Here is a 57,160-nt window from a genome sequence, read left to right as displayed (position 1 = left end):
TCAGCGATGATGAGCAATGGACGCCCCGACTGCACCACAGCTTCGAGGATTGGCAACATGGCTTGCAAGTTACCGAGCTTCTTTTCGTGGATGAGGATATATGGGTTGTCCAACTCGACCGACATCTTCTCGGTGTTGGTGATGAAATATGGCGACAGGTAACCGCGGTCAAACTGCATACCTTCGACAACTTCGAGCTCGCTTTCACGACCCTTAGCTTCTTCGACGGTGATAACGCCTTCCTTGCCGACCTTCTCCATGGCGTCTGCAATCATCTTACCGATTTCAGCTTCACCATTTGCAGAGATCGTACCGACCTGTGCGATTTCCGAAGAACCCGCAACTGGCTTCGAACGCTTTACAAGGTCAGCAACAACTGCGTTTACCGCAGTGTCGATGCCGCGCTTCAGGTCCATTGGGTTCATGCCCGCTGCAACCGACTTCATGCCTTCACGAACGATTGCTTGAGCAAGGACGGTGGCAGTGGTCGTGCCGTCACCGGCAATGTCGTTAGTCTTCGAAGCAACTTCGCGGACCATTTGCGCACCCATATTTTCGAACTTGTCTTTCAGTTCGATTTCCTTGGCGACAGTAACGCCGTCCTTGGTGATGCGTGGTGCGCCGAAGCTTTTGTCGATGACAACATTGCGGCCCTTTGGACCAAGCGTTACTTTTACAGCGTCAGCAAGAATGTCTACACCGCGCAAGATGCGTTCACGCGCATCGCGGCCGAATTTCACGTCTTTAGCAGCCATGATATTTTTCCTTTAGTTTGAATTCTACTTTTCAAAGCCATCATGCTGAACTTGTTTCAGCATCTTAATTAAGACCCTGGAATGAAATGACCGGCGGTCAAACAAGTTCAGGGTGACGGAGTTTGCGGTGCGCTTAGGAAACGATTCCCAAGATATCCGATTCCTTCATGATCAACAGGTCTTCACCGTCGATCTTGACTTCAGTGCCCGACCATTTGCCGAACAGGATCTTGTCGCCAGCCTTGACGTCGAGTGCAGTTACAGTGCCGTCATCGGCGCGTGTACCCGAACCCACGGAGACGACTTCGCCTTCCTGCGGCTTTTCCTGAGCTGTATCAGGGATGATGATCCCGCCAGCGGTTTTTGCTTCGGCCTCGACCCGACGGACGAGAACGCGATCATGCAATGGACGAAATGCCATGTTGAACTATCCTTTTTCTGTGTCGCCATCCCGCCACTCCTGCGTGAAGCAGTGGACGGCAATGAATATACGTTAGCACTCATATTAGTCGAGTGCTAACGAATCCCAAATAGGGTGTTTTTATGACAGGTCAAGGACTCAGGGGGCGTATTTTTTTGATGCGCTTTTGCTGTTTTTTGATCGTTTTTGCTATTTTCGATATTTTCACCCCCGACTACATCGGGGATCCATGGTCTAACAGTCAGTCCATGGATCCCCGCTTTCGCGGGGATGACAAACGGGGGAATAGGCCAGACCACGCCACCGGCTAAACATCTTTCTTGTCTTCGTACCTTTGTGCGAACCAAAAAGCGCGGAGATTCGCACAAAGACACGAAGAGGAAGCGCGCTATTTGACGCTAGTGGTCATCCGCGCAGGCAACCCCGCCGCCCTTAACGCCGTATGCGCATCCGCGATGCTATATTGGCCGAAATGGAATATCGACGCCGCCAGAACCGCGCTCGCATGACCGTCGCGGACGCCAGCGACAAGATGGTCAAGGTTGCCGACACCGCCGCTGGCCACCACAGGGATGTTGACCGCATCGGCAATCATGCGGGTGAGCGCAAGGTCGTAGCCGTCGCGCGTGCCGTCTCGGTCCATGCTCGTCACCAACAATTCGCCTGCACCGAGTTCAGCGAGCTTCACCGCATGATCCAATGCGTCGATGCCTGTGGGATTACGGCCACCATGGGTGAAGATTTCCCATCCGCTGCCCGTCCGCCGCGCATCGACCGATGCCACCACGCACTGGCTGCCGAAACGGGCGGCGATGTCGGCCACAAGCTCAGGCCGCGCCACAGCTGCGCTGTTGACCGCGACCTTGTCCGCGCCTGCCAGCAACAACGCCCGCGCATCCTCTGCACTGCGCACGCCGCCGCCCACGGTCAGCGGCATGAAGCACACCTCCGCCGTGCGCCGGACCACATCAATGATCGTGCCACGCCCTTCATGGCTTGCGCCGATATCCAAGAAGCAAAGCTCATCCGCGCCCGCCGCATCATAGGCTTGCGCTTGTTCCACCGGGTCGCCCGCATCGCGCAGGTCAACGAAATTGACACCCTTGACCACGCGGCCATTGGATACGTCGAGGCATGGAATGACGCGGACACGGACGGTCACAATAATTTCTCCCCGTTACGGGGAGGCGGACCGCGACGCGCAGCGTCGGGGTGGAGGGGGGCGTTAGGTAGTGGCCAACGATATGAGGTTAGGGGAACTAGGAGAACCCCCTCCATCATCCTGCGGATGGTCCCCCTTCCCGTACCGGGGAGGAATTCGTCAGCCGTAAATATCACGCCCGTCCCGCCACGTTAATCGCGGTCGCCAGATCGAGCCGCCCGTCATAAATCGCACGGCCGGTTATCACACCCTCAATGCCATCCTTGGCATGCAGCGCGAGCATGTGAATATCATCGATACCCTTCACCCCACCGCTGGCGATGACCGGAATATTAACCCGCCGCGCCAGATCAACTGTCGCGTCGATATTGCATCCGGTCAACATCCCGTCGCGACCAACATCCGTGAACAGGATAGACGCAACGCCAGCATCTTCAAACCGGCGCGCCAGATCGATGACTGGCATGTCGGATGTCTCTGCCCAACCCTCAGTCGCGACAAAGCCGTCGCGCGCGTCGACGGCAACCACAATGCCGTCTGCAAATTCGCGCGCCATATCCTTCACAAATAGAGGGTCTTTGAGCGCTGCGGTGCCAATCACCAGCCGCGCAACGCCCATGTCGAACCAGCGTTCAACCGTCTGTGCATTGCGAATGCCGCCGCCCAATTGGATATAGCCGGGGAAATTTTCAATAATTCCCTCCACCGCTTCGGCATTTTCGGGGCGACCAGCAAAAGCGCCATCCAGATCGACCACATGCAGAAATTGTGCGCCTTGTTCGGCAAACAACATCGCCTGCGCCGCCGGATCGTCGGCATAGACCGTCGCCCGGTTCATATCGCCCTCGGCCAAGCGCACAACCTCGCCACCCTTCAAGTCAATCGCGGGGAAGACTATCATAACAAACTCTCTCGTCTCTGCGTCTCTGCGCCTCTGCGTGAACAAAAAAGAACCTCACGCAGAGGCGCAGAGGCACGGAGAGTTGACCAATGACTCATCACGGCGCCCACTCCAAAAAGCGTTTGAGGAGTTCAATGCCATAAGTCTGGCTTTTTTCCGGGTGGAACTGAACACCCATGATGTTGTCGCGGCCCACAGCAGCAACCAATGCGCCACCATGGTCAGTCGTGGCCAACACATCCGCCGCATTTGCGGCATCAAAGTGATAGCCATGCAAAAAATAAGCTTCGCCGAGCGCTATCAACGGCGCGCCGTCACGCGGCACCACATCATTCCAGCCCATATGCGGGATTTTCAAATCTACAGCAGGGGTAATCGCGCGCACGGTGCCGCCGATCCAGCCAAGACCGCACGTGCTTCCATGCTCAACGCCTTCATCGGCGAGCAACTGCATACCGACGCAAATGCCCAGAAACGGCGTTGCTTCAAGCCGAACGCATTGTTCCATCGCGGCCACCATGCCGTCAATCGCGGTTAAAGCATCCATGCAATGCGCGAAGGCTCCAACACCTGGCAGAACGATACGGTCGGCCTTGGCAACGACATCAGGATCAGCGGTCACATGCACATCGCCTGCGCCCGCCGCCTTCAACGCATTGTGCACCGAATGCAGATTGCCCGCGCCATAATCAATCAGCGCAAGCGACACGGCCTACAACGTCCCCTTAGTCGACGGAATGGCGTCTGCCTTGCGCGGGTCAATCTCAACCGCTTGGCGCAAGGCGCGGGCCAAGGCCTTGTAGCAGCTTTCGACAATATGATGGTTATTCGAACCATATAGATTTTCTATATGCAGCGTAATGCCCGCGCTCGTTGCAAAGCTGTGGAACCAATGTTCGATCAACTCGGTGTCCCACTCGCCCAGACGCGGCATGCCAAGCGATACTTTCCACACAAAATAAGGCCGCCCAGAAATGTCGAGCGCACAGCGGGTCAAGGTTTCGTCCATCGGCGCATAGGCGGTGCCATAACGCGTAATGCCGCGCTTATCGCCTAATGCCTGCAACACAGCCTCGCCAATGGCGATGCCCGTGTCTTCGGTGGTATGATGTTGGTCGATATGCAGATCGCCTATCGCTTTGACTTTCAAATCGATCAACGAATGGCGCGACAATTGCTCAAGCATATGGTCGAGAAAGCCAATGCCCGTTGACACTTCATACACACCACTGCCGTCGAGGTTGACCTCAACATCAATAGACGTTTCGTTTGTCTTTCGACTGATGGAGCCGTTACGCATGGCCGCCGATATAGCCGCACTAGCGCATTTGGCAAGTTGGCTTGCGGCAATAAGCGTCTTGATTTCGGGCTCCCGGCGGTCCACCTAGATGCGATGACTGAAGAGCATGTTGATAGCCTGATTCCTTATGATGACGTTGTGCAAGAGGCATTGCGCGCGGTGGTGGGCCGTGTGCTCGGCAATGTCGCCCGCGATGGCCTACCCGGCGACCATCATTTCTACATTACTTTCAAGACTCAAGCCCCCGGCGTTGCCATTCCGCAACATCTGCATGAACGCTTCCCTGACGAGATGACCATTGTGCTCCAGCACAAATATTGGGACCTGAAGGTGGAGGCAGAACATTTCGAAGTTGGCCTGTCGTTCAGCCAGATCCCGTCGCATCTGTTGATCCCCTATTCCGCGATCACCGCCTTTGTGGACCCCGCCGTAGACTTCGCGTTACAGTTCCACGTTGACGCAGGCGACGGCGCGCCCGAACAGCATGAAGAAGCCGGTAACGACGTCCCCTCTGCCGTCGTCGAAGACGGCTCAAACGTCGTCAGCGTGGACTTCGGACGGACAAAGTGACGGGGGCAACCCGCACGGAAACCGACAGTTTTGGGCCAATTGATGTCCCCGCAAACGCCTATTGGGGCGCGCAGACGCAGCGAAGCATCGCCAACTTCCCCTTCCCTGCGCATGAACGCATGCCGATGGGGATTATTTACGGCCTTGCACATGTAAAGCGGGCGGCGGCGTTGACGCATAAGGCGTCAGGGGCGCTAGAGGCCAACATTGCTGACGCCATCATAACGGCGGCGGACGCAATATTGACTGGCACATATGATACGCAGTTCCCGCTCGTCATCTGGCAGACAGGCAGCGGCACACAATCGAACATGAATGTGAACGAGGTGATTGCCGGCATCGCGAATGAAGCGCTGACGGGAACGCGCGGTGGCAAAACGCCTGTGCATCCCAATGACCATGTCAACATGGGCCAATCGTCGAACGACAGCTTTCCCACGGCGTTGCATGTCGCGACCGTATTGGCGGTGCATAATGATCTGCTGCCCGCTTTGGTTCGCCTGACCGATGCACTATCACAAAAAAGCGCCACCTGGGGCGACATCATCAAAATCGGCCGCACCCATTTGCAGGATGCGACGCCGCTAACGCTGGGGAAGGAATTTTCCGCCTTTGTCGCGCAGCTTGCGGGATGCCGTGCCAGCATAGACTTCGCCCTCGTCCATCATGTTCAGAAACTGGCGCAGGGCGGCACTGCGGTCGGTACGGGCCTGAATGCGCCCAAGGGTTTCAATAGGGCAATGGCGACCGAAATCTCCACCGCAACGAACATCGCGTTTGCGCCTGCCGCCAACATGTTCGAAGCTTTGGCATCAAATGACGCGCTGGTGCAAATGTCGGGCACGCTAAATACGCTTGGGGTTGCACTGACCAAGATCGCCAATGATATCCGCTTGCTAAGCTCCGGTCCCCGCGCCGGGCTTGGCGAGCTGATCCTCCCAGAAAATGAACCCGGCAGCTCGATCATGCCGGGCAAGGTCAACCCGACGCAATGCGAGATGCTGACAATGGTGGCCGCGCAAGTGATCGGCAACCATCAGGCGGTGACTGTTGGCGGAATGCAGGGGCATCTTGAGCTTAATGTGTTCAAGCCGATGATTGGTGCAAATGTCCTGCGTTCGATCGAATTGCTGAGCATCGGCATGGACAGCTTTGCCAAAAACTGCGTCGATGGCCTTGAACCCGACCGCGCGCGCATCGCTGACTTGGTTGATCGCTCACTAATGCTCATCACCGCGCTTGCACCAATCATCGGTTATGACAATGCCGCTGCGATCGCCAAACAGGCGCATCGCGACGGAACCACCCTGCGCGAAGCCGCGTTGGCGTCCGGACTGGTTGACGAAGCCACTTTCGATGCCCATGTCAGGCCAGAGAATATGGTTTAGGAGATGCTTCATGCTAAAATCCATTGCAGGGGCCGTTATCGGCGAAGTTATTGGACGCAAGCAGGGTCATGGCTTGTTGGGCGCTGGCATTGGTCTGGCGGCTACACGCTTGGCGAGCCGCTCAGTACCGGGCCTGTTGCTTGTTGGCGGCGCAATTTTGGCCAAAACCATCTATGACAATCGCAAAGAGCGTAAGGACGCCTAACCCGCTTTCGTCACGCACCGACCGCGCTTCCCTCTTGACGCCGACCTGCCCTTTCGCGCAGTAGCGGCTATGGCCCATAACAATACCCACAAGCCTTATGAATTGGAGCGCCGCGGCCTCCTGTTCGTCCTTTCGTCGCCTTCCGGCGCTGGCAAATCCACGCTTTCGCGCATGTTGCTGGATGCGGATGAAAAGATCGCCTTGTCGGTATCCTACACAACCCGTCCCCCCCGGCCCGGCGAAATTGAGGGCGTGCATTATCACTTCACCGATGTCGCGACATTCAAGCAAATGGCGGCGGACGGGGAGTTTCTGGAATGGGCGCATGTTTTTGGTAACCGTTACGGCACGCCAAAGGGCCCCGTTGAGCAACAGCTTGCGGCAGGTTGCGATGTCCTGTTCGACATCGACTGGCAAGGCGCGCAGCAATTATATCAAGAGGCCGGCCCTGATGTCGTGCGCGTTTTCATCTTGCCCCCATCGATTGAAGAGCTAGAGCGCCGCTTATTAAGCCGCGCGCAGGACAGCGAAGCCGTTATTAGCGACCGAATGAGCCGCGCAAAGGCGGAAATCGGGCATTGGGACGGCTATGACTATGTGCTGATCAACGATGATGTGCAGGCCTGTTTTGAAAAAGTGCGGCAAATACTCGCGGCCGAACGTATGAAACGGCGGCGGCAAAAGGGCCTGATCGGCTTTGTCCGCGATATTGCTGCGACTTAGAGCCGCGACCTTAAGTTAATCCCGCCAGCAACAGGGTCAATCCGCCCAGCCCAATCGACAAATGCCAACGCAGCTTCATCCAGCCCGCTGGCAAGGCGCAGCGCGCGCCTAGCCAGCGATCCCCAAAGGGCGATAGCAAAAGGAAAAACCCAAGCCACGCCAAGGACGGGCCGGGCCAAGTCAGGCCCCATATCCACGGCACATAGGTTGCGAGCGCGAGCAGGCTTGGCGCAACCGCAAGCGCGAATATGCCATTGGCGGACGCGTCATCCTTGCGCGTGGTCGCACCAATCGCCCACCACATGCCGCCGATGAAGCTGAAGATAAAGGCGGCATAACCATAAGCCAAGGCAAGGCTAGTCCAGTAATATTCGGACCCCGATAACACCATCGCGGCTGCAATGATCTGCGGCAATAATCCGGCATAGCCCGCGATAAAGGCGGCCTTTGGAATAGGGTGTAGGGTAAAACTCGGGCTGTCTGCCATGGCTATCATCCTTGTGTACACCGCTGCATTACCCGCTGCAATCGTCCGTTGAGAGATGGGTTTTCACCTATGTTCCGGGCGTCAGCAGATCGAGAAAGCGGGCGGCCGCCATAAATTCGCCGGCGCGGTCGTTGCGGTTTTTCTGCGCCCAATGGTCGGCGCCCCATAATTCTTCCTGCCAAAGCTCATCGAGGCAAGCGGCGCTCCAAATGTCTTCGGGTGTGGCAGCGCGCTCCATGACGGCCAAGCTTGCCACGAGCGATCCCGACAAATGCGCAAGCTTCGCCATTGCCGCGAGCTCAAATGCCCCGCGCGCGGCAACCGCCCCGCGCAATATCTCCAGCGTTGCCGCGGGTTGCGGCTGGTGCATGATGCCTTCGACAATCACAAAGTGGATGTCATAGCGTCCCTGTGCCCAATTCAGCCACGGGTCCCAAATCTGGGCCTGCCGGTCGGCAAGCGCCTCACCAGCCGCGGCGCGATAGCAGAAAAGGTCGGTCTCGCCATAAGCGGCAATGGCGGCGGCAAAGCCAGCGTGATCCGGCGCAATACGGTCGATCGCGGCATTGGCAAAGCCGGTTACAGGCATCAAAATCGGGTTGAGTTTTTTTTCCACCGCTTTCCACTCGGCCACCACCGCGTCCGCCATTTTCTGCGTCGGCAGCGCGAGCGCATTGCCAGTGGGTGTCTTTACTGGACGCCCGTCAAGCCGGACGGCTTGGCCCGACGGGGTCGGCTCAAGCGTAACTTCTTTCCAAAACCGCCTCATAGATCCGGCTTACTTTTCCATCTTTTGGACAGGAATACAGGGACGAGAATAAAGTTGAGCATGCCGAAGGCAAATAACAGATATCCTGCGGCCTTAGGGATTCCAAATGCCTCCCGCGCGATGGCGGCGAGGCCCACGACCAGCATGATAGCGCCCAAAATCCGGCACAGGTTGATGACCAGAAAGCGATATTGTGCCTGCATTTCTGCGCGGGCCTTGTCATCCATTGGTGTCATGCAAAATCCTTTAGATAGGCCTTCAGATCGTCCATGCTTTCGGCGATATAGTCTGCCCCTGCTGCATGCAACTCTGCAACGCTGTGATAGCCCCAATTGACGCCCACGGTCCGCGTTCCTGCCGCACGGCCCATATGGATGTCATACACCGTATCGCCAATAACCACCGCATCGCGTGCCTCCGCGCCGGCATCGGCCAAGGCCTGATACACCATTGACGGGTGCGGCTTGGACGGGTGACGGTCGGCGGTTTGTAAGCTGACGAACAAGCCCTTAATCGCATGATGGTCGAGACAGCGGATTAGCCCGCGTTCGGGCTTGCCCGTCGCCACGCCCAGATACCATCCATCTTCGGCCAATTCGGACAATAAGGCGGCGATGCCGTCATATAAGGGTTCGTCCACCAAGCCATTGTTACGCAAATTGAGGAACGCAGCCCGATAATGTTCAGCCAAGTCATGATGGGTTGTGTCATCGGCATCGGGAAACAACACCTGCATCGATTCCACTAAAGACAGGCCAACCACGCGCCTTATATCGTGCCGCAGCGGCGGCGTCAGCCCAGCGCCCTCAAATGCATGCTCCATCGCCATGCAGATATTGGCCTGGCTGTCGACCAAAGTCCCGTCGCAATCAAATATGGCAAGGCGTGTGCGCAATTTGGTCACTAATAGGCCTCCCCATCATACTGAACTCTTACCCAACATCCCGAACGTTTACCATCGTCACCCTGAACTCTTCCCCGTCACCCTGAACTCTTCCGTCGTCACCCTGAACTTGTTTCAGGGTCCATTTCTCGACCGCAACCGCCGGTCGGATGGCGCGATAGACCCTGAACCAAGCTCAGGGTGACGCATTCAACATGAGGCGACCTACTTCTTCGCCGCAGGCTTCTTTACAGGCGCCCGTTTCGCAGGCGCTTTACCCGTCACGGCTTTCTTAATCACCGGCTTTTTCGCGGCGATTTTCTTGCCTGCGGCCATTTGACTGCGCTTGTTATCCTTGGGCTTGTCGGACACCGATCCGCGTGAGCGGCGTTCGCCCTTGCGCTCTTTGCGCGCGGATTTGGCGATGTTGGCTGCAACGCGTTTCTTGCCTTCGGCGGTTTCGCTGAATTTGGGCGCGTCGAGCACTAAGGCATCACCCATTTCAATATCGAAGCCCAAATCGTCAAAGCTGGCCTTCATATGCGGGGGCATATCGGCGCGAACGTCGATTTGATGGCCGGAGGGATGGTCAATGCGGATGCGGCGGGCGTGGAGATGCATTTTGCGGCTGATCGTGCCCGTCAGAAACGCGTCCTTGCCGCCATATTTGCCGTCACCGACAATCGGGTGACCAATCGCGGCCATATGCACGCGCAACTGGTGTGTGCGGCCAGTATAAGGCTGCAACTCAACCCACGCAGTTGCGTTGCCCGCGCGTTCGACAATGCGATAGCGGGTGCGCGCCGATTGCCCGTCTTTTTCATCGACATGCATTTTTTCGCCGCCGCTGCCGGGTTGCTTGCCAATGGGCAGGTCAATGAAACCATCGGCAATGTCGGGCACGCCGACGACCAAGGCCCAATAAACCTTGCGCGCAGTGCGCGATGAAAATGCCTTGGCAAAATGCCCCGCCGACCGCGATGTCCGCGCCAGCAACAACGCGCCCGAGGTATCCTTGTCCAAACGGTGGACAAGCTTTGGCCGGTTATCGAGTTCAAAACCCAAGGCATCGAGCAAGCCATCGACATGGTGCTCGGTCTTGGTTCCGCCCTGCGTCGCAAGGCCAGCCGGCTTGTTAATCACCAAGGCGGCGTCATCCTTGTGGATGACCATGCTCAGCGCGAATTCCATTTCGTCTTCGGTCAGGTCACGGCGCTTGCGCACGGGTCGCGCGCTTGAAGACGCTGACGTGTCCGCGGGCGGCACACGCAAAGTCTGCCCGGCCAGCAACCGGTCGCCTGGCGTCGCCCGCTTGCCATCGACGCGCAATTGCCCCGTGCGCGCCCAGCGCGACACGATGTTGAACGACGCATCGGGCAAATGCCGCTTGAACCAACGGTCCAACCGTATGCCATCATCATCGGGGGCCACGACAAATTGCCGTATGCCTTTTTCGTCATTCTTACTCATGCCCAAATTGCCTTTGCTATCGCCATCCCGGCGAATACGGCGCCAAGCGCCAATAAAATCGACGCGAGCGCATAAAGGGCCGCCATGCCCATTTGCCCTCGTTGCACCATCTGCGCCATTTCCAGCGAGAAGGCGCTAAATGTCGTAAACCCGCCCAAAACGCCCACACCCAGAAACAAACGCAACGGTTCCGCCGCATTGTCCCCGCGCAGTAGCCACATCGCCAATAGGCCTATGCACAGCCCGCCAGCGACATTTGCGGCAAAGGTCGGCCATGGCCAACCAGCCGCGCCGACAGGCAAAGCGCGCGACAGGCCGTAACGCAAGGCTGCGCCCATGGCTCCGCCAGACATGACAAGTATGATGGGGTTCATGGCCGCGCTGTAGCGGCGCTGAACATTAAAAGCCAGCCAAAGCAAACTGGAAGGCGACCGCCTATCCATACACCCCACCCCCCGTCGCCCCAGCTCATGCTGGGGCCCATCACGCCTCGCAGGCGAACAATAAACATGATAGACAAGACAACTGCTCTCGCGACGCCCAGCCGCGCCATAGAATTTCATAAGGAAAACGCATGATCCCCTTTGTCACCCTGACCGACGTTCGCGGCCAAAAAATCTCGGTCAATCCTGAAATCGTGCAGTTCGTCCGCGCCGCCGACAATGCGCATGATGAATGCTTGATCGTATTTGGAAAAGATCAATTACTCCGCGTGCGCGGCAGCCTTGACGAGGTAACCGACGCGTTGCGGCACGGCTAATCGCGGGAAGAGCCCGCGCGGGTAGCCTTTTTACCCCGCCCTACCTTGCACCCAGCCCCTTGCTACGCTAAGGCGCGGCCAGCAAACGAATCTCCCGCTTTTACGCTGGTTTGGCGCGCGTTTATTGGCCGCAGATAGCGGTGACCCGTGTTGTCTTCCCCATCCGGCCAAAAGCCTCAATTTTTAGGGATAGTGATACCATGACCGCAATCGGATTAGACAGCCTGCAAACCCGCTCCACCTTGACCGCTGGCGGCAAGACGGTGGATTATTTCTCGATCAAAAAGGTTTCGGAGAAATTGGGCGATGTGTCGCGGCTGCCGTTTTCGATGAAGGTGTTGCTCGAAAACCTGCTCCGCTTTGAAGATGGTGGCTTTACCGTGTCGGTGCAGGATGTGCAGGCGTTGATCGATTGGCAGCAGGACGCGAAGTCCGACCGCGAAATTCAATATCGCCCTGCCCGCGTGTTGTTGCAGGATTTTACTGGCGTGCCATGTGTGGTCGATTTGGCCGCAATGCGCGATGCCATGACCGCGTTGCAGGCCGACCCGTCGAAGATTAACCCGCTCGTCCCTGTGCATTTGGTTATCGACCACAGCGTCATGGTCGACGAATTTGGTCACCCGAAGGCGGCGGAACAGAATGTTGAAATCGAATATCAACGCAACGCCGAACGCTATGACTTTCTAAAATGGGGTTCCAAGTCGCTGAACAATTTCAAGGCGGTCCCTCCCGGCACCGGCATTTGCCATCAGGTCAATCTGGAGCATATTGCGCAGGCCGTTTGGACAAGCACCGGCGTTGACGGCGCGACAATCGCCTATCCCGACACCTGCGTGGGTACCGATAGCCACACGACAATGGTCAATGGCCTTGGCGTGCTGGGCTGGGGCGTTGGCGGGATTGAGGCGGAGGCCGCAATGCTGGGCCAGCCGGTATCGATGTTGATCCCCGAAGTGGTGGGCTTCAAGCTGACCAGTGCATTGGCCGAGGGCGTGACCGCGACCGACCTTGTGTTGACCGCAACGCAAATGCTGCGCGCCAAGGGCGTGGTTGGCCGCTTTGTCGAATATTATGGCCCCGGCCTTGCCTCGCTGTCGTTGGCCGACCGTGCGACATTGGCAAACATGGCGCCCGAATATGGCGCGACTTGTGGTTTCTTTGGCATAGATGAAAAGACCATCGAATATCTACGTCTGACCGGCCGTGATGAGGACCAGATCGCCTTAGTTGAGGCTTATGCCAAGGAACAAGGCCTATGGGCTTATGCCGATATGGTGGACCCGATTTTCACCGACACGTTGGAACTCGACATGGGCAGCGTTGTCCCGTCGCTTGCCGGACCTAAGCGCCCGCAGGACAAGGTTATCCTCACGCAAGTCGACAATGTGTTCAACGACGATTTGATCAACGTCTACAAGCATGACAGCGCAAAGCGCGTCGCGGTTGAAGGCAAGACGCATGATATTGGCGATGGCGATGTTGTGATTGCCGCGATCACCAGCTGCACCAATACCTCGAACCCAAGCGTGTTGGTTGCTGCGGGCCTTGTCGCGCGTAAGGCCAATGCCTTTGGCTTGCGCCCTAAGCCATGGGTGAAAACCTCGCTCGCACCGGGGTCGCAGGTTGTAACTGATTATCTCGATCGTGCCGGATTGACTGCGGATCTCGACGCGGTTGGCTTTAACTTGGTCGGCTATGGCTGCACCACCTGCATCGGTAACTCGGGCCCATTGGCAGAGCCGATTTCGGCGGCGATTAACGGCCATGATATCGTGGCCGCCTCGGTCATTTCGGGCAACCGCAACTTTGAGGGCCGCGTGTCGCCCGATGTGCGCGCGAACTTCTTGGCTTCACCGCCCTTGGTGGTCGCTTATGCGCTCAAGGGCACCGTGACCGAAGACTTCACCACGACGCCAATTGGCCAAGCGACCGACGGTTCGGACGTGTATCTGCGCGATATCTGGCCCACCAACCAAGAGGTGCATGACGTCATGACCGCAAACATCGACCGTTCGATGTTCACTGCGCGTTATGCCAAGGTCTATGAAGGCGATGCACATTGGCAGAAGATTCAGGTCGAAGGTTCGGACACCTATACATGGCGCGCTGGATCGACTTATGTCGCCAATCCGCCCTATTTTGAAGGCATGAGCATGACGCCCGCGCCGGTGATGGATATCATCGAGGCAAAGCCGCTGGCGATCTTGGGCGATTCCATCACCACCGACCATATCTCGCCTGCCGGCAGCATCAAGGCGGACAGCCCTGCTGGTAAATTCTTGTTAGAGCATCAGGTGAGCAAGGCAGATTTTAACAGCTACGGCGCGCGGCGCGGCCACCATGAAGTCATGATGCGCGGCACCTTTGCGAATATTCGCATCAAGAACGAAATGGTCCCCGGCATCGAAGGCGGCATGAGCAGCTACCAAGGCGAAGTCATGCCGATCTACGACGCGGCCATGAAGCATAAAGCCGACGGCACACCCTTGGTGGTCATCGCCGGCAAGGAATATGGCACCGGATCTTCGCGCGATTGGGCGGCAAAGGGCACCAACCTGCTCGGCGTTCGCGCCGTCATCGTCGAAAGCTTCGAACGCATCCACCGTTCCAACTTGGTTGGCATGGGCGTGTTGCCGCTACAATTCATGGATGGCGAAAGCCGGACAACGCTTGGCCTGACCGCAGATGATAGCTTCACGATCACCAGCGTTGGAAAGCTTCAGCCGCGTCAGACGGTAACCGTGATGGTCACCCGCAAGGATGGCTCAACGTTCAATTTCGACACTTTGTGCCGCATCGACACCGCGAACGAAGTCGAGTATTTCATGAACGGCGGCATTTTGCATTATGTCTTGCGGAAACTAGCGGCCTAAGCATAACTCAGGTTAAGTGGACCCGTCGCCCCAGCGCAGGCTGGGGCCCACTACGTCTGTCAGTTTGGACTGCAAGGCGAGATAGGCTCCAGCCTACGATGGAGCGACCCATTATTCTGACGGCTTAAGCGCGCGCTAAGATCGACAGTGCCGCTTTCAAATGCGGCGCGTCGATCATTTTGCCGTCCAATTGCAATACCCCAGCGCCCGGGTTGGCCGCAAAGGCATCGACGATGGATTGCGCATGCGCAATCTGCGCCAAAGAAGGCGTAAAGCACGCGTTGATGGCGGCAACCTGCGACGGATGAATGGCGAGCATGCCAGTGAACCCGTCTCGTGCCGCGCGACTGGCATAGGACGCCAGGCCCGCCGCGTCGTTTATGCTCGGGAAAACAGTATCAATTGCAGCAACCCCGGCAGCATGCGCCGCAAATAGCGTGAGCGACCGGACCATTTCATATGGCGCCGTGTAGCGGCCATCCGCTTCACGCGAAGTCGAAGCCCCAACTGCAGCGGGTAAATCCTCCGCTCCCCAGCTTACACCAACGAGATAATGTGCGACCTCACGCAAGGTGCCGAGGTCAAACACCGCGCCCGGCGTTTCGGTCGCGATTGGCAAGATCGGCGGCGCCTCGCCGTCCTGACTATCGGCCACGGCTGCTGCTTCTGCGCGTAGCCAATTGACCGAACGCGCTCCTTCTGCCTTGGGTAAGACAATAGCATCTGGCATATAAGGCAGCACGGACGCTAGATCGTCATGGGTAAGATGACTGTCCTGCGGATTAACGCGGATACAAACCGGAACTGGACGGTCACCCGACAGATACTCCGCAGTGGCTTCGCGTGCCGCCAACTTGCGATCAAACGCAACCGAGTCTTCGAGATCAATGATGATCGCATCGGCACCGCTTGCAGCAGCTTTGGCAAATCGATCAGGCCGGTCACCCGGGACGAAAAGGAGGGAGCGCAGTTTCATGCCGTTAGTATGCCCCTCGTCGGACGTTATGGCAATCTAAGCCTTCTTCAGCAACGCGGCACGTTCCGTTTGGCACACAAGTTCGTTACGTTGATTGAGGCATCGATGCAGAAAAGTGACAACACCTGCGTCTGGCCGCGATTTGCTTTCCTTGAGCGCAATGACCTCGGTTTCCGCGCGCAACGTATCCCCGATGAACACAGGCTTGGGCATTACGAGTTTATCATAGCCCAAATTGGCCACCAACGTGCCAAGCGTTGTGTCCCCTACAGACAACCCAACCATCAACGCAAAAGTGAAGGTGCCATTGACGAGAATCTGTCCAAACTCGCTGGCCTTCGCGGCTTCGGCATCAATGTGCAGCGGTTGCGGATTATGGGTCATGACCGAGAAGAGCAGATTATCGGTTTCAGTCACCGTGCGGCGGATTTCATGGACGATGGTGTCGCCGATTTGCCATTCATTGAAATATTTGCCTGCCATTACGTTAACCCTCGCACAAATCCGTCACCCTGAACTTGTTTCAGGGTCCATCGAGCCTCACAAACCACCGGTCAAGGCTGATAAATAGACCCTGAAACAAGTTCAGGGTGACGGTTAAAAATGGTCATGACTGTTCCACCACCGCAATACGCACCAACAACGCCTCAACCTGCACCTGCGCACCAGTCTCCGCATTTAATTCCGCCACCACACCGTCGAACGGCGCAGTTAGGCTGTGTTCCATCTTCATCGCCTCAAGCGTCACCAGTTTCTGGCCTTTGGACACTGCGTCACCCACAGCAACATCAACTGCGATGATCCGGCCCGGCATGGGTGACAGGATTGCACCGTCGCTCGCGGCACTATGCCCTGACCCACGCGGTTCATCCAACACATAACGACGCGCAAAACCGTCGGCGAAAGCGAGCACGTCCGCCGTGGGTTCGTCGGCCTCAATTTCATCAAATGCGACCACATAAAGATTGCCATCATCGTCCCTGAGACGCGCCTCAGCAAGCGGTGGTGCATTCAGGCGGAAACCTAAAATGGCGCTCACTGGTCCCTCGCCGGGGCTGGCACATAACAAAGCAGCGGCTTCCAACAACTCTTCAGGCTCTGGTTCCGATGGATGAACGAGGTCTTCAACTTCCCGCGCAATGAGGCCGGTGTCTATGTCACCAAGTCCAAATTCGTCGAAGTCGACCAACCGACCCAAAAAGCCAGCGTTTGTTTTGACTGGCCACACTTCAGTACCGTCAATGCCGTCGCGCAACCGGTCAATGGCGTCCTCGCGCGTCGCGCCCCATGCAATCAGCTTGGCTATCATAGGGTCGTAATAAGGCGAAACTTCTCCGCCTTGTTCAACGCCTGTGTCGATCCTTAGCTCTTCGGGAAATTCCAAATGATCAAGGGAACCAATAGACGGCAGAAAGCCAGTTGCAGGATTTTCCGCATAGAGCCGCGCTTCCATCGCCCAACCGTTGATGCGCAACTGCTCCTGCTGCAAGGGGATGGCTTCACCGCTGGCGACGCGCAATTGCCATTCGACCAAATCGACACCCGTGATTTCCTCGGTCACCGGATGTTCGACTTGCAGCCGTGTGTTCATTTCCATGAACCATATGCGGTCGGCGCGCAGTCCCTCGGAGGCATCCGCGATGAACTCGATCGTGCCAGCACCGACATAGTCTACGGCTTTTGCCGCTTTCACCGCGACCGCGCACAGCTGTTCGCGGGTTGCGTCGTCCATGCCCGGCGCAGGGGCTTCTTCGATTACCTTCTGGTGACGGCGTTGCAACGAACAATCGCGTTCGAACAAATGGACGATGTTGCCGTGGCTGTCGCCAAACACCTGCACCTCGATGTGGCGCGGGCGTTGGATATATTTTTCGATGAGGACATGCGCGTTGCCGAACGATGCGCTGGCCTCACGTTGGCAAGAGGCGAGCGCGTCGGCGAAGTCGCTTGCGTTCTCGACCTTACGCATTCCCTTCCCGCCGCCGCCTGCAACCGCTTTGATCAACACAGGATATCCGATTTCGGCGGCGCGCTCACCGAGGAACGCTGGGTCTTGGTTTGCGCCCATATAGCCCGGCGTTACAGGCACACCCGCTTCGGCCATCAATGTCTTGGCGGCATCCTTCAGCCCCATCGCGGTAATGCTGGCAGGGTTCGGTCCGACCCATATGAGGCCAGCGTCGATTACCGCTTGCGCGAATTCAGCATTTTCGGAGAGGAAGCCATAGCCCGGATGGATTGCCTCTGCGCCTGTGCTGATCGCAGCGGCGATGATCTTCTCGCCCACCAAATAGCTCTCACGCGCCGGAGACGCCCCAATATGCACCGCCGCATCGGCTTCGCGCACATGCAGCGCCTTGGCATCGGCATCCGAATACACAGCAATTGTGCGAATGCCCATTGCCTGCGCCGTGCGGATTATCCGGCAAGCAATCTCGCCCCTATTGGCGATGAGGAGCGATTGGATTATCTTGCTCACATCCGGAACACCCCGAAACGGGGTGCCTCTTCAACGGGCGCGTTGAGTGCGGCTGCGAAGGCTAGGCCAAGCACATCGCGGGTTTGCGCTGGGTCGATGATGCCATCATCCCACAATCGCGATGTCGCGTAATAAGGATTGCCTTCATCCTCATATTTCTGGCGAATGGGGGCCTTGAAGGCTTCGGCCTCTTCTGGTGTCCATTTTTCGGCATCACGGTGAACAGTCGCGAGCACGGAGGCCGCTTGTTCGCCGCCCATCACCGAAATCCGCGCATTGGGCCAGCTGAACAGGAAGCGTGGGGAATAAGCGCGGCCGCACATGCCGTAATTGCCCGCGCCAAAGCTGCCGCCGATCAGCACAGTGATCTTGGGCACGCTCGCGGTGGCAACGGCGGTGACGAGCTTCGCGCCATGCTTGGCAATGCCTTCCGCCTCATATTTGCCGCCGACCATGAACCCGCTTATGTTTTGCAGGAACAGCAACGGTATCCGCCGTTGGCAAGCAAGCTCAATGAAATGCGCGCCTTTGACGGCGCTTTCGGAGAATAAAACGCCGTTATTGGCAAGAATCGCGACGGGCATCCCCCAGATATGCGCGAAGCCGCAGACCAACGTCGTGCCGTACAGGGCCTTGAACTCATGAAATTCACCGCCGTCGACCAGCCGTGCGATGACTTCATGGACGTCATAAGGCGCGCGCACGTCATCGGGGATGACACCGTAGAGCTCTTCGGGTTCGAATTTTGGTGGACGTGGTTCTTTTATGTCGATGTCGGGTCTGTGGATCGACCCTAAATGCGAGATAATATCCCTAACGACGGTCAACGCATGTTCGTCATTTTCGGCGACATGATCGACAACGCCCGACTTACGGCCATGCAAGTCCCCGCCGCCCAAATCCTCGGCGCTAATTTCCTCCCCCGTCGCGGCCTTGACCAATGGCGGGCCCGCAAGGAAGATGGTGCCTTGGTTCCGCACAATGACGCTTTCGTCTGACATGGCGGGCACATACGCCCCTCCAGCGGTGCAACTTCCCATGACGCAGGCGATCTGCGGGATGCCCTTTGCGCTCATATTTGCTTGGTTAAAGAAGATGCGCCCGAAATGGTCACGGTCGGGAAAAACCTCGTCCTGATGCGGCAAATTTGCGCCGCCGCTGTCAACCAGATAGATGCACGGCAAGTGGTTCGCCTCGGCAATTTCCTGCGCCCGCAAATGCTTTTTGACGGTCATTGGGTAATAAGTGCCACCTTTGACGGTCGCATCATTGCAGACAATCATGCACTGCCGGCCCGAAACGCGGCCAATTCCCGTGATTAGGCCAGCGGCGGGAATTTCGCTATCATACAGGTCGCATGCTGCAAGCTGGCCGATTTCTAGGAAAGGCGAACCGCTATCCAGCAGGCGTTCGACGCGCTCACGCGGCAGCAATTTGCCGCGCGACGTATGGCGCTCACGCGACTTTTCATTACCGCCCAACGCCGCCTCGGCGACTTTGGCCCAAAGTTCATCGCGCAATCCCCGGTTGTGCGCACTGCGCGCCTTAAACTCTTCGGAGTCAGCGTTGATTTGTGTCGTTAAAGTCGGTGCGCTCATCGTTTCAGTTGAAACGATTTTGCAGATTTAGCAAGGCCATCGCGGCAATAGCTGCCTCCCCGCCCTTGTCCTTTTGCTTGGGATCGGCGCGCACTATGGCTTGTGCTTCATTCTCAACGGTCAATATACCATTACCGATGGCAATGCCGTCCATCGTCAACGCCATGATGCCGCGCGCGCTTTCGCCAGCAACGATTTCAAAATGATAGGTTTCCCCGCGAATGACGACGCCAATGGCGACGAAGCCATCATATATTTGCGCCTCCGCGGCCATCGCAATTGTACCTGGAATTTCGAGCGCGCCGGGCACAGTGATTACCTCCACCTCATGCCCCTTGGCCTTCAACGCCGCCTTCGCGCCGGCAACAAGCATATCGTTCAGATGGTCATAAAACCGTGCTTCAACTATCAGAAACTTTGCCATTACTCGCCTCCGGTGCCGGGAATAGGCCGCTCACCTACAATAGAAAGGCCATAGCCTTCAAGGCCAACCAGCGTGTGGTGCGTGTTGGTCAGCAATATCATGTCGTGCACGCCTAGTTCGGTCAGGATTTGTGCGCCGCCGCCATAGTCGCGCAGTTCTTCCATCTCGGGTGCGCCAGCTTGCTTGCCCTCCGCGCGCAGTTGCATGAAGCGGGAAACGACGTTTTTCATTGGCTTGTTGATGACCACGATAACACCAGCACCTTCAGCTGCAATGGCCTCCATCGAGCGGGACAGCAGGCCAGAACGCTCACTATCCTCCCCAAACACATCAACGAACATCGACATGGTATGCATACGTACCAATGTCGGTTTTTCAGGGTCAATGCGGCCCTTGACCAAAGCGATGGTCTCATCGCCCGTCGCCTTGTTGTAAAAGGTCATGGCTGCCCAATCGCCGCCCCAGCGGCTGTTGAACTTCATCTCCGCGCGCTTTTCGACCAAATGGTCGTGCTTGCGGCGATAGGCGATCAAATCGCGGATCGTCCCCATTTTCAAATTATGCATACGGGCGAAAGCGACGAGATCGTCCATCCGCGCCATTGTGCCATCATCCTTCATGATTTCACAAATCACGCCCGACGGGTTGAGGCCAGCAAGCCTGCTGATGTCGACAGCGGCCTCTGTATGGCCCGCACGCACCAGAACGCCACCATCGCGCGCGGTGAGCGGAAAGACATGGCCCGGCGAAACAATGTCATCAGGCCCCATAGAGGCGTCCACAGCAACGGAAATGGTTCGGGCCCGATCAGCAGCACTGATGCCCGTCGTGACGCCCTCACGGGCTTCTATGGACACCGTGAAGGCTGTTTGCATGCTCTCGCGGTTTTCGCGCGCCATCGGCGTCAGGCCAAGCTGTTCGCAACGCGCTTTGGTCATGGTCAGACAGATTAGCCCACGGCCATGCGTTGCCATGAAATTGATCGCGTCTGGCGTCGCCATTTGCGCTGGAATGATCAGGTCGCCCTCATTCTCCCGGTCCTCATCATCAACGAGAATATACATTCGACCATTGCGCGCCTCTTCAATGATTTCCTCAATCGGCACGAGCGCAGGCGTCTCGTCGTTGGAGAACAAATAGCTTTCCAACTTACGCAGCGTTTCAGCGGTGGGGTTCCAGCCCGGCTCATCCAAGTCGCGCAAAGTGTTTGCATGTAGGCCAGCAGCACGGGCTAGGCCAGACCGTGACAAGCCACCGTCGTTGACGAGGCTACGAAGTTTATTGATCAGTTGAGTGCTCATGATTCGTCTTTTTCACATTGCAGTGTGATTGTCAAAGTACATATTCACATCAATGTGATCAATGGAGTCTCTAGTCTTTCATTGAATGAATAAGTTCAGGCGGTTATGCAATCGCAAGGAGGTCCAAATATGGCATCGACAATCTGGGTAAACAAACAGGCGCTGACACAAACGCAGGTGCATGAAGCCGCATTACACCCGCTCGGCGAAGAAGCGGTTCGTTTGCGTATCGAGAGCTTCTCCGTCACGGCGAATAACATCACTTATGCCGTCATCGGGGACCAGTTCGGCTATTGGAACTTCTTTCCAGCGGAGGGCGATTTTGGCGTCGTGCCAATGTGGGGCCATGCAGTCGTTGAAGAATCACATTGCCCCGATATCGCGGTTGGCGAGCGCGTCTATGGCTATTTACCGATGGGGACGCAGCTCGATGTCGTGCCTGGCAAAGTGAGCGCCGGTGGTTTCACCGATATGGCCGCACACCGGCAGCCAATGAGCCCAATTTATAACCAATATAGCCGTCTTGCCGCCGACCCGGAACATGAACCCGCAAAAGAGGCGGAGCGTATGTTGTTTGGGCCTTTATTCAAAACCGGCTTCCTGATTGAAGCCATGCTCCGCCGAGAAGGCTGGTTTGGCTCAGAAAACCTGCTCATTACCAGCGCTTCATCCAAAACGGCGATGGGTCTTGCAAGCGTGGCGAAGGATTTATCGCCCAGCATAAAGCGCATAGGCCTGACTTCAAAGGGCAATGTGGACTTTGTCCTCGGGACTGGCCTGTACGACGGCGTCATGGCCTATGATGAAGTCGACGCACTGCCCGAGACCGCGTCGGTATGCGTCGATTTTGCCGGCAACTCGCGGCTGCTCCGTGCTATTCACGAGAGGTTGGTTAGCCATTTAAAATATAGCTGCTTGGTCGGAGCCACCCATGTTGACGCGCGAGGCCCAAACAGTGCTGGCGCAAGTGGCGGCGAAATGCCTGGACCAAAACCAGTTCTATTTTTCGCCCCCGATCACGCGGTCGCGACAATTCAGGAACTAGGACCAAAGGGTTTTGGCGAAGCCGTCGGCCGCAGTTGGAAAAGCTTTCTAACTGCAGCCGATGGCGTGGTGGACATCGAAATTCGTGCAGGACTGAAGGCCGCCGAAACCGCCTTTGCAGAGACGCTTCAAGGCCGGACAGACCCGCAAAAGGGCATAATCATTCAGCCCTAAAAACCGCCCATCCTTAATAACGAAACGCACGGCTTTTAATGTCGTGATGTCCACTATGGGGTTTGCCGCAAGCCGTTCAAGATAGCCATTTACCTTGAGCATTGTCGGCGCAATGCCGCGAGCCTTTTGTTGGCGGGTCTTGTGGTGGCCCGGCAAAACATTGTGCAATACGCATCCATTGATGCGCGACTTCGCCTGTGACTTCAAGCGCAGTGTCCGCAATGTTCCGGCATTGGGTGACAACCTGACAAAACTCTGTCGCGCTGCCGGAAATCATACCGCTTTCGGAGGGCTCGCCATATTCCCAAACCGCGCCGGATGGAGCGAACAGGCGCAATTTCGGCATCGGGCCGGGCTGCTCGCTGCGGCGATTTTTCCAAGTAAAGCCCCATGTATTGACGCCAAGCCGTGCGATATTTCCAATCCGGTCAGTGTCTTGCCGCGCCACACCAAGCATATCGTAAACCGCCTGCCCATGTGCCCAAGTTTCCATGAGCCGCGCCGTGATTGAACTTAGCGCGCTCATGTCAGGGCCAACCCATTTGAGACGAAGCTTCGGATCCGCCGCAGCAAATGCAACAGCAGTGGCTTCTGCACGCTCCATCCACGCGTTTCGCAATGCATGACCCGAAAGACCATCCAGATAGCTCGCCTCAAACTCGGGCAACTTACCCCCGCGAACGCCAGCCATCATCGCAGCGACAAACGCACCAAACGCCGCCTCGTCACGCAACGACAGGTCGACTGCGATATTCCAGACGTGCAAATGGCGGATGATGTTGTTGATGGTCCAGCCCTTGAACTGGGTTGGCGTTTCAAAATCTGCCTCGGAAAGCGAGGTCAGCAAAGCGCATAACGCCTTGCTCTCATCTAAAAAATCGGTTGCCTGTTGCATTAGTTTCGTCGTCCCAGATCAGTTTCAAATTCAAAGCGGTTTGTTTTGCCAATATGCGAACACATCGTCCTGAAGTTTTCGGATATGGGCATGCGCTTGCGGCCCTGTCCATTCACCCTGATAATCGGTCCGCCCTGTCCACCAGCCCTGCCCAGGCAAGCCGTCACCTTCACGCACCACAAGCACCGCAAGCGCAGGGGTGCCTTCGTCGGCGGTGATCTGGTCTATCTTGTCTAACGTCTTGCAGACCGCGCGCATTTTGGGCCGTGTGAAGCGGAAGCCGAGGTTCAACAAAAGCTCGGAATAGCTGATCACACGGCCATCACGCCCACATTGTTCCAGTATGGCCTTGATCCGCGCAACATCGTGCAGCGCCGAAGCATCCGCCTCTGGATCGCTTAGAAATTCTTCGAGGACAGGGTCCAATTCACATCCTAAAGATAGTCACGCAGCAAATCGTTCATGACGGTATAAAACTCCTCCATCACCTCGTCGATGATTTGCTTGGCGGGTTTCACCGCATCAATGCGTCCGGCCACTTGCCCGGAAAGAGCGATCGCAGCCTCCATGTCACCGCCGAAATACAAATCAAGCACACCACGCATTTCGCCCATGATATTGTCCGTTGGTTCAACGTCCAGCTTTGTTGTTCGTTCAGTGCGCAAAGCACGTAATGCCGGCCCCGGCCCATGGCGATTGAGGAACAGCGTGTCGGTTTCCTTCGCGTTGATGATGGCGTCTTTCCAGTTATGGTGCACAGGCGATTCCGCAGCGCTGACCATCCGTGTGCCCATTTGTACGGCCTCTGCGCCAAGCGCAAATGCCGCTGCCATTGTCCGTCCGCAGACAATGCCGCCAGCAGCGACGATAGGCACGTCAACTTTGCTCCGGATAAGCGGCAGCAGGACCATCAGCGCAACGTCCTTCGGATTTTTGAAACCACCGCCCTCGCCACCTTCGACGACAAGACCGTCAACACCAGCATCAATGGCTTTCAATGCGCCAGCGAGGGTCGGCACGACGTGAAAAACTGTAAGCCCCGCTGCCTTTAGCGGACCGCAATATTTATTGGGGTCGCCCGCAGATGTTGTTACGAATTTGATGCCTTGGTCGACCACAAAATCCACAATGCCCGGGTCGCGAACAAAGGCTTGTGCGATGTTCACCCCGAAGGGCTTATCGGTAAGTCCGCGCATTTTGATGATTTCGGCGCGCACTTCATCCAACTGCCCCGAGGATGTTTCGATGATGCCAAGCCCGCCTGCGTTTGACACCGCCGATGCCAGTTGCGCCCGCGCAATCCAACCCATTGGCGCCTGAATGATGGGATATTCGACCCCGAGCAAGTCGGTCATGCGGTTCTTCATCGGTTTCATATCAATGTCCAATCTGACTAGTGCGGATGTTCAATTGGCCAGCAAGCCCAGCTTTACGATGAGATTCAATGGCTTGATATTCAGGCGAAGACACCATTTTCTGCATGGCCGCAAGGGAAGGATATTCGACCAAAGCGATCATGTCCCATTCGTCCTCAACTTCACCAATCATCATTCCAGTAACTGTCCCGGCGTAAATTTGGCGGCCACCGACGGCAGCCAAACAAGCCTGAATAGCTTTACCGTAGCTGGCATAAGCCGCTGCACCAGAAAGATCGGAATCGCGGCCATCGGCATATTCCGCCTTGTCTTTGAACTTCAGCAAATTCACCATGACAAACGGCCCGTTCTCTGGACCGCCGAAAAATGACGTAGCCTGCGCCATTGATGGAAATATAGCATTGTCTACACGCATGATCGGCTCTCTCCCCTCTGATTTAATCATGTGCTTAAATCAGCGCTATGACATTGTAAAAGTGATTATGCGCTTCAGAGGTAGGTACAAATCTAGCCGGGCTTTTTGGGGCATGCTAGACTTGAGTTTTGTTGCGGCACAGGTGGGCGTTTGCCAGACAGCAGAGCTATCTGCTCGGTTACGAAACGATCTTGATTTGCGTTTGACCAAGCTTTTGCGCCGACGATTTTTTGCCTAGCCCAAGAAAAATTGTCTCAACAATCGTTGCAAGCTTCTCGACCCTCAACTTAATCGTGCCAACGTAAAAAAGCGCGTCCGGGTTGGTGTAACACTGCACCATCTGGTTGATGAGTGACACTGCCTCATCAATCGAAAGGCCTTCAAAATAACCCTGCTCCATAGCTTCTGCGACAATCAGGGAGAGATAATGATCTCCCAGATCCACATAGCCGCGGACAACCTCAAAATATTGTTGGCCAATTTCAAGGTAACTTTTCAGTAGATCTGGTTCCGCTTCATATTGGTCAACCATCGCGAGGTAACGCCGCGCAAAATATTGGTACATCTTGTCCTGCACAGGCAGGTCTGATTCGGTTACCTCAACCATTATCCGGATTTTTTCGGCAAAAAAACGCTCGGCCACAGCCTCAAGCAACGCTTCTTTATTGTCAAAAAAGCGATATAGATTGGATGGCGACATGCCCGCTGCCATCGCCAAATCTGTCATTGAGATATCTACCGACCCGCGCTTGCGGATCAAGTCATCAACCATCTCAAGCAATGCAGTTCTTCCAGCATCGATATCTGTCTGAGGGCGCGCCATTTTACATCCTGTATTACATTAGCATAACAGTTTCATGATATATAACAAAAAAATTCAATTTTCAATCAAGCAAATGTAAATTGTCCCTGCTGCGTTGCACGCTCGACGATTTCATTATGGTCTACAAAACCGGAAAGTGTCAGCCCGAGAAGTCTGACCCCCGTCTCAACCGGGAGTATTTGATCAAGCAAAGCATGGCCAAGCTGGGCTATAGTCGCACGATCTGACAAAGCTTGCCCAACTGTTCGGGACCGCGTGATCGTCCGGAAATCCGAATAGCGTGCCTTCAACACTAATGTCCTACCCTCTGCCTGATATCGGTCAATGCGATCCCAAACGACATCGATGATTTCTTCCAGTGCCTCGCGCAGTTCGGCCTCGCTGCGTTTATCATTAAAATAGGTACTTTCGGCTCCGATAGATTTGCGCACAGCATTTGCGTTGACTGGGCGGTGATCAATCCCGCGGGCCGCCCAGAAAAGATAGCCGCCCCAACTGCCAAAATGCTGCACCAGCCACGCTTCATCCTTGAGTGCAAGGTCAGCGCCCGTGTTTACGCCAAGCTTTGCCATCTTCTCAGCGGTGCGCGGCCCAACACCGTGAAACCGGCGGACCGGCAGGCTAGCTACGAATGCCGGGCCTTGGTCCGGCAGTATAACGCACATTCCATCGGGCTTATTCTGGTCGCTGGCGAGCTTTGCAATGAACTTGTTGTAGCTTATGCCAGCGCTCGCGGTCAGCCCCGTCTCGTCCCGGATTGCTGCGCGGATCGCCTTGGCGATCTTCACTGCGGAACCAATGCCCTGCTTGTCATTCGTTACATCAAGATAGGCCTCATCCAACGACAGCGGTTGAATGAGGTCGGTGTGCCGCGCGAATATGTCGCGAATATGCCGCGACACCGCTTTGTAGGCCTCAAACCTTGGCTTGACGAAAATCAGGTCGGGGCATTGCCTTTGCGCCGTGACCGAGGGCATGGCCGAGCGCACACCGAACGCCCGCGCTTCATAGCTTGCCGCAGCCACCACACCACGCTTGGATGAACCGCCGACGGCGACAGGTTTTCCCCGCAGATCGGGGTTATCCCGCTGCTCAACGCTGGCGTAAAAGGCATCCATGTCGACATGGATTATCTTGCGGATGAGAGCTATATCTTCTTCCATCGCAGACCAACGCCTACGACCCCAGCGACATTCGCAACGCTTTGCGGTCAAGCTTGCCAATCATTGTTTTTGGCAAGACTTCCATGATCGTGACACCCTGAACGCGTTCATGTTTTCCCAATTTCGGGTTGAGCCACGCCGCAATCACCGCGCCATCTTCGGTCGCACCATTTTGCAACGTCACAAACGCGCGCGGAATTTCGCCGAGATATGCGTCAGCAACGCCAATGACGAGCGCTTCCTTGACCGCAGGGTGTCGGTAAAGCACATCTTCAACTTGGCTTGGGAACACTTTAAACCCGCCAACGGCGATCATATCCTTCAACCGGTCGACGATGTGAACAAAGCCATCTTCGTCAATCGTCGCAACGTCGCCGGTCCGTAAATATTTGCCGAGAAATACTTCTGCATCCGCCTCTGGCCGGTTCCAATATCCGCACATAACCTGTGGACCAGAAAAAACAAGCTCGCCGGGTTCGCCGGGTAGAGCGGGCTTAGCCGGGTCCTCCTTGTCAACAAGCCGGACATCGGTTCCAGGGACAGGTTGCCCGATGCTGCCAATCTTGTTCAGGCCCTCATAAGGGTTGCACGAAACCACGCCTGAGCTTTCGGTTAAGCCATAGCCTTCGATAACGACAGCTCCGGTCGCTGTCTCAAACCGCTTTTTCAGTTCACCGGCCAAGGGCGCGCCGCCAGAAATACAGGCGCGAAGACTACTGAAATCGGTCTTTGCAAGGTCCGGGCAATCCAGCAACGCTTGATACATGGTCGGCACGCCTGGAAGCGACGTTATCTTTGCGCGGGTAATCGCAGCCAAGGCCGCCTTTGCCTCAAATCGCGGCAGCATGACAATTTCACCGCCATTGGCAACTGTGCGATTGAGGACAGTTGCATTTGCGAAGACATGGAAAAACGGCAGGACGCCAAGGATACGATCGTCCAATGGTCCATCCGGTTGATTCATTCTACTGTGCGGATCAATCATGTTAATCTGCCGCGCATTGGCGGTGATATTTTGATGACTTAACATTGCGCCTTTGGGGGTGCCAGTAGTACCGCCCGTATATTGCAACTGGGCAATATCTTTTTCGGGTGCGCACGGCTGAATCGCATAATTACCTTCATTTGCGACCAGATGGGCAAAAGTAGACACGCGGCTATCAGAGGGTATCGCCGCAATTTCGCCGCGTTTGAAAAGACGGTAAGCCCAACTTTTCGCTTTTGGCAACGCTTCGGAAACGCTTCCTACGATCAATTCTTTCAGGCTGCTATTGTCGAGCACCTTCATCGCCGTGGGCAGTAGCGCCGCTGCAGAGACCGTGAACAAAATGGACGTGCCGCTGTCGGCAACCTGATGCGCAAGTTCATCAACGGTGTAGAGCGGCGAAAAATTCACGACCGTCGCCCCGGCTGCCAAGGCGCCATAATAAGCCGCAATATACTGCGGCACATTGGGCAGGAATAGGCCAATATGGTCACCCTTGCCAATGCCTTTGTCCTGCAACCCGCGAGCTACGCGCCGAACCGTGGCAGCGATCTCGGCATAGCTATATTTGCGGCCCATGAAGTCAGCCATTGCAGCGCCGCACATGCGCTCGGCCGATTGGAAAAACATATCATGCAGTGCCAATGCGGGAAACTGCTGGTCCCATTTGGCAGGATGATAATAATGGTCGTTCCAAATGCTGTGTGTCATGCAGACATTATGCCGCGTGATACCAACCAACGCCATCGCGAATTTCGCATTTTATCCGTCCGGCAAAATGCAAATGCCGCAGATGTGCCTGCGCCTCACCCGTAGCTAAGCCATACACTGTGTCATCAATTTCGCGGTCGAATAAAAGGCTGAAAGTATCAACGGCCCGCATTTCGGTAATACGCAATTCGCGCTCGAGCTTATCAAGCCGTTCATGATGTCCCGAGGCAAGCTTGTCCAGACGGACATGTACACCAGTAAACGGTTCCCCATGCGCGGGCAGCACCAACATATCTGCGGGCAAAGCCCCACGGAATTTCGCAATGGACGCCAGCCATTCACCCAGCGGATCCGCCTCGGGCTCGCTGTCCATGACGGATACGTTCGATGTGATGCGGGGCAAAATCTGGTCGCCGGCAATAATCATATTGTTATCAAAATCGACAAGGCTCGCATGCTCAGGTGTATGGCCTCCGCCGGTCATGACCGTCCAGTCGCGCCGCCCGACGCGAACGACTTGTCCGTCATCCAAGCGCACATGCCCCGCTGGCAACCGCGACACCGCACGCGCAAAGCCGCCCCAACCTGCTTTACGAAGCTTTTCAATGCGCGCTTCGTCAAAGCCGGCAAATCGGCGGTTATTGAGCACTTCCTCGGGCGGCTGTTCCAACTGGTCGCTCGTCAGCATCCGCGCCATCAGCCATTCGGTCCGGTTCATCCAGATCGGGACTTTGAACTTGTTGGCCAACCAACCAGCGCAACCCACATGGTCTGGGTGAAAATGCGTTACGAAAATCCGTTTTAGCTCGCGGTGCGCCAACGCACCCTTGAAAAGCAACTGCCATTTGTCAATCGTTGGCTGCATAAACAGGCCCGTATCGGCAATCGCATATCCGTCGTTCGCCTCATCCAGTAGCCATAGGTTGATATGCGCCAAGTTGCCGGGCACCGGCATCCGCGTCCAACCCATATCGGGTGCTATAGGATAAATTTCACCATATTGCGGAGCGTGTTCGCCCAAGGGGTAGGTTAGCCCCTTAAGCTCTCTTGCTTCAAAGCCATGGTCGGCAAGCGATGCGTCATATGCGGGGGGTGTGGAAACTGCCATCCCCCCGCCGTGCCTTAATCACGCGATTTAGGCAATCATCACGTTTTGATTATTCGCCAGCTTTTTTGAACAAAGTGTCGGCCGTCAATTCTACCTTGCCAACATTTTCATCTTCGCCGTTCAACGCAGCTTCTGCGCGGCGTGCAGCTTCGGTACGTTCTGCGCGCAATTCTTCGATCAAAGCGTCGCGATCGGTTCCAAGGCGCGCGTCGTTGGCAGCTGTATTATCGATACCGGCTTTCTTTGCAGCGCGGTTCACGATCACATCCAGTTCGCGCTGCGACGTCAGGCCAAGCGTGACAGGGTCCTTCGCCTGAATTTCGGCGATGTTCCAGTGGCTACGCTCACGAATGGCCGCAATGGTATTGCGCGTCGTGCCGATCAACTTGCAGATCGCGCCATCTGTAATCTCAGGGTGATTGCGCAGCAACCAAGCAATGCCATCTGGCTTGTCCTGACGTTTCGATACTGGCGTATACCTTGGGCCTTTTGTGCGGCGAACCTGATCCGGACCCTTTGACATTTTGAGGACATAATCCTCATCTGCCTGACCCTTTTCAATTTCTTCCATCGCCAGTTCGCCAGCGTGCACAGGATCACGCCCGGTATATTTCGATCCAGTCATGTCATCAGCCATGGCCTGCACTTCAAGGATATGAATACCACAAAACTCGGCGATTTGCGAGAAGCTCAAACCCGTGCTGTCGACCAACCAAGCGGCGGTCGCATGTGGCATCAAAGGGGTGGCCATTTCATTTGCTCCAATAATAAGGGCCGCCCCTTACGGAGCGGCCAGAATGTCGTGCATCGGCATTAGGCGAAGTTTGCCATATCGGCAAGCGACAATGCGCGTTTGGACTTGCACGCGCCGCACCACCTGTGCATTCCGGAGCAATCATTGGGGGAAGAAATGCTACGCTTGATCAAATGGCTCTTCATTTTGTTGCTTGCCGCTCTGGCTGCGCTGTTTTTCTGGGGCTATACGCCTGATACAGAGGCCGCCCAGATGGAGAGCAAATATGGTAACTCTGCTTCGCGCTTTGCCGAATTGGAGCCTGGTCTGCGCGTGCATTATCGTGACGAAGGAAAGCAGGACGGACCTGTCCTCGTTCTTATTCACGGCTCAAACGCATCGCTGCATACATGGGAGCAGTGGATTGCCATTTTGGGCAAGGACTATCGGGTTATTTCGCTTGATCTTCCCGGACATGGCCTGACCGGAACTAACCCCGCAGGCGTCTACGACAATGCATCTTATGTTAGTGTTGTTGACAGTTTATTGGCCAAGCTGAATGTTGATAAGGCTGTAATTGGCGGCAATTCCATGGGCGGCGGCGTGTCGTGGTTATACGCATTGGAACATCCGGAGAAGGTTGACGCTGTGGTGTTGGTTGATGCCAGTGGAAAGCCAAATGCAAGGTCCGGAGAAATGCCACTTGGATTCCGGCTGATGCGTATGCCGGTGATAAAAGAAGCCGTACGCTTCATTGCACCCCGCAGCATTTTTGAATCGAGTGTCAAAACGTCAATGCACGTTCAATCCAAAATCAACGACAAGCTTATCGATCGATACTGGGAATTAAATCGCTACCCCGGCAACCGCGACGCAACCATGAAACGCTTTTCAAGTCCCAAGAGCATGGCACCTGGCACAAAAGAACGGCTCTCGGCTATAAAGGTGCCAGTTTTGATCTTATGGGGCGCAGAAGATAATTTAATCCCCGTCACCGTTGCCAAATGGTTCGCTGAAGCCATGCCGCAGGCGAAACTGGTCATTTACCCCAATGTCGGCCATATCCCGATGGAGGAAATCCCTGAAAAAAGCGCCAATGATGTCAAAATCTGGCTGGATGGCGTGGCCGCTAAAACGCCAAAAGTATAAACCCGCCTAGGTCCTGACCCTAAACCGCCAACATGATCTTCCCGACATGCGCGCCGGATTCCATATAGGCATGCGCATCGGCGGCTTCGGCCAAAGGAAAAATCTTGTCTATTTCCGGACGCAGCGCACCATCACAGACCAGTGGCCAAACGGTTGCCAATATTTCCTGCGAAAGCATGGCCTTAAACATGGGGGTACGAGGACGCAGCGTTGACCCTGTAAGCGTCAAGCGGCGTGACATGACAAAAGCCATGTTGATTTCCGCTACCATCCCGCCCTGCACCGCGATGGTGACATGCCGCCCATCTTCACGCAGGCACTGCAGGTTTCGCGAAACATAATTCCCTGCGACCATATCAAGCACGAGGTGAACGCCCTCGCCACTTGTGAGCGCCTTCACACGTTCGACAAAGTCGGAACTGTTATAGTTGATGGCGTGATCCGCGCCGATTTTTTGAGCTGCTGCGCATTTGTCGTCAGAACCGCAGGTCACAATCACAGTTAGGTCAAACAGCTTGCCCAGCTTGATCGCCATGGTGCCAATTCCGCTAGTTCCCCCGTGAATAAGTACGGTCTCGCCAGGCGAAGCATAGCCCCGCTCAAACACATTATGCCACACGGTGAACAATGTTTCAGGCAAAGCAGCCGCTTCGGCCATCTCCATGCCCGCTGGAACTGGCAAGCACACATCCATCCGTGCAAGGCAATATTCGGCATACCCTCCGCCAGATACTAAGGCGCAATAACGGGCACCGATTATGGTTGGGTCGACATCACCACCCATAGCGACGACTGTTCCCGACACTTCAAGTCCGGGCAGGTCACTCGCGCCCGGAGGCGCGGGATAAAGTCCCTTACGTTGGATAACATCAGGCCGGTTGACGCCCGCATAAGCGACTTTCAATAACACTTCACCTGCACCCGGAACGGGCAGCGGCCGATGCGACGCGACAAGCACTTCGGGCCCGCCCGGCGTCGAAATTTCGATTACGGTCATTAGATCCGGTAACTGTGCCATTACTGCGTTATCCCTTTTGAATGATCGGCCCTTTAAGCAAGCTTCATATTGACAGCAACCGCCCATCGGTAAAATATGCGTTATGGATATTGACGAAAACCTGCCGCGTCGCCGCGACGATTCTGTGGCCCTTCTTATCAAGCAGGATATTGACGCCCTGTCCGTGGCGGAACTTGAGTTGCGGATCGCTGCGCTAAAGGCCGAAATCACGCGCTGCGAAGGCAAAATTACGTTTGCAGACAAGCACAGAAGCGTTGCCGACGCGTTGTTCAAAAAATGACTCGTGGCGGGCCAATGCGAAGAAAGCGGGAACGCAGGCCGTTATCTCTCTTATCATGCTTGAAAGCACCGAAGGCCACGCCGATATAGTGTGAAGACCGCGCAGCGACTCAATTTAGGGAGACGAAGTTATGCCATCATTTGCAGAGTCGCTGGAAACCACACTTCATAACGCATTGAAGCATGCTGGCGACCGCGCGCACGAGTATGCGACTTTGGAGCATCTCCTGCTGGCGCTCATTGAAGATGCGGACGCCGCGAAAGTCATGCAGGCTTGCGGTGTCGATATTGGCGAGCTTTCGGACATCATCATTACATATTTGGATACCGAGCTGGAAAGCCTGCGCGTGGAGGGCAAGGTTGACCCATCGCCGACAAGTGGTTTCCAGCGCGTCGTTCAACGCGCGATTTTGCACGTCCAAAGTTCCGGAAAAGACGTCGTAACCGGCGCAAATGTGCTGGTCGCTTTGTTTTCAGAGCGCGAGAGCTATGCCGTATATTTCTTGCAACAGCAGGATATGAGCAGACTTGATGCCGTATCTTATATCAGTCACGGCATCGGCAAGGACGGCAAGCTAGCCGAACCTCGTTTAGGGGCCGACGCTGAGCCGAAAAACGAAGAACCCGAAGACGCAAAGGCGAAAAAAGACAAGAAAGAAGGTGCGCTGGATCAGTTCACCGTCAATCTGAATGAAAAAGCCAAGCAGGGCCGCATTGATCCCCTGATCGGGCGCACAGCCGAAGTTGACCGTACCGTCCAAATTTTATGCCGCCGTTCGAAAAACAACCCCCTTTACGTGGGCGAACCCGGCGTTGGGAAGACAGCGATTGCAGAAGGCCTGGCCCGACGCATTGTGGAAAATCAGGTGCCTGAGGTTCTGTTACCAGCCGTGATCTATTCGCTCGACATGGGCGCGTTGCTGGCTGGAACGCGGTATCGCGGTGACTTTGAAGAGCGCTTAAAGGCGGTTGTCTCCGAACTGGAAAAGCTTCCGGATGCAATCCTGTTCATCGACGAAATCCACACGGTCATCGGCGCGGGCGCAACAAGCGGCGGAGCAATGGACGCATCGAACTTGCTAAAGCCGGCGTTGTCAGGTGGGACCATCCGTTGCATCGGTTCGACAACTTACAAGGAATTCCGCAACCATTTCGAAAAAGACCGAGCATTGCTGCGCCGGTTCCAGAAGATTGACGTCAACGAACCAAGCATTGAGGATACGATCAAAATCCTTGCAGGCTTGCGCAGTGCGTTTGAAGAGCATCACAAAGTTAAATACACCCCAGATGCCATCAAGGCCGCAGTGGAGTTATCCTCACGCTACATCAATGACCGTAAGCAGCCAGACAAGGCCATTGACGTCATTGACGAAGTTGGTGCCATGCAGATGCTTGTTGCCCCATCAAAGCGCCGCAAACTGATTACGGCCCGCGAAATCGAAGCCGTTATCGCCACGATTGCCCGCATCCCGCCAAAGCAGGTTTCGACCGATGACAAGACTGCGCTTGGCACGCTTGAGGCGGATCTCAAGCGCGTGGTGTTCGGGCAAGATAAGGCGATTGAAGTGTTGGCGAGCGCCATCAAGCTCAGCCGTGCTGGCCTGCGCGATACCGAAAAGCCAATCGGCAGCTATCTGTTCAGTGGTCCGACCGGCGTCGGTAAAACTGAAGTTGCGCGGCAACTGGCTTCTATCCTTGGCATTCCGCTCAAGCGGTTTGACATGTCGGAATATATGGAACGCCACAGCGTCAGCCGTCTGATTGGCGCCCCTCCCGGATATGTCGGGTTTGATCAGGGCGGACTGCTGACAGATGCCGTCGATCAAAGCCCGCATAGCGTGCTGTTACTCGACGAAATCGAAAAGGCCCATCCCGACCTGTTTAACATCCTGTTGCAAGTGATGGACAATGGCCGGCTGACCGACCATCACGGCAAGACCGTAGACTTCCGTAATGTCATTTTGATCATGACAACCAATGCGGGCGCCAGCGACATGGCGAAAGAAGGTATCGGTTTCGGCAACAATATCAGCAAAGAAGATGCTGGCGATGAGGCCGTGAAGAAGATGTTTGCGCCGGAATTCCGCAATCGCCTCGATGCGATGGTGCCATTCAGTTATCTGCCGACCGAAGTCGTCGCGCGCGTTGTCGACAAGTTCATCCTGCAGTTGGAGTTGCAACTTGCCGACCAAAATGTGCACATCAAGCTTGATGATGAAGCACGGGCTTGGTTGACCGAGCGAGGCTATGACAAGCTATACGGCGCGCGCCCGATGGGACGTCTTATTCAGGAAAGAATCAAACAGCCGCTTGCCGAAGAGCTGTTGTTTGGCAAACTGATTCATGGCGGCGAAGTTGCTGTACGCATCAAGGACGACCAGCCCGCATTTGAAGTGACACCGGCGCCACCTAAGTCTGCCAAGCCCAAGCCGCCAAAGAAGAGTGCTGCGAAAAAGTCCAGCAAAGCCGGCTAAATGAATGCTCCCCTGCGATCAGGGGAGCATTCTAGGGTCAGGACCGATTGGCAACAACTGGGCGGACGGCCCAATATCCTTAAACAATTCAGGTTCAGTTCCGGTCATCCAGACTTGCGCCTTAGTATCTGCCAACAATCCAAATAACGCAGCGCGTCTTGACGGATCGAGATGCGCTGCGACCTCATCCAACAGCAAGATTGGCGGGGCATCGCGCTGCGCCGTTACAAGCGCCGCATGCGCAAGGATGAGGGAAAGCAGCAATGCCTTCTGCTCTCCTGTGGAACATTGCTCCGCGACCTGCCCTGAGACGCTGTGCAATACTTCGAGATCGGCGCGGTGGGGGCCAAGCAAAGTGCGCCCGGCAGCAGCGTCACGGTTACGTCCCTTGCGCCATGCAGACGCAAGATCACCATCTGCAGGTGCAACCTTATCGACCAATTTGATTTGCGGCGAGGCAAATGGCCCCGACATTGTCGTAAGCAATTGTGCACTCAACGCCTCAATCACCCAAGCGCGGGCTGCCTGAATATAATTTCCGCTCTCTGCCATCTGCGCCTCAAGCGCATCTAACCAAAGTGGGTCGGCGGCGACACCGCCTGCCAAAAGCCGGTTGCGTTGTTGCATGGCCTTTTCATATCGGCTGCTGTGCCGCGCATGGCTTGGGTTTATCGCCAATACCAAGCGATCCAGAAACCGCCGTCGCGCGGCTGCGCCATCTGCAAACAAGCGGTCCATCGTCGGGGTTAGCCAGATGACCGACAGCCATTCGGCAAGGCTGTTTATCGCGGCATTGCTCTCGTTCACCCGCACCTTACGCCGTTCAGGCTGCTCTGCGCTCACCCCAGTGCCAATCACATTGCCGCCAGCATGGGCAACGATGGCAAAGCCGCCGCTGCCCGCATTGCGCACGATGTCAGACATGGCCGCCCGGCGAAGACCCCGGCCTGGCACCAACAGCGACACTGCCTCCAAGATATTTGTCTTACCGGCGCCGTTTGACCCGTGCAGTGCAATGAACTGCGCCACTGGCCGGATCTCCAGCGCAGCGTGATTTCGAAAATCATTCAGGGTTAGTCGCGACAGCGTCATATCATGCGTCTGCTATAGCTATAGTATGGCCGCTTTTGGTCAAGCGGCTATTGGCAATCTCCCACTGCCAATATTGTGATACCCTAAAAATTAACTAAAATACTGATTTTGAATTATATATTCATTTTGGCACAGGCTATGCTGAGTAGTTCGCATAGCCGGAATGGTCCGGGACATCGAAAAGGAAATCAACATGACACAGTATGCACGCACACAAATTCTATCGGCTTTCGCAGCAGTTATCTGCGCATTCATAACCATCGGCATCAGCGTAGCACCTGCAGTTGCGCCCGCCGCAGCATATATCGCATAATATAAGCCCACGTTTTGGAAGTAGGGAGCAATTTAATGACACGCTTAACACTGAATAAAACCAACAAGAAAATTCTCGGCGTTTGCGCTGGCCTAGCAAACTGGACTGGCATGGATGCCATGATCATTCGCTTGATCTTCGCCGTTGCAACGGTTGTCGGCTTTGGTTCGCCGGTTTAGATTTACATTTTGCTGGCGATGATACTCGACTAATGCGCACAAAGCCGCAGCCCAATGGATTAAGCAACTTTCCGCACGAATACCGAGCCTGCAGAATATCCCGCGCCGAACGAGCAAATTAAACCAATATCCCCGGCAGTGAGGTCTTCATTATGCTTGTGAAAGGCGATGATGGAGCCAGCGCTTGAGGTGTTGGCATAGGTATCAAGCACTGTGGGACTTTCATCCTCACTCGCTTCATGCCCCAAAACCTTTTGTGCGATCAGCCTATTCATGCCCGTATTGGCCTGATGCAGCCACATGCGGCGCAAATTTGATCCCGATAGGCCCAAGCTTTCGGCGTGTTCAACAATCATTTGCCCGACCATCGGCACAACCTCTTTAAACACCTTCCTGCCCTCTTGAACAAATAGCTTGTCATTGCGCGGCCCGCTTTGGTTGACTGGGCCTTGCCCATGCGCGCGGTTGAGAAAACCAAAATTGTTGCGGATATTGTTCGAGAATTGCGTTTTCAGCCGCGTGCCCAGAATTTCCCAATGTTGTGCAGGCGCCATATCCTTTGCCTCAACCAATATTGCTGTCGCCACATCACCAAAGATGAAGTGGCTATCGCGGTCGCGCCAGTTAAGATGCCCTGAAGTAATTTCGGGATTTACGACCAATACCGAGCGCGCGTTGCCGCTGCGGATATAGTCCGCAGCAGTTTGAATACCAAATGTCGCGGACGAACAGGCCACATTCATGTCGAAGCCAAAGCCGCGCTGCATACCCAGCTCATGTTGGATTTCTACCGCCATGGCAGGATACGCACGCTGCATATTCGATGCAGCGCATAAGACGGCATCTACATCTTCGATGCGCCGCCCAGCACGCTCCAGCGCATCACGGCATGCCGCGACAGCGATTTCGGCCATTAACGAAATCTGGTCATTTGGCCGTTCGGGGTAACGTGGCTCCATGATGTCGGGATCGACGATGGCGCGCTTATCCATAACATGCCGGGATTTTATCCCGCTGGCCTTCTCGACAAATTCAACTGAGCTATGCGTGAGCGGCTCTGCATCAGGGTTAGCCGCATTGTATCGGTCGGCATAGGCATTGAAGCTTGCAACCAGTTCCTCGTTGCTGATGATGTCCGATGGCGTCAACAATCCTGTCGACGAAATGACTGGAGTGGCACCGTATGCATGTTGCGACATGTATTTTCCCGCGTTGATTTTTATTGCGTCCGGATGCCTAGCCTTTGCGTATTTACGAAACAAGCCGTTTAAAATGCATTATAACGGCGTTATGTGCGCGATGTAGGAGGAATATCTTAATGTCGTTGAATGAACGCCAGCCAAGCTGGTTGTCCCGGCTGGTCCGGCGGGTGCTGGTCAGTATATATAAACGCGACCAATGGCGGGCGCATGGCGTCGTTCCGGAACCACGCAAATTCGTACTCATTGCAGCACCCCACACCAGCAACTGGGATTTTGTCTATTTTTTAGGATTGACCGAAGAATTAGGAATTAAGCCACATTTCATGGCTAAAACCTCACTTTTCCGCTGGCCGTTTACCAACTTCATGCTTGATATGGGCGGCGTTCCTGTTGATCGCAGTTCAAACCGCAATTATGTGCAGCAGATGATCGATGAATTCGGCCGTCGCAACGAATTCATGCTGACCATCGCGCCGGAGGGAACGCGCGGCACGGTCAGGGCATGGAAAACCGGCTTTTATCATATCGCAATGGGCGCAGGCGTGCCCTTGGTTGTCGGTATGATGGATTATGGCTCAAAAACGGGCGGGCTTGGCCCAGCGATCTGGCCAACTGGCGATTATAAGGCTGATATGGCAAAGGTTGCCGAAATCTACGCAAAGGTTATACCAAAGCATCCAGCCAAAGGAATGACAGAGATATTTGCGAGGGACGATGCATGACTGATCTTGGTTCGACGATGCTTATCAATGCTGCGGCGCTGCTAACCGTGATTCTTGCCTTATGGGCTTACTCCGTCAAAATTCGGGATGTGTCATTCATTGATGCCTTTTGGGCATTTGGGATGGTGTTGCTGGCCTGGGCGACTTGGGCGCAGTCAAGCGCGCCGGGCGCAAGGTCCCACCTGCTGCTTGGTCTGACCAGCCTATGGGGATTACGTCTCACCTATCATCTGTGGACACGCTGGCGCGCGCATGGCGAAGACCAGCGCTACGCAAAAATTATGGGCAGCGTCATGGAAAAGAAAGGCTGGAGCTGGAGCAAGACATCTTTGCTTTCGGTGTTTCTCACACAAGCGCCATTGCTCTTCATAACTGCCCTACCCGCGCAACTTGGTATTTGGGCAAGCGAAGGCGTGCGCGCAGTGTTGGGCCCGTTGGCATTTTTCGGAGCCATCATTGCGATCATCGGCATATTGTTTGAAACCATCGGCGATTCGCAGCTTAACGCATTCCGCGCCAATCCGGCTAATAAGGGCAAGGTCCTTGATACCGGCCTGTGGCGCTATACGCGTCACCCCAATTACTTTGGTGATGCCGGCACATGGTGGGGCATCTGGCTCATCGCTTGCGAAGTAGGGCTGGCCGGATGGATTAGTATCATTGGTCCGATATTCTTGACATTCACCCTGACGCGATGGTCGGGAAAGCCATTATTGGAACGTGGCATGAAGAAGACGCGGCCCGAATATGCTGATTATGTCGCCCGTACATCGGGCTTCTTTCCCTTACCGCCAAAGCGCGGATAATCAGGCAACCACTCCAAACAAGTCGTGTTCGTCAGCATCTTCGATGTTGACCATCACGACATCACCGGCCTTCAAAGTCGGTGCGACATCACGCAAATAGACATGGCCGTCGATCTCAGGCGCGTCGGCCTGCGACCGTGCGGTCGCACCGATGCTGTTGTCTTCGTCCACGTCGCCGATTTCATCGATGATTACAAGGATGCTGCGTCCGACCTTTGCCGCAAGCTTGGCAGCGCTGATAGCGGCGGTTTTCGCCATGATACGCTGAAACCGCTCTTCCTTGACCGCTTCGGGCACTGGGTTGGGTAGATTGTTCGCCTGCGCGCCGTCCACCGGTTCAAAGCGGAACGCGCCGACACGATCTAGCTGCGCTTCCTCTAGCCAATCGAGCAGATATTCAAAGTCGGCTTCGGTTTCGCCGGGAAAGCCGACGACAAAACTCGAACGTATTGCAATGTCAGGGGCAATAGTGCGCCATTTGCGGATGCGTTCGAGCACCTTTGCCTCATTCGCTGGCCGCTTCATGGCCTTGAGGACATTGGGCGCTGCATGCTGAAACGGGATGTCGAGATAAGGCGTCAGATATCCTTCCGCCATTAACGGAATGACATCATCCACATGGGGATAAGGGTAAACATAATGCAGCCGGACCCATGGCGCGATGCCATCGCTCGAACGCAAACCGCCCAATTCGCGCGCAAGGTCGGTCATATGTGCACGCACCTCACGCCCCTTCCACGTGCGCGGTTCATGCCGCGTATCCACCCCATAAGCCGATGTGTCTTGCGAAATGACCAGAAGCTCTTTGGTACCAGCAGAAACAAGCTTCTCCGCCTCACGCAGCACAGCGTCAATCCGGCGGCTTGCCAGCTTTCCGCGCAGGGTCGGAATAATGCAGAACGCGCAGCTGTGGTTGCAGCCTTCGGAAATTTTCAAATAGCTGTAATGGCGCGGCGTTAGCTTCAATCCGCCTTCAGGGACAAGATCAAAAAATGCACCACGCGTCGGTGGCGCCGCTTCATGGACCGCCGATACGACAGCCTCATATTGATGCGCGCCAGTAATCGCTAACACATCGGGAAAGCGCGCGCGGATGACATCGGCTTCGTTGCCCATGCAGCCTGTCACAATAACACGGCCATTTTCCGCGATAGCCTCGCCAATGGCCTCTAGGCTTTCTTCCTTTGCAGAGTCGAGAAAACCGCACGTATTGACGAGCACGACATCGGCGCCGGCATAATCGGGCGACAGGCCATAGCCGTCTGCACGCAGCTTGGTGAGAATCCGTTCGCTATCGACCAGCGCCTTGGGGCAGCCAAGCGATACCATGCCGACCTTGGGCGCTGCTTTAATTACTGTTGCCATGATGATGGGCCGCATAGCGGGTTTCGGTGCGCTTGTCACGGCTAGTGAACAAGCGCATGATAAACGCGTAGGATGACGAAAGGAATATTGATGGCAAACGCAAATCTGTTGGCGATACTGGCGGCTGCCGCGACGGGCTTTTTGATTGGTGGCTTATGGTATGGGCCATTGTTCGGCAAAGCGTGGATGGCGGAGCATGGATTTACTGAGGCGCAACTGCGCGGTGGCAATATGCTCAAAATCTATGGCCTGACCTTTGCCTTTTCGGTGCTATCGGCTGTTTTCCTTGGCCATTTACTGGCGTTTTTTGATACAAATGCCCGCGCGACGCTGATGATATCTGTCGGCATTTCGCTTGGCTATATCATCCCTGCCATTGGCACCAATTATCTGTTTGCGCGCAAATCAGGTCGTCTATTCGCCATTGATGCCGGCTATTGGTTAGTCTTCTACGCCGCTATGGGTTTGGTCTTCCTATTGCTTGGGCATTAAGGTGCGTATCTAGCCAACATATCTTTGCTGCAAGGTCGCTAACGATTCATGATGCGTCAGGTCAAGTTGCAGGGGGGTCACGGCAATATAACCATCCTCGATAACCTCAAGGTCGGTGTCATGGCCCGGCGTGTGCAACATGCCATGCAGGCCAAACCAATAATAATCATATCCGCGCGGATCAGTACCTTTGACAATTGACCCACGACTATAGTCGTGAAAACCCTGACGTGCGACTTTGATTCCCTTCACGTCTTGCGGCAGCAGAGGCGGAAAGTTGATGTTGGTCAATGTACGCGGCGTATCTGGCATATCGAGCAGCGGACGAAGGACGCGCTCACCCCATGCCTCCGCCGCCGAAAAGGGCACAGCGTCGGCCATGCCTTCCTTGCTGTAAACCTGGCTGAGGGCGATGGAACGAATGCCCGCCAACGACCCTTCCATCGCGGCAGCCACAGTGCCGGAATAGGTAATGTCATCACCCAAATTGGCACCACGGTTCACGCCGGACAGGATCAGGTCAGGCTTTGCGTCCTTTATGATAACGCCAATGCCAAGCATGACGGAATCTGTAGGCGTGCCTGCAACCGAGTAATGCTTATCCCCATGCTGGCGAATGCGCACAGGCTTCGTCAGGGTAAGCGAATGACCAGCGCCCGAGTTTTCCTCCGCAGGCGCGACGATCCATATATCATCGCTGATCGTGCGGGCAATCGCCTCCAACACCTTAAGGCCCGGCGCATTCACGCCATCATCGTTGGTCAACAATATACGCATCAAACGGTCGCCTCTACTTTTGTAAGGCCGCCCATATAAGGCAGCAAAGCCGCCGGAATGGTGACGCTACCATCGGCCTGCTGATGATTTTCAAGTACCGCAACAAGTGTGCGGCCAACCGCAAGGCCAGACCCGTTCAGAGTGTGGACAAAGACATTGCCCTTGCCTTCGGCTGGACGGTAACGGGTATTCATCCGCCGTGCCTGCCAGTCACCGCAGTTCGAGCAGCTGGAGATTTCACGGTATAGCCCTTGGCCCGGCAACCAGACCTCAAGATCATAGGTCCGCTGTGCGCTTGCGCCCATATCACCTGTACACAGCAGCATCTTTCGATAGGGCAATTCAAGCGCTTGCAATATGCCTTCCGCGCTCTGCACCATGCGTTCATGCTCTGCTGCGCTATCTTCGGGACGGACGATGGAAACCAGCTCCACCTTTTCAAACTGATGCTGGCGAATGAGGCCCTTGGTATCGCGGCCTGCGGCGCCTGCTTCGGAACGGAAACATGGGGTCAGCGCCGTCAGCCGGATCGGCAGGGCGCTTTCGTCCAAAATCTGTTCACGCACGCTGTTGGTCAACGACACTTCCGCAGTGGGAATGAGCCAGCGGCCATCGGTTGTCTGAAAATTGTCTTCGGCAAATTTAGGAAGCTGCCCAGTTCCAAACAGGGATTCCTGTCGCACCAAATAAGGCGTAGCGCACTCGGTATAGCCGCGCTGCGCAGTCTGATGGTCGAGCATGAATTGCCCAAGCGCACGGTTTAAGCGCGCCATCTGCCCCCGCATGAAGGTGAACCGCGCGCCCGAAATGGCAACTCCGGTTTCAAAGTCGAGGCCAAGGGCGGGGCCGATATCCGCATGGTCGCGGGGCTCGAAATCAAAATCCCGTGGTTCGCCCCAGCGGGCAATTTCGACATTCCCGGTCTCATCTGCGCCATCGGGGGTGTCAGCCGCTGGCAAATTCGGTAAGCCCGCAAGCAAGGCGTCGAGTTCCATGCCCGCCACACGTTCGCGTTCTTCCAACTGCGGCAAAATGTCTTTCAACTTAGCAACTTCGGCCTTTAAAGCATCCGCCGTTGCGATATCGCCCTTGCCCATGGCTGCGCCGATGGATTTTGACACATCGTTGCGGCGGGCCTGCGCATTTTGCATCTCCGTCAAGATCGCGCGCCGGTTTTCGTCCAAGGCAAGGATGGACGCAGCAGCGGGTTCAGCGCCCCGGCGCATCAATGCAGCATCAAAGTCTTTTGGATTTTCACGGATATATTTTAGGTCATGCATGGCGGCAGGCTATGCCCCGCGCGTGGCGGCTTCGCAATGAAAAAGGGCGACAGAAAGTTGGCGACGTTTGCGCGGCACTGACACAATGTGGCTTGCCATCGCTTTCTTGGCGGAACGACGGCCCGCATAAGCAAGCGACCAACCTTTCGTAGCTAACTTTGCCGGTAAGCGCAAAATTGCCCGTGCATAAAAAGCAAACCAGCCCGCGTTTGGACACTTCCCAGTGCTTTTGCCCAATTGAAGACAACACGTAACATTTGGCTTGTGCCACATTTGGCCCAAGTCTATAGCGCCGCCAAGAGTGGATTGGAGGCAGACTACTTCGTGTCGAAGGGCCTGCCCCGGGGGTGGAGAATTACGATGGGCGTGAGTGCCAAGCCTCAAGATACGACCAGCGAAACAAGCGCCGCTGACTTTGACCTCAACGATTCATACGTACCTGGCGACGAAGAGCCATTTATGAACGATCGGCAATTAAGATATTTTGAAAAGCAGCTTGTTGACTGGAAGAATGGCATCTTGGCGGAGTCACAGGGAACGCTGAACCAGCTTCAGGATGGTCCCATGCGTGAACCAGATCTTAACGATCGCGCTTCGAGCGAGACCGATTGGAGTATCGAACTTCGTACCCGCGACCGCCAACGTAAGCTTATCGGCAAAATCGAGGCAGCCTTGCGCCGCATCACTGATGGCGAATATGGTTACTGCCAAGTGACTGGCGAGCCTATTTCGCTAGCACGCCTGCGCGCCCGACCGATTGCAACAATGACCCTGGAAGCACAGGAACGCCACGAACGGCAAGAACGCGTTTCACGCGACGATTAAACGGTGCTTGCGTTTACCACCTTTGGTTAAGAATTAGAGCGGAATGCCGGAAAGGTTCGCCGCATTAACCTTTTGGCGATGTTTTGATGCCAGTGTGCAAGGCCGAATTAACACTAATCTTGTTTGGCGCTGCAATATGGACGACCCATTGAGCAATACACAATTCCCTGCTGCAAAGCGTAGCGTGAATCGCGACAGCCTTTTGCTAACGGCTATATTACGTTTTCCAAATACGCAGGAAGAATTGCCGGTACGCATCCGTAATCTGTCCGCCGGCGGCTTAATGGCCGAACTCCCAACTGGCCCAATGCGGGGCGAACTTGTCGAAGTGAACCTGCACAATATTGGCTGGGTCAGTGGCCGCATCGCGTGGGTCAGCGAGGGGCGAGTAGGCATCGCGTTCGAAAATCCGATCAATCCGAAAGATGCGCGCAAACCCGTTGCGGTCTCCGAATTGGATATCCCGCCTTATCTTAAGAAGCTGAACGCAACGACTGTCCCCGGCAAATTGCGCCGCGCCTAATCAGTCATCGAGGCAGTAAATGTCGACAGGCACGACAATCTTGTCCAGCACACGGCCAATCGGATAGGTCGATTTGCCACCCTGTTCGATGGCTGTTTCAAGCACTTCGCGCTTTTTGGCGCCGTTTATTACCAAAATCGCGGTCCGCGCCGTGCCGATGGCTGCACCTGTTAATGTCACCCGATTGACGGGCGCTTCGGGTGGTAAGGGATCAGGCGCAACGCCCACAGCGCGCACGTCTTTGCCGCTGTCCATCGCCGATTCCAAATCAGGACCGGCGAAGATCGATGCTGTATGACCATCTGTCCCCATGCCGAGCCAGACCAAATCCGGCGGCCAGTGGAGGTCCGCCAACCGTGCATTCGCCGCGCTACCCGCCAGTTTATGGTCGGCGGCATCACTTGCGATTGGTAGCACGCGCGCACCCTTTGGAATGAAGATTTTGGCAATCATCGCCACATTGGACAAAGGATTGTCCACAGGCACCAATCGGTCATCGGTTGGGATAATCGTTACATTTTTCCAACGAATATTGGCTTGCGCAAGCTTTTCCAAAATCGGTTTAGGCGTTGAGCCGCCGGGGAATGCGACCAGTGCCTGACCACGGGCATCCAACGCGCTTTCGATGATGAAGCTGACGTCGCCAACCACGGCGTCGATCAAATCTTCCGCAGCGTCAAAATCCCACCATTCGATTTCTTCGGCCATATGCCTTGCGTCTCCGTTAGTTTCGTAATGCCGATGCGGCACGCGCTGCCGATTCAATCGCGGCAACATCTGGAACGCCTTTACCAACAAGCCAGCTACCGCCAACACATAAAATTTCCGGTACTGCCAACCATTCTGCCGCTGTGTCCTGTTTTATACCACCCGTTGGGCAAAATTGGCACTGGCCGAATGGACCAATGAGCGCCTTAAGCGCTGGAAGGCCGCCATTAGCTTGCGCCGGGAAGAATTTGAAATGCGTCAGTCCCAAATCCAACCCGCGCATGATGTCGCCTGCGCTGGCGATGCCGGGCAAGAACGGTATGCCTTTGGCGATAGCTGTCTCACCCAAATTGTTGGTGAGGCCCGGCGATACAATGAACTCAGCGCCAGCGGCGATCGCACATTCAAGACCCGGCACATCGACGATAGTGCCAGCGCCGACAATCGCGCCGGGGACCTTCTTCATCTCGGCAATCGCGTCCAAGGCCGCAGCAGTGCGCAAGGTGACCTCCAGCACGCGAAGCCCTCCCGCAACGAGCGCCTGCGCTATGCCACGCGCATGCGCGGCATCTTCAATGACTAGCACCGGAATAACGGGCGCGGTGCGCATGATTTTTTCGATTGCGGACATATGGTGTAGATCCTCAAACATGTTGCTCGGCATACGCTGCCGCTGCGCCAAAAAGGCCGGGTTGCGGATGTGTGATCAGTTTTACAGGGATGGCAGACATCAACCCTTCGAAGCGGCCCTTTGCACAAAACCGTTCGGCAAAACCCGAACGGATGAGGTTATCTTTGATCCGTAAGCCAAGCCCGCCCGCGATCACAACGCCAGCAAACCCACCCTGCGCGAGCGTGATGTCGCCTGCCACACTGCCAAGCGTTAGACAGAAGCGGTCCACCGCTGCGGCGGCAAGGCTGTCCGCGCCTGACATGCCCAATTGCCACAAAGTCTTATCGTCATATTGCTGGACCGCACGCCCCTCAATCGCGGCAAGCGTTTCGTAAAGATCAATAAGACCTGGCCCAGATACCACGCGTTCGATCGATACCCGGCGGTAACGTTTGCGTAACCGCGCCAGAACAGCATCCTCAATCGCATCCAGCGGGGCAAAATCGATATGACCGCCTTGAGTCGCCTGCACATGATAGGCACTGCCCTTGCGCCAGACATGCGCCACGCCAAGACCAGTTCCCGGCCCAATAATGCTCAACGTACCGTCCGAAGAAAAGTCCTGATCCGGCCCCGTCAGATGCTGAAAATACTCTGGCCCCGCCTGCGCAACTGCATGGCCCACCGCGCCGAAGTCATTGATGATGACAAAGCTGTCGACGTCCAATTTCTCGCACACCATTGAACGGCGGATGACCCACGGATTGTTGGTAAGATTGATGACATCGGCGTCCACTGGCCCCGCAATCGCAATTGCCGCCGCGCGCGGAAGTGGCGCACCATTGAGCCGTTCAAATTCCTGCCACGCGGTCTGGAAACTCGCATGTTCAGCGGTTTTCAGCGTCACCGCCTCACCCAAGGCAAGCACGCGGCCGTCCAGAACTTCGGCAATTGCAAAGCGGGCATGGGTCCCGCCGATATCGACAGCGACGATAGCAGTCATAATCCAGCAACCGCCAACATGGCCGACCCGCCTTTCTCCGCTTCATCCGCGCCTGCCTGCATCATCGCGAACAGCTCACGCCCCGTGCCTATATGCCGTGCTGGCGTCGGTGCTGGCGCGCGGGCCGCCCAGATATCTGCGTCGACCAAAACCGACAATGTTCCGGTGTTCGCGCAGAGCCGAATGATATCACCATCCTGAAGCTTGGCGATTGCTCCGCCGCGCGCGCCTTCCGGACTTAAATGGATCGCGGCAGGCACTTTGCCCGACGCGCCGGACATGCGGCCATCGGTCACGAGCGCCACATTAAAGCCCTTATCCTGCAACACGCCTAAGGGCGGAGTCAGCTTGTGCAATTCGGGCATGCCGTTGGCGACAGGCCCTTGAAAACGGATGACGATGATGACATCGCGTTCCAATTCGCCCGCCTTGAATGCCGCCAATGCGTCATTCTGGTCATGAAACACCCGGGCGGGCGCTTCTATGGTCCAGCGTGCAGGATCAACTGCGCTGGTCTTAAATGTTGCACGGCCCAAATTGCCTATCACCAGACGCATCCCGCCATCGGGGCTGAACGGCGCAGACGGTGGACGCAGCATCTTGTCATCGGCAGTGACTGCGGGCGCATCGCGCCAGACAAGCCGGTCATCCTCCAACATTGGCTCACGCCCATAATCGGCCAAATCATTGCCTGCGACCGTCATGATATCGCGGTGCAGCAGGCCAGCATGTATCAACTCGCGAATGACATAACCCATGCCCCCCGCCGCGTGGAAATGGTTCACATCGCCCGAACCATTTGGATAGACCCGCGCAATGAGCGGCACAGCTGAGGACAGTTGGTCCAAATCTTCCCAATCGATGATGATCCCCGCCGCCCGCGCGATTGCCGGAATATGCAGCGCATGGTTGGTTGAACCACCCGTCGCGAGCAAGCCAACACATGCGTTCACAATCGCCTTTTCATCCACGCAAAGGCCCAAGGGCCGATAATCATCGCCATCCCATCCAATTTTGCTCAGGCGATGGACGGCAGCCCGGGTCAATTCGGTCCGCAATTTCGTGCCGGGGTTGATGAAGGCGGAACCGGGTATATGCAGCCCCATCACTTCCATCATCATCTGGTTTGAATTTGCGGTGCCGTAAAAGGTGCAGGTGCCCGCGCTATGATAAGACGCAGCCTCCGCCTCAAGCAATTCGGCACGGCCGACTTTACCCTCGGCATAAAGCTGCCGAACACGTTGTTTTTCCTTGTTGGGAAGGCCCGACGGCATTGGCCCGGCTGGCACAAGGATGGTCGGCAAATGGCCGAAACGCAAAGCGCCGATCAACAGACCGGGCACAATCTTGTCGCAAATGCCAAGCATCGCAACGCTTTCGAACATGCCATGGCTTAGACCTACCGCCGTTGCCATCGCGATTACGTCGCGGCTGAACAAGGACAGCTCCATCGAGTCCTGCCCCTGCGTGACACCATCGCACATGGCGGGCGTTGATCCTGCGACTTGCGCGGTGGCCCCAACCTCACGCGCGAAAATTTTCATCTGCTCAGGGTAGCGGCCATAAGGCTGATGCGCCGACAGCATGTCATTATACGCGCTAATAATGCCGATATTCATCGCCTTGCCATCGCGGATCGACGCCTTGTCCTCGCCACTGGCGGCAAAGCCATGCGCAAGATTACCGCAGCTTAAAACCGGGCGGTTAACACCGGCGTCGCCTTGCTTGCTGATCAGGTTGAGATAGGCCTGACGCCCCGGCTTGGAGCGTTCAATAATCCGCGCAGTGACGGCTTCGACGGTAATGTGTAATTTACTCATGCCAGCTCACTCCATCACGTTCCGTCAGCGCAATCGCCGCACTCGGACCCCAGCTTCCTGCGCCATAGGTTTTTGGCTTAAGTGCCGTGGCGCTCCACAAGGCCCGTATGGCATCGATCCATGTCCACTGCGCCTCGACTTCATCCCGGCGCACAAATAGCGCCTGATCGCCTTGTATGAGGTCGAGAAGTAGTCTTTCATACGCAATCCGCCGGCGCGATCCGGCAAAGGCTTCCGTCAGCGACAAGTCCAGCGGCACTTCGCGCAAAGTAACACCGCCTCGGTCCAGCCCCGGCTCCTTTGCCATCACCAACAACCGCACATATTCCTCCGGCTGCAAACGGATGATCAGCGTATTTGCCTCAAGCTTGCCGCCACGATCACGGAACACATTGTGCGGGACGGACTTGAATTGGATAACAATCTCGCTGCGCCGTTCGGGCAGGCGTTTGCCGGTGCGCAGGAAAAACGGAACGCCCTGCCAGCGCCAATTGTCGACATAAGCCTTTATCGCGACAAATGTTTCGGTGTCGGACGCTTTGCCCAGATCGCTTTCGTAGCTTTTGACCGCATCGCCTTGGACCGCGCCTTCGGTATATTTACCGGTCACAACGTCGCCTTCAGCAACAGGACGGAGCGCGCGCAGAACCTTGACCTTTTCGTCACGAATGGCGGTGGCATCAAGGCTGGCGGGCGGCTCCATCGCGGTGAGTGCGAGCAATTGCAGCATATGGTTCTGCACCATGTCGCGCAGCGCGCCCGTATCATTGTAAAAACCTGCGCGCCCTTCAAGTCCGACAGTCTCGCTGACGGTGATTTGCACATGTTCAATGGCATTGGCATTCCACAATGGCTCAAACAACATATTGGCAAAGCGCAACGCCATCAGGTTCTGCACGGTTTCCTTGCCCAGATAATGGTCAATGCGGAAGGTACGTTTTTCGGGGAATACGGCATTGACGGCGTCATTGATATGGCGCGAGGAAGCAAGATCATTGCCCAAGGGTTTTTCGAGACCAATACGCACATTTTCGCCAGACAGACCGGCATAATGCAGGCCCTTAATCGTCGCTTCGAACAAAGACGGCGCTGTGGACAGGAATATCGACAAACCGCCGGATATATCACCAATTTTCGCCGCCAGTTCGACAAAGCCATCAGGGTTGGACGCATCCAGCGCGACATAATGCAAACACAGCAAGAAGGCATCAATCAACCCTTCGGCCTTGCGGTCATCGGGTAGAAATTCGCACAATGCCGCGCGCGCCATATCGCGGAAGGCATCGTCGGTCAGGGGACTTCGGGCGGTGCCAAAGATCCGCAAGTTCGGGTCGATCAAACCATCGGCGTGCAACGCGTATAAGGACGGCAGCAGCATCCGGCGCGAAAGGTCGCCCGTCGCACCGAACAGCAGCAAGGTTGAACTATGGTTGGGCATTCCGTCGGTCTCCTGGCAAGGCAGCAGACAATCGCCTTGCAATTCGTCCCTCCCTTTATCCCGAAGCGAGAAGGCGTCTAGCGCTTATTCGTATGCAAGACTTCGGGACAGGACCTAGCTTAACGCCCAAGCGCGCTGTTCGGCCATGCCCATGGAAATAAGGATCGGTTCATCCTGCTGCCGCGCCTGAAAGTCCGCTTTGCTCGACAGACCGCGCCAGCCCGAAGCGATCAGCGCCTGCACAGTGGGCGCGCCCAACGTCGTGCCGGGGCCTAGAACGATGATCGTGTCGGGTGCAAATTCAGCGGCTGCGACATGAACTGCGCGGGTAAAATCATAGCTGTCAGTCAGTTGCGCGCCGAGTGTGTAGTCATAAATGGCCGCACGGCTGAATGCGCGGGGAGACCAAATCCGGCCCTGCCCATCAATCGCGGGAATTTCGCCAGCCCCGAAATCGCCCACAGGATTCTCTGCCCGGACCATCGGAATAATATGATTCAGCAAGGGGCTGTGGAATGCGGCGTGATGCATTAGCTTTAACGGAAAACGGTCGTCTTTGGGCAGCCGCTCCATCAACCATTTCAGCCCGGCGTCGTCGGCTGCAAAAACAATCATGCCGCCCAGGCGAATGGAAATGTGGACTTTAATGTTTGAAACTGTCTGTACTTCCTGCAACAAGTCACTGACAAGACGCATTTTTTCTTGGCTAATTTTCCAATCATCATCAACGATTGACCAGACAATTTGTCCGCCGGTTCCATGCTCATGCATGATGCCGCCCATATTGTTGACGAGCCGCGTCCCGCCCGCAAGATCGACGATACCCGCACACGCCAATGCCAGATACCAGCCCATAGAATTGCCGGTTATCGCGACAATCTCATATCGTTCGCGGTCAATCGCAGCGAAGTCCGCCATTGCGCATGCATAGATCAACGCCGAGGCATTATCGCCCGTCATATGCACCGATGGCGCGTATGTGTCTGCACTATCCAGCTGCGCGACAGTCGCCTGCCCCTTCGTCGCCCGCACGGCGTCTACAGTGGCAATTATGTCCCCGCGCGCAGCATGATGCGTGCGCAGATAGCCAAGCTCTGCAGCGTTATATGTCCCGCGCCCGGGGCAGATGACTAAAGCCCGTTTTTTCATGCCACCGCCGCCCGTGCCGCTTCGATGATGGAGGCTTTGCTGGGCAAAACCAGTTCCGCTGCTGGTCCCAACGGAATGAAGCAATCCTCGGCAGTAATCCGGCTGACCGCATCGCCGCGTCCTGCCTCAGTCAATATGCTCATCAACTTCTCGCTAAGGCTTCCCGACCTGCGGCATTCGTCGACAATCAAAATTTTCCCGCAATCCGCTACCGCCGCAACAATCGCCTCGGCATTCAACGGGTGCAGCCAGCGTAGATCGATAATCCGCAGATCAATCCCTCCCGCCGTCAATTCATCCGCCGCCTGCCGCGAAAGAAAATAACCATTTGCATATGTTATAATGGCAAGTTCAGTACCTTTGCCAAATTGACCGAGCGCACCAAGCGAAATAATTTTGTCCTGATCTGGCGCAACATAAGGTGCAGTCCACCCGCCGTCGTCCGCCTGTTGCAGGTCGGTCGTATGATAGAGCGCGATGGGCTCAATAAAGACCACGACCCGTCCGTCCTCATGCGCCAGACGGACGCATTCCCGCAGCATCGCTGGCGCGTCGGCCCCGCTGGACGGACACGCGACGATGATGCCGGGAATATCGGTAAGGACGGCCAAGCTATTGTCATTGTGGAAATGCCCGCCAAAACCCTTTTGATAAGGCAGGCCAGCAATGCGGACGACCATCGGGTTGCGATATTGCTTATTTGAAAAGAAGGATAAGGTCGCGGCTTCCCCACGAATCTGGTCCTCAGCATTATGCAAATAAGCCAAAAACTGGATTTCGGGGATCGGCACAAAGCCGTTATGCGCCATGCCAATGGCAAGGCCCAAGATCGTTTGTTCGTCCAGCAATGTGTCGAACACGCGGGCGGCGCCGAATTTTCCCTGCAAACCCTGTGTCACGCCATAGACGCCACCTTTGCGCGCGACATCTTCGCCAAACACCGCGACATTGGGATATTGCAGCATGATGTCCGCCAAGGCAAAATTGATGCTCTTGGCTAAGGTCGCTGGTTTGGCAAGGTTACGCGCGTCATGTGTGAACAGGGCATCACGTTTCGCCGCATCAGGCATGGGCTGCTGCAGCTTTGCGGATTTCGCTGGTTCAATCGACGCCATAACCTCTGCGGCTGTCACCAGTCGCGGCTTCGCCAGCGCATCGCGTGCTACGCTGTCGACCCGGGCACGCATCTCTTCATAGCGCGCAACTATCTCCGCGCCTGACATGCCCGCTTGTTCATACAAAATACGCGCGCTGTGTAGCAACGGATCCTGCGCCTCGGCAGCCTCGATCTGTGCAATAGGGGCGTAGCTTAATTCAACGTCCGCCCCGGCATGCCCCATCAGCCGGATCGTCTGCATGTGCAGGAAAACTGGCTTGCGCCGCGTGCGGGCATAGGTCACCGCTTCTGCGCATCCGCGCAAGGCATCGTTCATGTCCGCACCGTCGCAGCTTATATACTGCAAAGCGGGCTTGTGCGCGAAATTGGCCGCGATCCACCCGCCTGGCGTGCGCACCGAAATGCCAATGCCATTATCCTCACATAGAAAGACAATCGGCATGGGCAAATGCTGATACGACGCCCAACACGCGGCGTTGAACGCCCCTTGCGACGTTGAATGGTTCGCGGACGCATCACCGAATGAACAGAGGATTATCGAGTCATGCGGCAGCACAGCATCGGCAACCTGCAACCGCTGCGCCATGCCCAATGAATGCGCCGCGCCAACGGCCTTAGGCAGATGGGACGCAATCGTGCTCGTCTGCGGCGGCACAAAAGTGTGTGCGCACCCCAATACTTTGTGCCGTCCGCCTGAGATTGGGTCATCTGCCGACGCGGCGAAGGACAAGGCCATGTCGTGCAAAGGCGTCAGGCCGCCTGCTTGCTTCTTACGCTGGATCAGGAACGCAGCATCACGGTAATGCAGGAATGCCATATCGGTCGAACGCGTTGCCGCGGCCATGGCTGCTGTGCCCTCATGCCCCGAACTGCCGATGGAATAGAAAGTCTTGCCCTTGGAACGCCGCGCCCAAAGGTCGAGATGGCGGCTCATAATCTGACTATCGAACAGATCAACAAGCAGGTGCGGCGCAACCATTTCGGCAATGTGATTGGTATGCGAAGATGGAAAGTCATGCGCGGCGACGCGGCGGGAAAATGCCTCGTCCAAGATTGTGGGGCGGTCAAACATAGCCCAAGATAACTAACGTCATAAGGCGTAAAAGCCACAGTAAAGTGATTTTTTCAATCGCGTGATTAAATTGCTGGATTTGTCAATTTTCGTTGATAGGATAGGCAGTTCAGCGAGTTGTTCTTCCCGGATTTTCCCAACCGGGAAGCGTCAAGAGCGCCGTCAACCATATATGAGCAGCAAATGCCAATAGGTTGCCGGTTAAATGGAGGAGAGAGAAATGCGTCGATTTAATCGTGTAATTACCGCTGCTTTGTGCAGCACTATATGCAGCGCCATTCTGGTGCCCGCAGCTTACGCCCAGACAGCCCAATCTAGCGACGACAGCGGTGATGAACCCATCATCGTGACCGCAACGTTGCGCGCAATGGACGTGCAAGACATTCCGCTTGCCGTGACCGCAGTCGCACCTGAAGCTTTGGAGCGTCAGGGTGTCAACGACATCAAGAATTTGGCATCCATTTCGCCAAGCTTTAACATCCAGTCATCGCAGACCGAAACGCAGGGCACATCGATAAAGATACGTGGCGTCGGCACCACCGGCAACAACACCGGACTTGAAAGCTCGGTCGGCGTTTTCATTGACGGTGTCTATCAGTCACGCCCCGGTGTAGCATTGGGTGACCTTGTCGACATCGAACGTCTTGAAATTCTGCGTGGTCCTCAGGGTACATTGTTCGGCCGCAATACGTCGGCTGGTGCTTTGAACGTCTCCACAAAGCGTCCTAGCCTTTCGACCACGGAAGGTTTCGTGAATGCCAGCTATGGCAATTATAAATTCATGAACGTGCAGGGAGGTGTCAGCCTTCCAGTTGTGCAAGATGTCGCTGGCGTTCGGCTTTCAGGCACATGGCGCAAGCGCGACGGATATCTAAAATCCCCCACAGGCGCTGAAAGCAATGACCGTGACCGCTATATGCTGCGCGGCCAGCTGTATATCGAACCCAATGCCGATGTCAGCATCCGCCTGTTGGCCGATTATGCCAAAACCGACGAGCAATGCTGCGAAGCCGTTATTGTTCGCGAAACCGAACTTGCGCCGTTCTTTGCCGCCAACGGACTTTTGAGCGATGGAGTCGACCAGTCCGGATTGAGCGCTCTTAAGAATTTGTCGATCAACGGCGGTCCTTATAAGAACGGCTCTAAGCAATGGGGCACTTCGGCCGAATTGAAATGGGACTTGGGTGGCGCAAAGCTTACCTCGGTCACCGCATATCGTAAGTTTGATTCGAGTTCGACAACGGTTGGTGGTTTTACCGCCAACGACACCTACACGGTCGGTAATGGCGCACCAACATCGCGCGTCGGAATCTTGCCGTCGGGTGACCATATCAAAACCTTTACGCAGGAATTGCGCTTGCAGGGCACGGCGGTTAACGATCATGTTGATTGGTTGGTCGGTGGATTCTACTCCAGCGAGAAGATCCGTGCTGACCAAACGATGACTTTGAATGCCGATTTCCAGAAGACTGGTAGCGCGTTTAACTTCGGTCCGGCCACGGCGGTGGGTCCGCCAAATGGTTTTGGCGCAAACCCTTTGTTTACACTGACCGCATTCGGCAATGCCGGTGTCCCAGTCAATGCGAATGGCAACTATGCCGAAAACCGGTTCCTGCAGGATGCAAGCAGCTACTCGGTGTTCACGCATAATGTCATCAGTTTCACGGACAAGCTCAGCCTAACGCTTGGCGCGCGCTATGTGAATGAGACCAAGGACGCATCATTCAACCAGCTTGCAGGAACAACCGGTGCAGGCGCCAGTGCGTGCCAAGCCAGTGTGAATGGTGTTTTGACAGGCGCCGTACCTTCCCCAGCACGTGCAGGTTTGATTGGTATCAACTGCTTCCCATTTGCAACGTCGGTTGCCCTTACTGCTCCGGCAGCTGTAGGTGGCGGTCTTGCCAGTGCGAAACTGCCGTTGCCGCGTGTTTGGGCACAGAAGTTTAAGGACGATGAGATCACCTATACCGCGCAGCTTGGGTACAAGGCGAACGAAGATCTGTTGTTCTACGGTGGTTACAGCCATGGATTCAAATCGGGTGGCTTCAACCTTGATCCGCAGTCGGCAACCTTGCAGAACTCGGCAGCCATTCTGGGTGGCTTGGCAACACCGGGCGGTCCGGTCATTGTGGCGCCGGTTTATGCTGATCCAAGCTTCAAATCCGAAAAGGTCAACCAGATCGAAGTTGGCGTAAAGGCAACTTTGTTTGGAAGCATCAAGGCCAATTTGGCTTTGTTCGATATGAAAATGAGCGACTTCCAGGTGCTTGAATTTACAGGTGTCCAGTTCCTGACCTTCAACGTCAATTCGGCGCGGTCGACGGGTGCTGAACTAGAGTTGTTTGGTAAGTTGAGTGATAAAATCTCTGCGAATGTCTCGGCAACATATGCCAATGCGCGCTATCCGAGCAACTGCGCGGATGGTGTAGCAGCCGCAGCCCGACCATCTACATTGCGACTTTGTGGTCAAGATCTAACGAACGCGCCTAAATTTGCAGGCGTAGTCGGTATGACTTACGATGGTCCTTTGAATGACTCGGGATGGAGTTTGCTGGTCAACGGCAATATGAACTATTCCGACAGCCGCACGACCCGGACAATCGACACCGACACGAACGGTCTGCCCGTGCCGCTCGCTCGGCAGGAAAACTACTTCAAGATGAACGCACGCATCGGGCTTACCACGCCGGATGACCGTTACACGTTCGAGCTTTGGGGTACGAACCTGACGAACGAAATCACACGCGGCATCACCGCTAACACCCCGCTGCGCGGTGGTGCTGGTACGCGCTCGTTGATTGGTTTCGTTGAAGAACCTCGCATGTACGGTATGACCGTCCGCGCTAAGTTCTAAACCAACATTACAAAC

57 protein-coding genes (1 of these 57 running past the window's edge) are annotated in these 57,160 nt (G+C 55.7%); 17 read left to right on the top strand and 40 right to left on the bottom strand.

All coding sequences use genetic code 11. The features are described from left to right. The 6 genes from groL to hisB all read right to left on the bottom strand — a co-directional run. Nucleotides 1–755 carry the 5' portion of a chaperonin GroEL gene (gene groL / locus Q0N43_RS02955; RefSeq protein WP_295442261.1) on the bottom strand. Its footprint begins 901 nt before the window's first position, so the window shows 755 of its 1,656 coding nt (coding positions 1–755); the start codon lies at nt 753–755; its stop codon lies beyond the left edge, outside the window. A gap of 133 nt (nt 756–888) precedes the next feature. After that, on the bottom strand, nt 889–1,176 hold the full coding sequence (groES, locus tag Q0N43_RS02950) for a co-chaperone GroES (protein WP_295442258.1): 288 nt from the start codon (nt 1,174–1,176) through the stop codon (nt 889–891). Nucleotides 1,177–1,564: 388 nt separating this feature from the next. Beyond that, entirely contained in the window at nt 1,565–2,338 is a 774-nt protein-coding gene (gene hisF, locus Q0N43_RS02945) for an imidazole glycerol phosphate synthase subunit HisF (protein WP_295442255.1), read from the bottom strand. A gap of 172 nt (nt 2,339–2,510) precedes the next feature. Beyond that, nucleotides 2,511–3,239, bottom strand: a complete 729-nt coding sequence (gene hisA, locus Q0N43_RS02940) for a 1-(5-phosphoribosyl)-5-[(5-phosphoribosylamino)methylideneamino]imidazole-4-carboxamide isomerase (RefSeq protein WP_295442252.1) — start codon at nt 3,237–3,239, stop codon at nt 2,511–2,513. A gap of 97 nt (nt 3,240–3,336) precedes the next feature. Further along, entirely contained in the window at nt 3,337–3,948 is a 612-nt protein-coding gene (hisH, locus tag Q0N43_RS02935) for an imidazole glycerol phosphate synthase subunit HisH (protein ID WP_295442249.1), read from the bottom strand. Nucleotides 3,949–3,951: 3 nt separating this feature from the next. After that, nucleotides 3,952–4,539: an imidazoleglycerol-phosphate dehydratase HisB gene (hisB, locus tag Q0N43_RS02930; protein ID WP_295442246.1), complete on the bottom strand. Its 588-nt coding sequence runs from the start codon at nt 4,537–4,539 to the stop codon at nt 3,952–3,954. 93 nt (nt 4,540–4,632) lie between these two features. Here hisB and Q0N43_RS02925 point away from each other — a divergent pair, with 93 nt between their 5' ends. From Q0N43_RS02925 to gmk, 4 genes are all read left to right on the top strand, one after another. Beyond that, nucleotides 4,633–5,109: a ClpXP protease specificity-enhancing factor SspB gene (locus Q0N43_RS02925; protein WP_295442244.1), complete on the top strand. Its 477-nt coding sequence runs from the start codon at nt 4,633–4,635 to the stop codon at nt 5,107–5,109. Continuing rightward, a complete protein-coding gene (gene fumC, locus Q0N43_RS02920) occupies nt 5,106–6,497 on the top strand; it encodes a class II fumarate hydratase (protein WP_295442241.1) in 1,392 nt (463 codons plus the stop codon). Before Q0N43_RS02925 ends, fumC begins: the two co-directional genes overlap by 4 nt. A gap of 10 nt (nt 6,498–6,507) precedes the next feature. Next, nucleotides 6,508–6,702, top strand: a complete 195-nt coding sequence (locus tag Q0N43_RS02915; RefSeq protein WP_295442239.1) for a hypothetical protein — start codon at nt 6,508–6,510, stop codon at nt 6,700–6,702. 69 nt (nt 6,703–6,771) lie between these two features. Continuing rightward, nucleotides 6,772–7,425, top strand: coding sequence for a guanylate kinase (gene gmk / locus Q0N43_RS02910; protein ID WP_295442236.1), 654 nt, complete (start codon nt 6,772–6,774; stop codon nt 7,423–7,425). Between the two features lie 10 nt (nt 7,426–7,435). On the opposite strand, the gene Q0N43_RS02905 is transcribed toward gmk, so the two are convergent. From Q0N43_RS02905 to crcB, 6 genes are all read right to left on the bottom strand, one after another. Beyond that, entirely contained in the window at nt 7,436–7,912 is a 477-nt protein-coding gene (locus Q0N43_RS02905) for a DUF3429 domain-containing protein (RefSeq protein WP_295442233.1), read from the bottom strand. Between the two features lie 67 nt (nt 7,913–7,979). Next, nucleotides 7,980–8,681: an ATP12 family protein gene (locus Q0N43_RS02900; protein WP_295442230.1), complete on the bottom strand. Its 702-nt coding sequence runs from the start codon at nt 8,679–8,681 to the stop codon at nt 7,980–7,982. Further along, nucleotides 8,678–8,917, bottom strand: coding sequence for a hypothetical protein (locus Q0N43_RS02895; protein WP_295442226.1), 240 nt, complete (start codon nt 8,915–8,917; stop codon nt 8,678–8,680). Before Q0N43_RS02895 ends, Q0N43_RS02900 begins: the two co-directional genes overlap by 4 nt. Further along, a complete protein-coding gene (locus Q0N43_RS02890; RefSeq protein ID WP_295442223.1) occupies nt 8,914–9,585 on the bottom strand; it encodes an HAD-IA family hydrolase in 672 nt (223 codons plus the stop codon). The genes Q0N43_RS02895 and Q0N43_RS02890 overlap by 4 nt, the downstream gene beginning before the upstream one ends. Nucleotides 9,586–9,789: 204 nt before the next feature. Then, nucleotides 9,790–11,034: an RluA family pseudouridine synthase gene (locus Q0N43_RS02885; protein WP_295442221.1), complete on the bottom strand. Its 1,245-nt coding sequence runs from the start codon at nt 11,032–11,034 to the stop codon at nt 9,790–9,792. Beyond that, nucleotides 11,031–11,408, bottom strand: coding sequence for a fluoride efflux transporter CrcB (gene crcB / locus Q0N43_RS02880; RefSeq protein WP_295442218.1), 378 nt, complete (start codon nt 11,406–11,408; stop codon nt 11,031–11,033). The genes Q0N43_RS02885 and crcB overlap by 4 nt, the downstream gene beginning before the upstream one ends. Nucleotides 11,409–11,608: 200 nt before the next feature. Here crcB and Q0N43_RS02875 point away from each other — a divergent pair, with 200 nt between their 5' ends. Then, complete coding sequence (locus Q0N43_RS02875) at nt 11,609–11,794, top strand: hypothetical protein (RefSeq protein ID WP_295442215.1); 186 nt, start codon at nt 11,609–11,611, stop codon at nt 11,792–11,794. Nucleotides 11,795–11,994: 200 nt separating this feature from the next. Continuing rightward, on the top strand, nt 11,995–14,670 hold the full coding sequence (gene acnA / locus Q0N43_RS02870) for an aconitate hydratase AcnA (protein ID WP_295442212.1): 2,676 nt from the start codon (nt 11,995–11,997) through the stop codon (nt 14,668–14,670). 124 nt (nt 14,671–14,794) lie between these two features. Here acnA and Q0N43_RS02865 read toward each other — a convergent pair whose 3' ends face one another. From Q0N43_RS02865 to ribB, 6 genes are all read right to left on the bottom strand, one after another. Then, a complete protein-coding gene (locus Q0N43_RS02865; RefSeq protein WP_295442209.1) occupies nt 14,795–15,646 on the bottom strand; it encodes a CoA ester lyase in 852 nt (283 codons plus the stop codon). Nucleotides 15,647–15,682: 36 nt separating this feature from the next. Further along, nucleotides 15,683–16,129: a MaoC family dehydratase gene (locus Q0N43_RS02860; protein WP_295442206.1), complete on the bottom strand. Its 447-nt coding sequence runs from the start codon at nt 16,127–16,129 to the stop codon at nt 15,683–15,685. Between the two features lie 124 nt (nt 16,130–16,253). Next, nucleotides 16,254–18,116 (bottom strand): acetyl/propionyl/methylcrotonyl-CoA carboxylase subunit alpha, encoded by a 1,863-nt coding sequence (locus Q0N43_RS02855; protein ID WP_295442361.1) that lies wholly within the window; start codon nt 18,114–18,116, stop codon nt 16,254–16,256. A gap of 5 nt (nt 18,117–18,121) precedes the next feature. Continuing rightward, nucleotides 18,122–19,723 carry a carboxyl transferase domain-containing protein gene (locus Q0N43_RS02850; protein WP_295442203.1) on the bottom strand — a complete coding sequence of 534 codons (1,602 nt, stop codon included), beginning with the start codon at nt 19,721–19,723 and terminating at the stop codon, nt 18,122–18,124. Nucleotides 19,724–19,727: 4 nt separating this feature from the next. Continuing rightward, complete coding sequence (ribH, locus tag Q0N43_RS02845; RefSeq protein ID WP_295442200.1) at nt 19,728–20,147, bottom strand: 6,7-dimethyl-8-ribityllumazine synthase; 420 nt, start codon at nt 20,145–20,147, stop codon at nt 19,728–19,730. Next, a complete protein-coding gene (gene ribB / locus Q0N43_RS02840; RefSeq protein ID WP_295442196.1) occupies nt 20,147–21,448 on the bottom strand; it encodes a 3,4-dihydroxy-2-butanone-4-phosphate synthase in 1,302 nt (433 codons plus the stop codon). Before ribB ends, ribH begins: the two co-directional genes overlap by 1 nt. 129 nt (nt 21,449–21,577) lie before the next feature. On the opposite strand from ribB, the gene Q0N43_RS02835 reads away from it, so the two are divergent. Continuing rightward, nucleotides 21,578–22,666, top strand: a complete 1,089-nt coding sequence (locus tag Q0N43_RS02835; RefSeq protein ID WP_295442194.1) for a DUF2855 family protein — start codon at nt 21,578–21,580, stop codon at nt 22,664–22,666. Between the two features lie 76 nt (nt 22,667–22,742). Here Q0N43_RS02835 and Q0N43_RS02830 read toward each other — a convergent pair whose 3' ends face one another. From Q0N43_RS02830 to Q0N43_RS02790, 9 genes are all read right to left on the bottom strand, one after another. Beyond that, nucleotides 22,743–23,561, bottom strand: a complete 819-nt coding sequence (locus Q0N43_RS02830; protein ID WP_295442191.1) for a TIGR03084 family metal-binding protein — start codon at nt 23,559–23,561, stop codon at nt 22,743–22,745. A 30-nt stretch (nt 23,562–23,591) separates the two neighbouring features. Beyond that, entirely contained in the window at nt 23,592–23,987 is a 396-nt protein-coding gene (locus Q0N43_RS02825; RefSeq protein WP_295442188.1) for a ribose-phosphate pyrophosphokinase, read from the bottom strand. Between the two features lie 8 nt (nt 23,988–23,995). Beyond that, on the bottom strand, nt 23,996–24,937 hold the full coding sequence (locus Q0N43_RS02820; RefSeq protein WP_295442185.1) for a nitronate monooxygenase: 942 nt from the start codon (nt 24,935–24,937) through the stop codon (nt 23,996–23,998). Between the two features lies 1 nt (nt 24,938). Then, entirely contained in the window at nt 24,939–25,352 is a 414-nt protein-coding gene (locus tag Q0N43_RS02815; protein WP_295442183.1) for a DUF1330 domain-containing protein, read from the bottom strand. Nucleotides 25,353–25,530: 178 nt separating this feature from the next. After that, nucleotides 25,531–26,175 (bottom strand): TetR family transcriptional regulator, encoded by a 645-nt coding sequence (locus Q0N43_RS02810; protein ID WP_295442179.1) that lies wholly within the window; start codon nt 26,173–26,175, stop codon nt 25,531–25,533. A 65-nt stretch (nt 26,176–26,240) separates the two neighbouring features. After that, entirely contained in the window at nt 26,241–27,338 is a 1,098-nt protein-coding gene (gene dinB / locus Q0N43_RS02805; RefSeq protein ID WP_295442176.1) for a DNA polymerase IV, read from the bottom strand. Between the two features lie 13 nt (nt 27,339–27,351). After that, on the bottom strand, nt 27,352–29,070 hold the full coding sequence (locus Q0N43_RS02800) for an AMP-binding protein (RefSeq protein WP_295442172.1): 1,719 nt from the start codon (nt 29,068–29,070) through the stop codon (nt 27,352–27,354). Beyond that, the gene (locus Q0N43_RS02795; protein WP_295442170.1) at nt 29,042–30,142 is read right to left on the bottom strand and encodes an MBL fold metallo-hydrolase; all 1,101 of its coding nucleotides are present in this window, start codon (nt 30,140–30,142) and stop codon (nt 29,042–29,044) included. The genes Q0N43_RS02800 and Q0N43_RS02795 overlap by 29 nt, the downstream gene beginning before the upstream one ends. A gap of 49 nt (nt 30,143–30,191) precedes the next feature. Then, complete coding sequence (locus tag Q0N43_RS02790) at nt 30,192–30,893, bottom strand: DUF1013 domain-containing protein (RefSeq protein WP_295442168.1); 702 nt, start codon at nt 30,891–30,893, stop codon at nt 30,192–30,194. Nucleotides 30,894–31,001: 108 nt separating this feature from the next. On the opposite strand from Q0N43_RS02790, the gene Q0N43_RS02785 reads away from it, so the two are divergent. Further along, nucleotides 31,002–32,024 (top strand): alpha/beta hydrolase, encoded by a 1,023-nt coding sequence (locus tag Q0N43_RS02785; protein ID WP_295442166.1) that lies wholly within the window; start codon nt 31,002–31,004, stop codon nt 32,022–32,024. A gap of 19 nt (nt 32,025–32,043) precedes the next feature. Here Q0N43_RS02785 and Q0N43_RS02780 read toward each other — a convergent pair whose 3' ends face one another. Beyond that, the gene (locus Q0N43_RS02780) at nt 32,044–33,042 is read right to left on the bottom strand and encodes an NAD(P)H-quinone oxidoreductase (RefSeq protein WP_295442163.1); all 999 of its coding nucleotides are present in this window, start codon (nt 33,040–33,042) and stop codon (nt 32,044–32,046) included. Nucleotides 33,043–33,124: 82 nt separating this feature from the next. Here Q0N43_RS02780 and Q0N43_RS02775 point away from each other — a divergent pair, with 82 nt between their 5' ends. Together Q0N43_RS02775 and clpA are read left to right on the top strand one after the other, a co-directional pair. Continuing rightward, complete coding sequence (locus Q0N43_RS02775; protein ID WP_295442160.1) at nt 33,125–33,322, top strand: DUF1192 domain-containing protein; 198 nt, start codon at nt 33,125–33,127, stop codon at nt 33,320–33,322. A gap of 130 nt (nt 33,323–33,452) precedes the next feature. Beyond that, nucleotides 33,453–35,795: an ATP-dependent Clp protease ATP-binding subunit ClpA gene (gene clpA, locus Q0N43_RS02770; RefSeq protein ID WP_295442156.1), complete on the top strand. Its 2,343-nt coding sequence runs from the start codon at nt 33,453–33,455 to the stop codon at nt 35,793–35,795. Nucleotides 35,796–35,813: 18 nt separating this feature from the next. Here clpA and recF read toward each other — a convergent pair whose 3' ends face one another. Beyond that, the gene (recF, locus tag Q0N43_RS02765) at nt 35,814–36,887 is read right to left on the bottom strand and encodes a DNA replication/repair protein RecF (protein ID WP_295442153.1); all 1,074 of its coding nucleotides are present in this window, start codon (nt 36,885–36,887) and stop codon (nt 35,814–35,816) included. Between the two features lie 348 nt (nt 36,888–37,235). Here recF and Q0N43_RS02760 point away from each other — a divergent pair, with 348 nt between their 5' ends. Next, nucleotides 37,236–37,379, top strand: a complete 144-nt coding sequence (locus tag Q0N43_RS02760) for a PspC domain-containing protein (protein WP_295442150.1) — start codon at nt 37,236–37,238, stop codon at nt 37,377–37,379. 59 nt (nt 37,380–37,438) lie between these two features. On the opposite strand, the gene Q0N43_RS02755 is transcribed toward Q0N43_RS02760, so the two are convergent. Beyond that, entirely contained in the window at nt 37,439–38,578 is a 1,140-nt protein-coding gene (locus tag Q0N43_RS02755; protein WP_295442148.1) for a beta-ketoacyl-ACP synthase III, read from the bottom strand. Between the two features lie 119 nt (nt 38,579–38,697). Here Q0N43_RS02755 and Q0N43_RS02750 point away from each other — a divergent pair, with 119 nt between their 5' ends. Then, entirely contained in the window at nt 38,698–39,303 is a 606-nt protein-coding gene (locus Q0N43_RS02750) for a lysophospholipid acyltransferase family protein (protein WP_295442145.1), read from the top strand. Continuing rightward, on the top strand, nt 39,300–40,109 hold the full coding sequence (locus Q0N43_RS02745; RefSeq protein ID WP_295442142.1) for a DUF1295 domain-containing protein: 810 nt from the start codon (nt 39,300–39,302) through the stop codon (nt 40,107–40,109). Before Q0N43_RS02750 ends, Q0N43_RS02745 begins: the two co-directional genes overlap by 4 nt. Here Q0N43_RS02745 and rimO read toward each other — a convergent pair whose 3' ends face one another. Next, nucleotides 40,110–41,474: a 30S ribosomal protein S12 methylthiotransferase RimO gene (rimO, locus tag Q0N43_RS02740; RefSeq protein WP_295442139.1), complete on the bottom strand. Its 1,365-nt coding sequence runs from the start codon at nt 41,472–41,474 to the stop codon at nt 40,110–40,112. A gap of 90 nt (nt 41,475–41,564) precedes the next feature. Between rimO and Q0N43_RS02735 the strand changes: the two genes are divergently transcribed. Beyond that, the gene (locus Q0N43_RS02735) at nt 41,565–41,966 is read left to right on the top strand and encodes a DUF1761 domain-containing protein (protein WP_295442136.1); all 402 of its coding nucleotides are present in this window, start codon (nt 41,565–41,567) and stop codon (nt 41,964–41,966) included. A 9-nt stretch (nt 41,967–41,975) separates the two neighbouring features. Here the strand turns inward: Q0N43_RS02735 and surE are convergent, their stop codons facing one another. Together surE and serS are read right to left on the bottom strand one after the other, a co-directional pair. Continuing rightward, on the bottom strand, nt 41,976–42,743 hold the full coding sequence (gene surE, locus Q0N43_RS02730) for a 5'/3'-nucleotidase SurE (protein ID WP_295442133.1): 768 nt from the start codon (nt 42,741–42,743) through the stop codon (nt 41,976–41,978). Continuing rightward, entirely contained in the window at nt 42,743–44,023 is a 1,281-nt protein-coding gene (serS, locus tag Q0N43_RS02725) for a serine--tRNA ligase (protein WP_295442130.1), read from the bottom strand. The genes surE and serS overlap by 1 nt, the downstream gene beginning before the upstream one ends. Nucleotides 44,024–44,383: 360 nt before the next feature. Between serS and dksA the strand changes: the two genes are divergently transcribed. Together dksA and Q0N43_RS02715 are read left to right on the top strand one after the other, a co-directional pair. Then, on the top strand, nt 44,384–44,848 hold the full coding sequence (gene dksA, locus Q0N43_RS02720; protein WP_366845942.1) for an RNA polymerase-binding protein DksA: 465 nt from the start codon (nt 44,384–44,386) through the stop codon (nt 44,846–44,848). Between the two features lie 136 nt (nt 44,849–44,984). After that, nucleotides 44,985–45,371 (top strand): PilZ domain-containing protein, encoded by a 387-nt coding sequence (locus Q0N43_RS02715; protein ID WP_295442127.1) that lies wholly within the window; start codon nt 44,985–44,987, stop codon nt 45,369–45,371. Here the strand turns inward: Q0N43_RS02715 and pgl are convergent, their stop codons facing one another. From pgl to Q0N43_RS02680, 7 genes are all read right to left on the bottom strand, one after another. Further along, the gene (gene pgl, locus Q0N43_RS02710; protein WP_295442124.1) at nt 45,372–46,079 is read right to left on the bottom strand and encodes a 6-phosphogluconolactonase; all 708 of its coding nucleotides are present in this window, start codon (nt 46,077–46,079) and stop codon (nt 45,372–45,374) included. 16 nt (nt 46,080–46,095) lie between these two features. Continuing rightward, entirely contained in the window at nt 46,096–46,710 is a 615-nt protein-coding gene (gene eda / locus Q0N43_RS02705) for a bifunctional 4-hydroxy-2-oxoglutarate aldolase/2-dehydro-3-deoxy-phosphogluconate aldolase (protein WP_295442121.1), read from the bottom strand. A 13-nt stretch (nt 46,711–46,723) separates the two neighbouring features. After that, nucleotides 46,724–47,695 carry a glucokinase gene (locus Q0N43_RS02700; RefSeq protein WP_295442118.1) on the bottom strand — a complete coding sequence of 324 codons (972 nt, stop codon included), beginning with the start codon at nt 47,693–47,695 and terminating at the stop codon, nt 46,724–46,726. Further along, a complete protein-coding gene (gene edd, locus Q0N43_RS02695; RefSeq protein WP_295442115.1) occupies nt 47,692–49,515 on the bottom strand; it encodes a phosphogluconate dehydratase in 1,824 nt (607 codons plus the stop codon). The genes Q0N43_RS02700 and edd overlap by 4 nt, the downstream gene beginning before the upstream one ends. Then, nucleotides 49,508–50,953 (bottom strand): glucose-6-phosphate dehydrogenase, encoded by a 1,446-nt coding sequence (zwf, locus tag Q0N43_RS02690; RefSeq protein ID WP_295442113.1) that lies wholly within the window; start codon nt 50,951–50,953, stop codon nt 49,508–49,510. Before zwf ends, edd begins: the two co-directional genes overlap by 8 nt. Nucleotides 50,954–51,067: 114 nt before the next feature. Beyond that, nucleotides 51,068–52,102, bottom strand: a complete 1,035-nt coding sequence (locus Q0N43_RS02685; protein WP_295442111.1) for an ACP S-malonyltransferase — start codon at nt 52,100–52,102, stop codon at nt 51,068–51,070. Then, nucleotides 52,099–54,291, bottom strand: coding sequence for a thiamine pyrophosphate-dependent enzyme (locus tag Q0N43_RS02680; RefSeq protein ID WP_295442108.1), 2,193 nt, complete (start codon nt 54,289–54,291; stop codon nt 52,099–52,101). Before Q0N43_RS02680 ends, Q0N43_RS02685 begins: the two co-directional genes overlap by 4 nt. Nucleotides 54,292–54,511: 220 nt before the next feature. Between Q0N43_RS02680 and Q0N43_RS02675 the strand changes: the two genes are divergently transcribed. Continuing rightward, nucleotides 54,512–57,145 (top strand): TonB-dependent receptor, encoded by a 2,634-nt coding sequence (locus tag Q0N43_RS02675; protein WP_295442106.1) that lies wholly within the window; start codon nt 54,512–54,514, stop codon nt 57,143–57,145. Nucleotides 57,146–57,160: the final 15 nt, after the last annotated feature.

The organism is Sphingorhabdus sp. EL138 (assembly GCF_945882965.1).
Classification (GTDB): Bacteria; Pseudomonadota; Alphaproteobacteria; order Sphingomonadales; family Sphingomonadaceae; genus Sphingorhabdus_B.
Note: the sequence above shows the minus strand (reverse complement) of the source record. Positions and strands in the feature narration are given on the sequence as shown.

Coding starts and splice junctions, on each gene's coding strand:
- groES (WP_295442258.1), bottom strand. CDS start 1,176: ATGGCATTTCGTCCATTGCATGATCGCGTTCTCGTCCGTCGGGTCGAG.
- hisA (WP_295442252.1), bottom strand. CDS start 3,239: ATGATAGTCTTCCCCGCGATTGACTTGAAGGGTGGCGAGGTTGTGCGC.
- hisB (WP_295442246.1), bottom strand. CDS start 4,539: ATGCGTAACGGCTCCATCAGTCGAAAGACAAACGAAACGTCTATTGAT.
- Q0N43_RS02925 (WP_295442244.1), top strand. CDS start 4,633: ATGACTGAAGAGCATGTTGATAGCCTGATTCCTTATGATGACGTTGTG.
- Q0N43_RS02915 (WP_295442239.1), top strand. CDS start 6,508: ATGCTAAAATCCATTGCAGGGGCCGTTATCGGCGAAGTTATTGGACGC.
- gmk (WP_295442236.1), top strand. CDS start 6,772: ATGGCCCATAACAATACCCACAAGCCTTATGAATTGGAGCGCCGCGGC.
- Q0N43_RS02905 (WP_295442233.1), bottom strand. CDS start 7,912: ATGGCAGACAGCCCGAGTTTTACCCTACACCCTATTCCAAAGGCCGCC.
- Q0N43_RS02900 (WP_295442230.1), bottom strand. CDS start 8,681: ATGAGGCGGTTTTGGAAAGAAGTTACGCTTGAGCCGACCCCGTCGGGC.
- Q0N43_RS02895 (WP_295442226.1), bottom strand. CDS start 8,917: ATGACACCAATGGATGACAAGGCCCGCGCAGAAATGCAGGCACAATAT.
- Q0N43_RS02885 (WP_295442221.1), bottom strand. CDS start 11,034: ATGAGTAAGAATGACGAAAAAGGCATACGGCAATTTGTCGTGGCCCCC.
- crcB (WP_295442218.1), bottom strand. CDS start 11,408: ATGAACCCCATCATACTTGTCATGTCTGGCGGAGCCATGGGCGCAGCC.
- Q0N43_RS02875 (WP_295442215.1), top strand. CDS start 11,609: ATGATCCCCTTTGTCACCCTGACCGACGTTCGCGGCCAAAAAATCTCG.
- acnA (WP_295442212.1), top strand. CDS start 11,995: ATGACCGCAATCGGATTAGACAGCCTGCAAACCCGCTCCACCTTGACC.
- Q0N43_RS02865 (WP_295442209.1), bottom strand. CDS start 15,646: ATGAAACTGCGCTCCCTCCTTTTCGTCCCGGGTGACCGGCCTGATCGA.
- Q0N43_RS02860 (WP_295442206.1), bottom strand. CDS start 16,129: ATGGCAGGCAAATATTTCAATGAATGGCAAATCGGCGACACCATCGTC.
- Q0N43_RS02850 (WP_295442203.1), bottom strand. CDS start 19,723: ATGAGCGCACCGACTTTAACGACACAAATCAACGCTGACTCCGAAGAG.
- ribH (WP_295442200.1), bottom strand. CDS start 20,147: ATGGCAAAGTTTCTGATAGTTGAAGCACGGTTTTATGACCATCTGAAC.
- ribB (WP_295442196.1), bottom strand. CDS start 21,448: ATGAGCACTCAACTGATCAATAAACTTCGTAGCCTCGTCAACGACGGT.
- Q0N43_RS02835 (WP_295442194.1), top strand. CDS start 21,578: ATGGCATCGACAATCTGGGTAAACAAACAGGCGCTGACACAAACGCAG.
- Q0N43_RS02830 (WP_295442191.1), bottom strand. CDS start 23,561: ATGCAACAGGCAACCGATTTTTTAGATGAGAGCAAGGCGTTATGCGCT.
- Q0N43_RS02820 (WP_295442185.1), bottom strand. CDS start 24,937: ATGAAACCGATGAAGAACCGCATGACCGACTTGCTCGGGGTCGAATAT.
- Q0N43_RS02815 (WP_295442183.1), bottom strand. CDS start 25,352: ATGCGTGTAGACAATGCTATATTTCCATCAATGGCGCAGGCTACGTCA.
- Q0N43_RS02810 (WP_295442179.1), bottom strand. CDS start 26,175: ATGGCGCGCCCTCAGACAGATATCGATGCTGGAAGAACTGCATTGCTT.
- dinB (WP_295442176.1), bottom strand. CDS start 27,338: ATGGAAGAAGATATAGCTCTCATCCGCAAGATAATCCATGTCGACATG.
- Q0N43_RS02800 (WP_295442172.1), bottom strand. CDS start 29,070: ATGGCGTTGGTTGGTATCACGCGGCATAATGTCTGCATGACACACAGC.
- Q0N43_RS02795 (WP_295442170.1), bottom strand. CDS start 30,142: ATGGCAGTTTCCACACCCCCCGCATATGACGCATCGCTTGCCGACCAT.
- Q0N43_RS02790 (WP_295442168.1), bottom strand. CDS start 30,893: ATGGCCACCCCTTTGATGCCACATGCGACCGCCGCTTGGTTGGTCGAC.
- Q0N43_RS02780 (WP_295442163.1), bottom strand. CDS start 33,042: ATGGCACAGTTACCGGATCTAATGACCGTAATCGAAATTTCGACGCCG.
- Q0N43_RS02775 (WP_295442160.1), top strand. CDS start 33,125: ATGGATATTGACGAAAACCTGCCGCGTCGCCGCGACGATTCTGTGGCC.
- clpA (WP_295442156.1), top strand. CDS start 33,453: ATGCCATCATTTGCAGAGTCGCTGGAAACCACACTTCATAACGCATTG.
- recF (WP_295442153.1), bottom strand. CDS start 36,887: ATGACGCTGTCGCGACTAACCCTGAATGATTTTCGAAATCACGCTGCG.
- Q0N43_RS02760 (WP_295442150.1), top strand. CDS start 37,236: ATGACACGCTTAACACTGAATAAAACCAACAAGAAAATTCTCGGCGTT.
- Q0N43_RS02755 (WP_295442148.1), bottom strand. CDS start 38,578: ATGTCGCAACATGCATACGGTGCCACTCCAGTCATTTCGTCGACAGGA.
- Q0N43_RS02750 (WP_295442145.1), top strand. CDS start 38,698: ATGTCGTTGAATGAACGCCAGCCAAGCTGGTTGTCCCGGCTGGTCCGG.
- Q0N43_RS02745 (WP_295442142.1), top strand. CDS start 39,300: ATGACTGATCTTGGTTCGACGATGCTTATCAATGCTGCGGCGCTGCTA.
- rimO (WP_295442139.1), bottom strand. CDS start 41,474: ATGGCAACAGTAATTAAAGCAGCGCCCAAGGTCGGCATGGTATCGCTT.
- Q0N43_RS02735 (WP_295442136.1), top strand. CDS start 41,565: ATGGCAAACGCAAATCTGTTGGCGATACTGGCGGCTGCCGCGACGGGC.
- surE (WP_295442133.1), bottom strand. CDS start 42,743: ATGCGTATATTGTTGACCAACGATGATGGCGTGAATGCGCCGGGCCTT.
- serS (WP_295442130.1), bottom strand. CDS start 44,023: ATGCATGACCTAAAATATATCCGTGAAAATCCAAAAGACTTTGATGCT.
- dksA (WP_366845942.1), top strand. CDS start 44,384: ATGGGCGTGAGTGCCAAGCCTCAAGATACGACCAGCGAAACAAGCGCC.
- Q0N43_RS02715 (WP_295442127.1), top strand. CDS start 44,985: ATGGACGACCCATTGAGCAATACACAATTCCCTGCTGCAAAGCGTAGC.
- pgl (WP_295442124.1), bottom strand. CDS start 46,079: ATGGCCGAAGAAATCGAATGGTGGGATTTTGACGCTGCGGAAGATTTG.
- eda (WP_295442121.1), bottom strand. CDS start 46,710: ATGTCCGCAATCGAAAAAATCATGCGCACCGCGCCCGTTATTCCGGTG.
- Q0N43_RS02700 (WP_295442118.1), bottom strand. CDS start 47,695: ATGACTGCTATCGTCGCTGTCGATATCGGCGGGACCCATGCCCGCTTT.
- edd (WP_295442115.1), bottom strand. CDS start 49,515: ATGAGTAAATTACACATTACCGTCGAAGCCGTCACTGCGCGGATTATT.
- zwf (WP_295442113.1), bottom strand. CDS start 50,953: ATGCCCAACCATAGTTCAACCTTGCTGCTGTTCGGTGCGACGGGCGAC.
- Q0N43_RS02685 (WP_295442111.1), bottom strand. CDS start 52,102: ATGAAAAAACGGGCTTTAGTCATCTGCCCCGGGCGCGGGACATATAAC.
- Q0N43_RS02680 (WP_295442108.1), bottom strand. CDS start 54,291: ATGTTTGACCGCCCCACAATCTTGGACGAGGCATTTTCCCGCCGCGTC.
- Q0N43_RS02675 (WP_295442106.1), top strand. CDS start 54,512: ATGCGTCGATTTAATCGTGTAATTACCGCTGCTTTGTGCAGCACTATA.